Genomic DNA, 57671 nt, shown 5'->3' on the forward strand with positions numbered 1-57671 from the left:
TTTTTTCTTCGGTCTGAGGAGATGGCGTAGCTGTTCCGGGTGTCATCTCCGGCTTGGGTAACGACTTTTTATCGATGTCTTTTCCGGGCTTGTTGCTGCTCTGGGCAAAGGCCGGTTGTACCAGCAGGCTCAGGCCTAAACAGGCCACTGACAAAAGGATGTGTGTCTTTTTCATGGGATCAATTTTTTTCAATATCTGCAAAATCAACGCCAAAAAAAAACAGCACCTGAAAAGGGCCTTGCGAAAAATTTTGTGGAATCCTGAAAACGGCTGCATCCCAATGGCAGAACCAAGATGCAAATCGTATGAAAAGCCCAGTCGCAGTTCTTCGTCTTCCCCCCGATATCCTCCCCACCGATGCCCGCCATGTGCAGATCTTTTGCCAAAGCCTTTTCCTGCTGGTGGGCATCGGGTGGCTGGGGTGGCAGGTGCATGCATTTCATTTTGCACTCACCTTTGCTGCCTGCCTGTTCTTCCAGCATGCCATTGAAAAGCGGTTCGTTGCGAAGCCGGGATCGTGGAAGAGTGCGACCATTTCCGCACTTAGCCTGTGTCTGATGATGAAAGCCAATGCCTGGTGGGCGGTGGTACTGTGTGCCTTGTTCACCATCGGGAGCAAGTTCTTCATCCGGTACAAGGGACGGCATGTTTTCAATCCCACCAACTTCGGCATCATGGTCACCCTGTTGCTGACGGGCGAAGTGTGGGTATCGCCGGGCAGGTGGGGCAGCGCCCTGTTCTTCCTGATCCTGTTAGGCGCCCTCAGTGCAGCGGTACTATTCAGGGTCGGTCGGATGGAAACCGCTTTGTCTTTCCTGGGTACGTTCGCCGCCTTGCATTTCGCGAGAAGCATCCTGTACCAGGGATGGCCGGCCGATTACTTCATCCATCAACTCAGCAGCGGCACCCTGTTGCTGTTTACCTTCTTCATGATCACCGACCCGATGACCACGCCTGTGCACCCCAAAGCCCGCATCATCTGGGCAGCGTTGACAGGTACACTGGCCTTCTACCTCTCCACCATATATTACGTCCATACCGCTCCCTTGTGGGCATTGCTGGTGATGTCGCCGTTCACCCTTCTGTTCAATCACTTCTTCCGTCATGAGCGCTTTCAATGGCGGTAATCCTAGCATCATTCAGATCATTTCCAACATCTAAATCCAAACCCATGAAAACCAAACTGCTCATCCTGATCATGCTGCTGGCGCCAGGCGCTCACGGTGTGATGGCCTTCTGCGGATTTTATGTCGCCAAGGCAGACGCAACCTTGTTCAACCAGAAATCGCAGGTCATCATCGTGCGCGACCAGAACCGGACGGTCATCACCATGTCCAGCGACTTCAAAGGCGATGTCAAAGACTTCGCTATGGTGGTGCCGGTGCCCGAAGTGCTGTCGCGCGACAACATCCGCATCGCGAAATCAGAGATTTTCGACAAGCTGGATGCATACTCTGCGCCTCGCCTGGTGGAGTACTACGATGCAAATCCATGCATGCAATATCTCAAGGATAAGTATGAAATGAGGTCGGCAGCGAATGCACCCATGGCAGTGATGGAAGCGGAAGAAGCCAACGGATACGGAGCTTACAAAGTCACCGTGGAAGCTTCTTACACGGTGGGAGAATATGACATCCTCATTCTCTCGGCACAGGAATCGGGTGGACTGAAAGCCTGGCTCACCGACAACGGCTACAAGATCCCGGAGAATGCCGGCGAGATGCTGGACCCTTATATCAAGGACGGGTTGAAGTTTTTCGTGGTGAAAGTGAACCTGGAGGCACACAAAAAACAGGGATACGCCGAACTGCGCCCTATCCAGATCGCATTTTCATCCAACCGTTTCGGGCTGCCCATCCGCCTGGGCATGGCGAATGCCTCGGGCGACCAGGACCTGATCGTGTATGCCTTCACGAGGAAAGGCAGGGTGGAGGTGGCGAACTACCGCACCGTGGAACTGCCCACCGACCGGAATGTGCCTGAGTTCGTGCAGCAGAAATTCGGCAATTTTTTCAAAGACCTGTTCAAACGCAGCTACGAAAAAGAAGGCGGCAAAGCGGCTTTTCTCGAGTATGCGTGGGACCTCAGCTCGAAGAATTTCGTGAAGTGCGACCCTTGCTCCACCACGCCGCCCGAGTACACCGACCTGCGTGAAGCCGGCGTGTTCTGGGTGCAGAAGAACGCCAACAACGGATGGAACGGATCCGATTACCAGGGAGATGTATTCATCACCCGCCTGCATGTGCGCTACAACCGAAAGAACTTTCCGCAGGACCTCGCCTTCCAGACCACGCCCGACATGGAGCATTTCCAGGGACGCTATATCATCCAGCATGCGGTGAAGGAAGATCTCTCTTGCGACGACGCCCAGAAATACTACCAGGATGTAGCACAACGCAGGGAAAGGGAACTGCGGGAACTGGCATCACTTACCGGATGGAAGCCGTCGTCCTACGCGTCCTATGTAGACGAATACTCGCGGCGCATCGGTGACGATAACCGCTGGATAGGTGGAGATAACTTCATCGACAAGAACAGCCTGAATGTATCTGCCCAAAACGAAAGCGGCTGGATGGGTTGGTTCGCGAAAGCCATGATGGCTGTGCTCGCGTTTGTATTGCTGACCACCATAATTGCCGGAAGACGAAAAGAAGAGAGGGCACGCCGGTGAATTGAAAAGTAGAAATTGAAAATGAGAATCGGGACGCTTTATGCAGATGGCCATTCGGGAAATCTTATCTCCACGGAATGGCCATCTGTATGCAGGCGCGTCGGCGTGCCGGTATTCATTTCCGGGACAAATGATAATGAATTCCTACATACGCAAGAACAAACATCACATTCGCCCCTTTGGTATGGATATACCACCTAACTTGAACTGGGGCGGGGATTGGTGCGCCCCGGGGTGATAAGTCGCCCTCCTTCGCTAAAGCTACGGCGGGCAAGCAAGTCGCGGGTTACGAGTTTCAAGTTGTACAGCCCCGGTTTGCATGACCATTTCTAGGAAGCCAACCACAAACCACAAACTAGAAACTACAAACTCATCTAAGGTGTAGCATCCATCAACTCCATCACCAGTCTCGTGTGGTTGATGTTGTTGAACTCCAGTCGCACAAAGCCGTACTTGTCGTTGAAGTACGAACGCAGGGAGGTGGCGCCGATCGGGCTGTTGGCGTCGGACTGTGTAACGGCGCACCTGACTTTGCCGATGGATCCTCCCAGGTCGAGTTCCTGCACACCTATATTCTGGTACATGATGTTAAAGGCAACCTGATCGGGTACGTAGATTTTGGCACCGGCCAGCAACACGGGCGGGATGTCCATTTCGCTGCTCCAGAATTCGTCGCCCATGCGGATCATCGGGAACGGGTTGCACTCATTCAGGGCAAATCCGAACAGGCGCGGCATGTAAAGCATCACCTGGTTGGGGAGTTCCTGCACCCCGTTCTGTTCACCCACGAGGATGCGTCCGAGGCGGTTGTAATAGTCGATTTTCAGTACCGTTTGTGATTGGGCGATGGGGTTGTGGGCCATGGTGGAGCACACGCGCATCTTCACATACTCAACCGGAAAATTATGTGCGTATGAAATGTGTTCTGCATCCGTGAACGTCCAGTTGACACAGAGGATGGAGGGATCCTGCATGCAGCGTTCGTCGTAGTAGGCAGCCGTGAGGAGTCGCTTTCCGGAAGAATCGGCGAAGAGGTAGCGGTAGGTGAACACACGTCCGGCGCGGTAGATGTTGTTGTACTGAACATTCGGATTGGGCGCATCGTTGTCCATCATCGCCGGCACGTCCTGCATGTTATACCACTGGGGCAGGTTCACGGGCAGGTCTTCCGGTGGGATGGAATTGTTCTGAGCAGGTGGCGGATGATCACCACACGCCGGCATGAGTATGATGCCGGCAGCGAACAGGGCCATCCGGTAAATCCGCTTGTAGAAGTGTAGACGCATCTGCAGGCCAAGATACACAATCGCTGTTCACCTCTGTCCGTTGAAAAGTTTCGTGTTAAATTTTTCGCATGTGAATTAATTATTATCTAGATTTCGATCGCTTTACCGGTAAGTTCGGGGACGCCACCCGGGCGGCCGTTTTAATGTGAATGGTGTGTATGAATGCTTCCGAATATAACCAGTTGGACATGGATCAGAAGACCCGCATGTTATGGACCAGCGGGATGCTGCTGGATGAGCGCATTGAGTTCAGCAAGTTCAGGGTTTGCATTTACCACCTGAGGGGTTTCTATGTGGAGCTGACCATCGGTATGAAGGATGACAGCATACGGCGGGTGCATGCAATGGAAAAGCCGAGGGACTGGAACGGTTACCTGAACAGCGTAGACCTGGAGGCGTTGCTGGGCTGAAGTTGTTGATGGGATCTCTGTCTCATTTATTTCCTCCCTTTCTTTTACCCTTTACCCTTTTACCCCCCTTTACTTCTTTACCTTTTTACCCCTTCCCTACTTCAAGTCCATCCTGCTAGGCCTGAATTTCACGCGAACGGATGAATCTGCGGTTGGGTTTTATTTTATTTCTTATGTCCATAATCGGTTTTTCGTAATATGTATATATCAATGTAGACGCCACAATCACTACGCCCCAATATGTGAAATACATTGCCCATGCAGATGTTGGACCATGCGGTGGAAAATTAAGACGAATGATCTCCGAAACCAGGGACAGGTTTATCAAATACATGGAATATGATATTAAACTGATATGTGTAATTACCCTTGTAACAATTGGTGGTGCCGACTTTATGGCATCAAACTTTGGCAACAGCAAAAAACAACCGAAATCCTGAAGAATGATCTTAAACACTTTGGTTGAATATTCATTGGGCAACCATGAGGAATAAATGATGGCATAACACAAAATGATTCCCAGAACGAAACTGACATTGCGAATTTTCAACCAAAGGGTTGGATACCAGTATTTGAGAAATGCGGCTGAAAGTCCGAGTGCAATGCCATCAAATCTATATATGACAACCTTGTATATTTTTACACCGAGCCAGAATTCATCTACTTGAAAGTTTGATGCGATAAATGCCCTGAGGAAGAATGAAGTCAGCAGAAATACACAAGTTGAAAAAAGAAATATTTGCTTTCTGGCAAGCTTCCATTTTTTTCCAATAACAAAGAAGCAGCTCAGAAGGATTGGAAATAAAAGATAGAACCACTCTTCAACACTTAAGCTCCATGATTCCCAGAAGAAATTGTAAAAAGGTTGACTGAAGTTTTGAAGAAAAAGGAAATATTTCCAATTGAATTGCGAGAAGTCTCCACCCACTATACCACAGTAAACAAACAAAACATTTAAGAGGAGGATTAAATAATAATTTGGAAGCGTACGGAACCATCTTCTTATCCAAAAATTCCAAATGGTGCTTATTCCAAGCGACCGGGTATTCTGAAATGTCTTAATAAGTATTCCCCCAATTAAGAATCCGCTAAGCACAAAAAACATCTCAACCCCATCGATTAATGGTATCCATGGGAAATTCGTATTGGCTTCATTCAGCATCCAACCACCATGTCCCAGAACAACAAATAGGATGGCCAATGCTCGCATTAGATCAAGCCCAAATACCCTATTGCTATACTCCGGATTTAAATGAAACAGTTTTACCCGCAATGACATACCAATGGTTATTCTAAATCGGAACTTTATTGCTTTATTAACTTTTCAATGGACACGACCCTCCTGTCTTTTTCTAACCACACAAGGTACATGCCCTCTGGCAAAGCTGTGATATCCATTTCCGGTTGGCCCACGTTGATTTCCATTTCAGCACGTTTTCTTCCAAAAAGATCGTAAATGGATATGTGCAGTGGCGTGTTGATTACTGGGCCTTTGATGGTTATTTTTCCCGTGGTCGGATTGGGAAATACCTTGACAATTTCCTTGGGTATGGTGGAGAGATTTTTCACCCCATCAGGTGGCAGTACCGCGCAAGCTATCGTATCACTTCCACATGGAGCCTGGTATATGATATCTCCATTGACGGAAAAGCATTCCAGGTTGGTTCCGAAATCAAAAGCTCCATAGTAACAAGCCGTTAATCCCGTGGTCGAACCAATTCCCTCAATGATTGAAAAATAGCTGCACACATCCGTGGTGTCAAAGTTTATTCTCTTTCGGTATGCATTTTCTATTTGCACCGAGTCAACGGATTTAACGATTGCCATTCCCGCAGGAAGTTGCTTACCTAAATAGCCTTTTAAAGTATCTCCCGCCTTGAGGTTGAAGTCATATAATAAGGTATCGGAAGTCATCCATGCTGACCGCCAGAAAACCTTTCTTGCTATGGTATCATCCCTTAGCAAACCCGGGCCTAAACCTGTTGGAGGATTACAGCATGTTCCACTGGTCATCTGCACACCCTCCTCATATACCTTTTTATACCAGTGGCCATCCATCAGGGTATCATTCCCGAGGTAATTCTGTATGTATGCTTGGTCACCACATTGGTGGCCATCCGTGCACACCGAAGACATTCCCCATATCGCATTGCCCTTGGGAAAGGGGTGGTAGACATTCGTCTGACCTTGGGTTGTTACTGAGAATATCAATGCACACAATCCGATAAGCATGCACGTTCGTGTTGGGGTTCTTACCATGGTTCCGAGGATTTTTTAGACATGTGGGATATCGTTGCTGTCGTACACGCGGTATTATTTCATCACTTCAAAAGGAGAATGAACCGGTTGTTCCACGCCATTGTACCATACCTTTGTGTTATAAAAATGGTTGGTTCCCTGTTCCCATTCCGTTGTAATGGTGTCAGTGTCCAGGCTGTCCAGTTGCAGGTACGCAATGGCGGTACCGGTTCTGATTTCACCCGGGGCCGGTTGTCCTTCAGGTTCGGAAAATGTTAATACAGTTAATTGTACGGGAGCAGTTTCTGTTATCAATGCCATGTTTCTGGGAACGTCCATATTCGTATCATAAACCTCTACAATGCTGTCATTGATGAGATAGTACAACCTCATCTTTTCAAACGAATATGACCCCGCTAGAGAAGAATCCAATAAATCATCGCCATTCGCATTCACAAAGGAAATGGCCAAATCACAACTGATCACGTAAGAATCATCTTCCGGTTTGTCTTTATCTTTTTTGCATGCCGATAGAAAGATGGCCATCATTCCCAGAATTATCATGGATCGTTTCATATGTCAGGGGTGAATGTTGATGAGGATATGACTGTCACTATTCAAATTTAAGTTCCCCGGAGTAAAATCGCCATATAGGTACCATCCGTTGTAAAGACCTATGCCATTTTGGTACCATCCCCAGTTCATGCGCAAATAGAAATCTGATATAAACGATGTCTCATACTCGTAATAAGTACCAGGGTTATGAATAAGCACATGCCTGTTCCTGCGGTATCCGTCACATACCCACGCATGGCCCCCGGTACCGTTCAGCAAACTGCCCCGAATGACCACCGGCCATTGGGCATTCATTTGTTGAACAATTGCCGTTGAAGTGGTTGATACATACTGAATGGATGTGGAGTATCCGAAATCGCCTTCAAGCACATTTTCCACTTTTTTTGTCTGCGCACTTGAACCTTCACACCCGTAATCCATGTTCACATCCACACCGATATCGTGTATCAGTCGGGATGTTTCGTTGCTACCTGCGTTATCGGGCATGGCTGACCATGAATAGGAATTGGGGTAATGCCAATACTTCATCACCTGAGCCGTTGCAACTGCCACGCAACCGGCCCAGGCGTGTCCGTTACCGGTTGTACTGCATAGCATATAAGGTACTTGATCGTTATAGCCGGGACCCTGCCCCCAAATGGTTGAAGTGTACGGCCCCTTCTGCTCGTAGACTGTTCCTCCGCTTACAATCTCTTCTTCCCCAATCGGCGGAGCATACCCATCCCATTGCTCCTTGATGTGTACATCCGGTTCATATGCCGGCGTATCGCGGATCTTCCCGATCTTTTTCACCCGTTCCTGCACCCAATCCGTAATCCCGAACGAAGGCGGATTGACGGGGTCGTAGGCAAAGGTGCCTTTTTCCGAGAATGCCAATATGGGAACCTCCTTTTTACTCCCCGACACCACAATGAATCCCGCGGGGTCAAGGTTGATCACATACAGGGCTGCCTGGCCATGTGTGTCATTGATTGCAAATGCCTTTTTCAATTTTTTTCCCGATGCAAATGTTGTCGCTCCCATGGTGTGCGGTTGTTTTGCCGTCACGGAAGGATCATTCAGGAATGCCGCCTGATAGGAGAAGTCCCTCGCAACCTGGAGGGCTGTCTCAGTTGAAACTTCCATACTCTTCCGGATGTCCTTTTCTTTTTTAACAATCGCATCCTTTTTACAGGAAGCCATTACAAGACCTACACCGATGAGTACATATTGCCATTTTCCGGTGAGTTTGAGCTGCATTTTTGGTTGGAATAAATACATTCGGAGGTGGATTTAAATGATTTCATAATGAGAACATTTATAAAGTTCCAACAATATTATTCCATACCGCCACCACAAAAAAGGGACATTTATTGTATAATGTCAAATATAAAAATTAAATAATACACCCTATATATTCACCATAAACCCATGTTCGCATGGATGGGCAGCGCCTTCCACTGTTGCAATGTGGGTGGACATTTCATTCACTTTGTTTGATCCGCCATACATCAATGGGAACAAATACCAACAAAATCCACAAAAGGGGATGGAAAGAAATGGGTAAGGGTAGGATATGGGGAAAAGCAGGCTAGGATGCCGCCGGCGCTTCCTCCACCGCATGCACCTGTTCCTCCGTTTTCAACACTTTCTTCTCATGCGGGAAGAACCGTTTCTGAAAAACCAGGATCAGGAAAACGCCGATGGTGATGGAAGAATCTGCGACGTTGAAGATGGGTCGGAAGAACAGGAACTCTTCCCCACCCCATAGTGGAAACCAATCAGGAAATGTGCCTGACAAGATGGGAAAGTAGAGCATGTCCACCACTTTGCCGTGAAGGAATCCGGCATAGCCACCATCTGCAGGCATGAGGGTGGCTACCTTGTGGTAACTGTCAGTAAAGATCAGGCCGTAAAAGGCGCTGTCGATGATGTTGCCGACAGCACCAGCGAAAATAAGTGAGATGCTGATGATCAAACCGCCCGGAGCCTGGCGTTTGATGAGTCCGAAAAGGTACCAGACAATGGCTGCCACGGCACCGATACGGAAGAGGCTCAGCAGCAGTTTGCCTCCCGGGATGCCCCACTCCACACCGAATGCCATCCCGTTGTTTTCGGTGAAATGCAAGTAGAACCAATGGCCCAGCGCAGGCCATTCCTGTTCCAGGTACATGTGGGTTTTGACCCAAATCTTGAGCGTCTGATCAATCAGCAGCACAAGAAAGATCGTGGAGAGGGCCTTTTTCAATGCACTGTTTACTTGCCGTCGGATTGTTGCCGTTTGGCATCAATGCTGAGGGTTGCATGCGGTACCGCGCGGAGCCTTTCCTTTGAAATCAGTTTGCCGGTTTCGCGGCAAATGCCGTAGGTCTTGTTCTCAATGCGAACCAATGCATTCTCCAAATGCTGGATGAACTTCTTCTGGCGGGTTGCCAGGTTGGCCACCTCTTCCTTGGTCAGCACTTCTGAACCGTCTTCCATCGGTTTGAACGAGTGGTAGGTGTCATCGGTCCCATGGTCATCTTTACGTGAGATGGAACTGCTCAAAAGGTCGAGGTCTTTCTTGGCCTCATCGAGCTTTTCCAGGATCAGCGTCTTGAATTCCTTCAATTCTGCGTCGCTATATCTGTCTTTGGGTTGCTCCGTCTTTTTTGCCATATACGCGAATGGTTAATTGTTCTGATATTTCTCAATCTGTATGCGGGTGGCCAACCCATCATCCACATCCACCAGGATGCTTTGGCCTTCTTCCAGGGAAGGTACGAATTCGAGACTTTCGGCAAGCGTCTCCGAACAAATATATTCCCTGTTGTTTTCGATCGCCTGACGGATCCCGTTGTTTTCCTGGATGCGCAGTGCGATCTTATCCGTCACTTCAAAATTCATGTCCTTTCTCAGGTTCTGGATCTTGTTCACCACTTCCCTGGCAACACCTTCTTCGCGCAGTGCCTCAGTTACGGTCACGTCCAGGGCCACCGTCAGCCGGTCCAAATGGGCAACCAGCCAACCCGGAATATCCTCTGAAAAGATCTCTACTTCCGATAGCTCAACGGTGGCTTTTTCACCCTGGAGACTGATCTCATACGATCCATCCTTTTCCAGGGTTGCAATTTGTTCGGGCGTCCACTGATCAATGGCCGCGGCCACTTCCTTCATGCTTTTTCCGAAGCGCGGACCCAGTTTCTTGAAATCCGGTTTTACCTTCTTCACGATCACGCCCGATCCTTCTTCAAGGAACTCCAGCGTTTTCACATTCACCTCTGACAGCACCAGGTCTTTCACCGCCTCCACATTCTTACGGAAAGCTTCATCCAGCACGGGCACCATGATCCGGTTGAGGGGTTGTCTTACTTTGATCTTTTCTCTTTTGCGCAACGACAACACCATGTGCGATATTTTCTGCGCCAGTTCCATCCGGGTTTCCAGGTCGCGGTCCCTGTATGCGGATTTGCTTTCCGGCATCAGCGAAAGATGGACGGAATCGTGGCTTTCCTGTCCGGTGATGCGGTTCAGGTCGGTATATAAATGATCTGCATAGAACGGCGCGATCGGAGCCATCAGTTTGGCCACCGTGATCAGGCACTCGTACAGGGTCTGGTACGCCGATATCTTGTCCCGCGAATATTCTCCCTTCCAGAAACGGCGACGGCACAGGCGCACATACCAGTTGCTGAGGTGTTCATCCACGAATTCAGCCACCAGGCGTCCGGCACGGGTCGGTTCGTAGTCGGCATAGTGTGCATCCACCTGTTCGATCAGCGCGTGCAGGGCCGACAGGATCCACCGGTCGATCTCGGGGCGCTCTGCCACCGGCACCTGCGCCTCCTTACCTGCAAAGCCGTCGATGTTGGCATACAGCGCAAAGAATGAGTAGGTGTTATAAAGCGTACCGAAGAACTTGCGTTGCACTTCGGCCACACCTTCGATATCAAACTTCAGGTTGTCCCACGGTTGTGCGTTGGTGATCAGGTACCAGCGGGTGGCATCCGGACCATATTCCGCGATCGTTTTGAACGGGTCCACGGCATTGCCCAGTCGTTTCGACATCTTGTTGCCGTTCTTGTCAAGCACCAGTCCGTTCGACACCACATTGCGGAAAGCCACCGAATCAAACAGCATCACGGCAATCGCATGCAGGGTGAAGAACCAACCGCGTGTCTGGTCCACGCCTTCCGCGATGAAGTCGGCGGGGTAGTTCTTTTCAAACAGTTCCTTGTTTTCAAATGGATAATGGAACTGCGCATAGGGCATGGCGCCCGAGTCGAACCATACGTCGATCAGGTCGCTTTCCCGGATCAGTTTCTTGCCTGAATCGGATACCAGCACGATATCATCCGCATAGGGTTTGTGCAGGTCGAACGTGTTGTAATTCGCTTCCGAGAAATCACCCGGCTTGAAGTTGGCCAGGGGATTTTCTTTCATGAAGCCGGCCTCGATCGACTTTTCGATTTCGCTCTTCAGTTCTTCCACGCTACCGATGCATTTGCGTTCCGACTTGTCTTCGCTGGTCCAGATGGGGATGGGAATGCCCCAGAAGCGGGAACGCGACAGGTTCCAGTCGACCAGGTTTTCCAGCCAGTTGCCGAAGCGACCTGTGCCGGTGGCGGCAGGTTTCCAGTTGATGGTTTTGTTGTGTGCGATGAGCTTGTCTTTCGCTGCGGTGGTGCGGATGAACCATGAATCCAGCGGGTAGTAAAGCACCGGTTTGTCGGTACGCCAGCAATGGGGGTAGCTGTGGGCATACTTCTCCACCAGGAAGGCTTTGTTGTCTTCCTTCAGTTTGATGGCGATGCGCACATCGGTGGGCTTGTAATCGGGTTGATCGGCCACGCCGGGCGCTTCGTATTCCGCCTTCACGAACATGAGTGCGAAATCCGTCACCTCCTTCACAAAGCGGCCTTGCTTGTCCACCAGCGGCACCATGGTTCCGTTCTCATCCTTCACCAGGATGGAAGGCACGTTGTTGGCCTTGCTCACGCGGAAGTCATCGGCACCGAACAGCGACGCGGTATGCACGATGCCGGTACCGTCTTCGGTGGTTACGAAGTCACCGGGGATCACGCGGAACGCTTCACCTTCGGATTCATCCGGCTGCACATACGGCATGAGTTGCTCGTATTTGATGCCAAGGAGTTGGGTGCCGGCGAAGGGGTTTCCCACCTGAGCGGGGATCAGTTTATCACCTTCGTTGTAGTCTGCCAATGCAGCTGCCTGGGCATCCGCATTGAAATATTTTCCAACCAGTTCTTTTGCCAGTACAACAGACACGGGTTTGAAGGTATACCGGTTGAAGGTTTTCACCTTCACGTATTCGATCTTCTCGCCTACGGCCAGTGCACAGTTGGACGGCAAGGTCCAGGGTGTGGTGGTCCAGGCGAGGATGCGAACGTCTTCGTCTTCTTCCGAAAAGAGAAACGCCGACCGTTCGTTCTTCACTGCCTTGAACTCGGCGATGATGGATGTATCCTTCACCTCGCGGTAGCACCCCGGTTGGTTCAGTTCATGGGTACTCAGGCCTGTGCCGGCAGCCGGTGAATAGGGTTGTACGGTGTATCCTTTGTAGAGCAGATCCTTTTCGTACAACTTCTGCAGCAGGTTCCAGACCGACTCGATGTAGGAATTCTCGAATGTGATGTACGGATGATCCAGGTCGACCCAGTATCCGATCTTGCGGGTGAGGTCGTCCCAGATGTCTTTGTATTTCAACACGCCTTCGCGGCAGGCCTGGTTGTACTCGGCCACGGAAAGTTTCTTGCCGATGTCTTCTTTGGTGATGCCGAGGCTTTTCTCCACGTCCAGTTCCACGGGCAGTCCATGGGTGTCCCATCCGGCCTTGCGTTCCACCATGAATCCTTTCATGGTTTTGTAGCGGCAGAAAAGGTCTTTGATGGTGCGGGCCATCACGTGGTGAATACCCGGAAGGCCGTTGGCAGACGGCGGGCCTTCATAAAAGGAAAACGCAGGCGCATTTTTCCTTTCCGCGATGCTGCGGCGGAAGGTGTCTTCTTCTTCCCATCTTGCAAGGATCCTGCTGCCGATGGCGGACAGGTCCAGCTTTTCGTATTCGGTGTACTTCTGGTTCACAACGGTGTTGAAAAAAGGGTAGCAAATATACCTTTCCGGCGGCAGAAAACCAATAGCCGTGCGGCCGCGTGCCACAAGGGTTTGCGGTACCCGTTGAGAATGTGAGAAATCCACCGGTCGGGTAAGTAGAAATCCAGGCTGTTGGCACGTTCAGGAATAATGGCCTGCTATGTGGCGTACCTGGGAGGCATAACCGCTTCCGAACAGGTTCACGTGCACCAGGAGGGGGTACAGGTTGCAGAGATCGGTGCGCGATTCCCAGTCCGGTTCAAGAGGGTGCGCTTCGTTGTAGGATGCATAGAAAGCCGCATCAAAACCGCCGAAGAGCCGGGTCATGGCGAGGTCCATCTCGCGATGACCGTGGTATACGGCAGGGTCGATCAGGCAGGGTTGGCCTTCGGGGCCAATGAGGTAATTGCCGCTCCACAGGTCGCCGTGCAGGAGTGCAGGTGGCTCATCGGGGAAGAGCTGCGGCAGGCGATCCATCACCCCATTCAGCAGGCTGCAGGTGGGTTGATCCAGCTGCTTGCTGTCACGTGCCATCCGGATCTGTGGTTGCAGTCGGGCTTCCCGGAAAAAGTCGGCCCATGTGTTGTGAGGGGTGTTCGATTGGGGCAGGGAGCCAATGTAATTGTCGTGATCCAGTCCGAAAGTCGGGTGGGTATGTTGATGAAGCCGGGCCAGTTGTTGTCCGAATGTTTCCCAGAAATTCGGGGCAGGTCTATCTTGTTCCAGGTATTCGAGGATGAGGAAATCTTCGCCGCAATGGATCACTTCGGGTATGCGGATGGCGCCGGTGCGTGCCAATATCTCCAGGCCCCGTGATTCGGCTTTGAACATGCCGGGACAGGCCTTTGCGTCATTCCACTTGACGAAGAAAACACCCAGGTTGGTTTCGATGCGACATGCCTGGTTGATGGAGCCACCGGAAAGGGGGCGGGTGCTCAGCAATCGGATATCCCGGCCGGTGGCATCGGCCCATGGTGAGATGTGGTATTCCGGCGTTTGCATGGGCACCGAAGATAAAAAAAGGGGCCCGAAGGCCCCCGTGTTTGCTCTGACGAATTACAAACACTTTATTGTTTCCGGATGACGGCAAACTGGCCGTCGGAAATGGTGCTCATGGAACCATCCTTATGGTTTTTGAATGTTCCGTAAAAAGTTCCGTACATCATGTCACCTACCTGTGGAATTTGATCAATCGTTACGGTAATATCCTCACCCGTGAACAAAACCGTATCATTCTCATTGCTTATGTCAGCTAAATTGAAATAGGCAACGCATTCGTTGTTTACGGAGTTATAGGTACCTGCAGCATTGTTATAAATCCTAAGGAAGATGGAATTCCTGGATATCGGATCGTAGACCGAGATATCTGTCAAACCTGTGGTAATCCGCGCTGTGGCCGTCGGGTCATTCCCATAGTCAGGAATCAGTACGATCTTCTGATGGTTATACACACCACCATCGATCATGAAACTATTATCCGTTTGGGTGATGCACGCCGACAAATCACCGACATTGGTCACCGTACCTGCGGCACCTGTGGTGATTGCCATGGTTTGACTTACCTCACCTGTGACGGTATATCCTGTTATTTTACAATTACCATTCGGTTTCGTTTGCGCCAGGTACTCTCCATTCTGTGTATGCACGGTCATCACCGGATGGCTACTGGAGACTTGGGGATCGTAATCGTAGACAAAGTATACCGTTCCATCTACAGGCAACCCTGCGCAACTGGTAAGCTTGCCGCGGATGATGGCAGGACAATCAGATATGATCAGGTCCGGCAGGGTATACACTTCGTTCTCGTTCAGCGGTCCCACGACAACGGTTTGACTACTGGAACCCCATGCATATGCATAAATATCCAAGGTCATACCTACCGGGAATCTTACCTCGTACTCACCTTTTCCATTGGTGGTGCCGCCCGTAATACCAAAATCGGTTCGTTTTATCTCCGCACCTTCAACCGGATTCCCCTGGCAGTCCAGTACCCTGCCGCGAATGATGGCGGGTGCATAAGGTTGGTCACAGTTCCACCAGGTGAAGTGTTTCACGTTGCCCACGTAGGCACTGCCCTGGAGGGTCGCCTGGCCTTCTTCCTTCCATATGCCCAGGCTTTCATCGAAGTACCAGAGGGGAATGGTGGATGGTGCGCTGGCTTGCAAGGCCGCAGGAACCTCCACCGTGAGGGTTACCACTTTGCCTTCCTTCACCTGCAGCGGCTGGCCGGAAGTACCTGTCAGTTCCACGTTCAGCATGCCGAAGGATTCAAGTTGCGCTTCGCTGCCGTCTGCTCTTTCTGCTGCCAGGTCACCGGGGATCAAGTCGCCGAAGTGTTCATCGCCGGGAGCCAGGTACTGCACCGCAATGTTCACCGTACCTGTGTAATTGTTGCCGTTCGCATACACCAAAGATGAAGAGGGGAATGACAGACCGGATCCGTTGGTCAGGTTCACGTCACCTCCACTCTGGGCGTCTACGGTATATGCGGGCGTGTTCTCTACCAGTGTCAGGTACACGGTTTGGGACGCTCCTTCTTTTGGTATGAATGCACGGAATGCCTTGAAATAACCCGGCTTTTTCACCATCACCATGGCGCGGTTCGACGGTACGCTCACGTCATGTATTTGAAACAGACCATTGGCATCCGTAGTGGTTTTTACTCCGCCCAGCGATACCTCTGCATTGGCTACCGCATGTTGGTTGACATCATACACCGCCCCGATGGCGCCTGCACTTACGTAGGAAGTGTTACCACCGGTGTGCGGCAGGTTGGTGTGGTTCTCGATCTCGTCCTTCCTACACGAAGTGACGAACAGCATGAGCAGCACCTGGGCTGCCAGCAAGGTCATTGCGCCGAAACGCCTGCCCTTTTTCATGCGGTTAAGTTCATTTGTTGTTTTCATGTGTTTCTTTTTTGGTTATCACCGGTACAAAAATTCATCACGCAGCCGATGATTACCAGTTGACATCAAAACAAATATTACACATCCAAAATATCACATAACACATCAATATGCCGATGGAATGGTGATATATTGACGCAACTAAATGCATCAATATCTTACACTTCCTTATTGTAAATAAATGGATTTACTGGAAAGAGGGCATGTTCCCGAAGGAATGCCGGACCCAAAGGTTGTAGTTGATGAGGTCCTGTGTTTCGGCCTGGTCATCGGAGATGGAAAGTACGACGCGCACATTCTGGCGGATGCGTTGGGTGACTTTTCCGTTTCCTCCTCCGGTCTTCAGCAAGCTCACCATGGCCTTTTCCCGGGCCAGTTCCTCATGAGACAGCAGGTGTTTGAATTCTCGTTGCACCTGGTTCATGCGGTAGTGTACCAGCTCCCAGTCCTGCGCTTCGTAACGGATGATCCCTTCCAGCACGGAAATCTTCAGGCGAAATGCCTTGTCGAGTTTTTCGAAACCGTTTTGCCGCACCATGGTGGCAATGGATGAAATGGCTTTTTTATGCTGGCCTTTTCCATGGTAAGACAGGGCCAGGTTCAGATAGGTGTATACCACATGGAAGGGTTGTTTGGAAATCACCTTGTTCTTTTTGATGTCTTCCAGGATGGCAATGGCCTTGTCGAGATCGAGGTGGGAATAGTTGTTGACAAGAATATTGAAATAGTTGAAGAGGTATTTTTCCTGTAACGATTTGCCCTGACGATCGAGGATGGACTTCAGTTCTTTGGCCCATGTGAGTGAAGCCGTATAATTTTTTTCTTTGATATGCGCATTGGCCAGGTAGATCAGCATTTCAATCTCTACATCCTTGTTCTCTCCCGACAACCATTTTTGTTTACGGAAAGTGGCCAGGGTGGTGGTCAGGTAATCGGCCAGTGCCTTGAATTGGTTTTGTTGCATCAGCAACCTGCTGATGCTTCTGTACATGCGGAAATTGAATGCCGGGGTTTGCTGCAGTTCTTTCTGCTCGCCATATTCGTCGGTGACTTTCCTCAACAGGTGCACCATGGCATCTTTCTCCACCGAGAAGTTCTGAGCTTTTTTGATGCGGTGACGGACTACAGCGAGGATGTCGTCGAATTCGCGCGCCCGCAGCAAGTCGGACCAGTTCTTTTTCCGGAGTTCGATGTAATGTTCAGGGTTCACCGCCAGCGCTTCATCTGAGATGCTGATGAATTCATTGTAGATCATGTCCAGCGTTTCATGCAGCGATTGTTCCCGTGCCTTTCTTTCTGCCTTCCGCAGAAAGAAAACCGCCACATCCGAAAGCATTTTGCTTTTGAAATGCCTGGCCAGTAGCAAATAGTGGAAGGCAGCATTGAAATCGGAAGCATGCTGGTTTTGCAACACCAGGCTTTTCCCGATCTCCTGTACCAGGCGGTTGCGCAGCCTGTAGTGCGCATTCTGTTTGCCGTTATTTTGCTTCCCACCAACCGTATTGGGTTCTCCCCCTGATCTTCTCAATGCATTTAGAAGGGTCACATCCCTGCGGTCTTTTCCTGGTCTTGTACGCGTAAGATATATCTTCAGGAATCTGAGTTCTTCCTTGGCCAGCGACGCTACAATTTGTTCAAGAATATCCAATTTGAATGCGTAATGTTTTTACAAATATACATGGCGGCTGCAAATAAGTTTATATAACTTGATCCCGTTTGAGAATTTGAAAACATTTACCATGAGGCGCACATTCAATATACTTTGCTGGATTGTTTTGTTGACAGTTTCCGCTGTGCGGGCGCAGCCCGTACTTGGCATGTCACCGGTTTTCAATGTTTCCCCCAACGATTCGGTGTACATACCTGATACGCTTGTTTACGATGTGTACGTGCGCAATGTGGGCAATACGACATTCAGTGGCAAAATAAACCTGAATGTTGGGGTACAACCGGACAAGGCACCATCCCTCACGATCATATTGGTAGATACTTCCCTGGCGAACGTCACGGGGTTTGCGCCGGGTGACAGTTTACCCGCCACACTCAGGTTTCCTTGCGACACGCCGTCATTTGACATGGATATCAACACCGTGGTGATATGGCCGGTATCCGGAACGCCCGGCACCATCACGCAGGATAGCCTGAAAGACACCATCTTCGTTTATGGCTTTTCAGGGATTGGCCCGCATGACCGGTTCTTCGATCATCCCGGCATCCTGTTCCCGAACCCGGTGGGAAGCGGGAATACCGTATACTTTCAAACAAAGGAAAAGCCCCGGCACGTCAGGATTCTGGATGCTTACGGTCGCATTGTACGTGACGATGCATTGCGGAATGGTTTGATCGACGTCGGAGATCTGCCGCCTGCCCTCTACCTGGTGGAGATCGATTTCGGCAAAGGGAAGATCGGGATGGTCCGCCTCATGCGGCTATAACACGGGCTGTCAGAATTCCCACTTGTATTTGTCCAGATCCTGTACACTGTGGACCAGAAGAGAAATCGCCTGGTCCACATCTTTTTTGTGCACCATTTCGATGGTCTGGTGGATGTGCCGTGTGGGAATGGACACGGCACCGGAAATTGCACCACCCGGTGTCATACGCTGAATGCCGGCGGTATCGGTTCCTCCTGCCGGCAGTATCTCAGCCTGCCACTTCACCTTGTACTTATCGGCGGTTTTTTTCATGTAGTCCACCATGCGGTAATCACAGATGGTACTGGCATCCATCACCTTGATGGCGGCGCCACCTCCGAGTGAGGTCACACGTTCATAATCGCGTGCGCCCGGAACATCGAAAGCGATGGTGGTATCCAGGCCGAATCCGAAGTCGGGTTGGATCTGCAGCGACGCCACAGACGCCCCGCGGATACCCACTTCTTCCTGAACCGTAAATACACCATAGAGGTCGTAAGGGAGGTTCTTCACTTTCTTCATGGCCTCGATGAGGATGTACACCGAGATGCGGTTGTCGAGCGATTTGCAGCTCACGCATTCGCCCAGTTCAATCAGGTCGCGGTCGCGGGTGATGGTGTCACCCACTTTCACGTACTTGTCCACTTCTTTTTTGGGCATGCCCGTATCGATGAAATATTCCGTGATGGGCACCACTTTGTTGCGGTCTTCGGGCGACATGATGTGGATGGGTTTGCAACCTATGACACCGGGTATTTCTTTCTTTCCGTGTATCCAAACCCGCTGCGAAGTGAGCGTTTTCGGGTCGAAACCGCCCAGGGGATGGAACCGGATGAAGCCGTTGTCATCCACCAATGTGGTGATGAATGCGATCTCATCCATGTGGGCGGCCACCATGACCTTTTTACTTTTCTTCCCTTTGATGAGAACGGTCATGTTGCCCATGTTGTCGACAGTGATGGCATCGGCAAACGGTTTCAGTTCGCGTTTTACGATTTCCCGGATGGGTTGTTCATGCCCGGGTGCGCCCGGTGTTTCGGTAATTTCCTTCAGCAGTTGAATATTCATCTCAAATGTGTTTTGGCTTAATCAACACGGCTCAGTTTCATCATGTTCGTGCGGCCTTTCTCGCCCAGCGGAATGCTGGCAATGTTAATGATGAGGTCCCCCTCATTCACGTAGCCGTGCTTTTTCAGGAAGTACTTGATATCGGCAATGGTATGGTCGGTGCTAATTTCTTTGTCATAAAAGAACCCTCGTACACCCCACACCAGGTTGAGCATGCTGAGGATGCCCGGATTATCCGTGAACACGAAAATGTTGGCATCAGGCCTGTGGCTGGATAATTTGAATGCCGTGTAACCCGAATGGGTCATACCTACGACAGCCTTTGCGCCTGTACGTTGCACCACCTTGCACGCGCTGTAGCAGATGCTGTCGGAAATGAACGTTTCGCTCTGATCATTCGAAGGCGGGTATTCGTGGTTATAGATATCCGAATTCTTTTCCACATGTGTGATGATCGATTGCATGGTTTCGATCACTTTAACGGGAAATTTCCCCACCGAAGTTTCTCCACTGAGCATGAGTGCATCGGCGCCATCCATGACTGAGTTCGCTACGTCACTTACTTCAGCCCTTGTGGGATGAATGTTCTGGATCATGCTTTCCATCATCTGCGTGGCGATGATGACCGGTCTGGAATGGCGAAGGCATTTGCGCACAATTTCTTTCTGGATCAGCGGTACTTCCCTGATGGGAATCTCCACACCCAGATCACCTCTGGCCACCATGATGGCATCGGTTGCCTTGATGATGTTGTCGATGTCTTCTATGGCTTCGGGCTTTTCTATTTTTGCCACCACCCGTGTTTTGCGGTTGTGGGAGGAGATGATGTGTTTCAGCTCAAGCACATCGCTGGCGGAGCGGACAAATGAAAGTCCGATCCATTGCACGTTCATCTTTAGTGCAAACTCAAGATCTTTCAGGTCTTTTTCCGTCAAACATGGCAGTGAGATCTTTGTGTTGGGCAGGTTCACACCCTTCTTGGGGTAGAGCTCGCCTCCGTGTAACACCCTTGCTTTTACCGTTTGTCCGTTTTTTTCGGTGATCTTCAGCAGGATCTTTCCATCGTCGATCATCACCGTTTCATCCACCTTCACATCCTTTACGAAAGAGGGGTATCGAACGCCGATACGTTCAGCGGTACCCACGATGTCATCCGTGGTCATTTCCAGTTCCCGGCCTTCCTGGAGCAACACCATTCCGTTCTCCACTTCGCCTATCCGCAGCTTGGGGCCCTGCAGGTCAGCAAGAATGGCGATGTAATAACCCATGTCTTCATTGATGGCGCGGATGTTTTTGATGATCTTTTCGTGTTCTTCATACGAACTGTGGGAGAAGTTGAGCCGGAATACATCCACACCGGCTTTTACCATTCCTTCCAATACTTCGCGACTGGAAGACGCTGGTCCAACAGTGGCAACGATTTTGGATTTACTTTGAATTTTTCTCATGATGTCAAATCAATAAATTTTGTGCAGATTTCAATTCATTCGGATCCAGTTGAAAAGCCATCTGCACGTTGGCGATCTGTTTCAGTTTACCGATGATCTCCCTGAATCTTTTTTCCGGCATGTGCCCTTTGACCATCAGGAAGTAATCTGCCTGTTTGGCTTCGGGCACAAGCATTCCCTTTGCATTTCGATTGCAAACGATGTGGTAGGTCACATGGTCTTCAGGATCATCAAATGTATAGAAAGAAAATGAATTCCCTTCCGATCTGGCACTGGGAAAGATTTCCAGGTCTTCCGTTCTTTCCAGTGTGAGGTTCAGTTCCCTGTTCACAGCCCAGCATAGACGGTAATCTTTAAGCGGGCTGCTGATACCGGCCAGAAGAAAATCAAAGTCATCATCCAGGGTCAGTATCTTTTTCTTGGCCATGTGGTTGTTGTTATTCCTTTGCCTCCAGTTTCTCGAGTGCCTGGTGGGCAGCGTCAAATTCGGCGGCTTTTTTGGATGTTGCGGTGGCGCTACCCATGACCTTTCCGGCCACGATGACCACCACATCAAACAGTTCCTTCCCGTCTTCAGTAACCTGTTTTTTGCTCCTGAATTGCACGGCACATTTTTCCCGTTGGCTCCATTCCAGTATGCGGCTTTTGGCATTTTTCTTCCAGTTGCCCATTTCTTCGGGGTGGATATATGTGGGTACCAATGCGTGAATAATTCCTTTGCAAGTTCGCTTATAACCCCTATCGATATAGAGCGCACCGATCAAGGCTTCAAATGCATTACCCGCCATGGAAGTGGATGGAAGATCGGAATCTGTTTCGTGGATTAACAATTCATGAATTCCCATTTCCAGTGCGATGCGGTTGAGGTTGTCTCGCTTCACCACCTGCGCCCGAATCTCGGTCAGTTCTCCTTCGGTCTTATCAGGAAAGATGGTGCACAGGTAGTCTGCAACCACCGCACCCAAGACCGCATCCCCTAAAAACTCAAGCCGTTCATTGCTTTGGGCACCGTTTCCCTGTTGCTGGCTGAACGATTTATGGGTCAGCGCCTGGTGATACAACGCCAGGTTACGGGGTTTTACGCGGAAAATAGATATAATGAATGTAGTGATAACTTTGGTCCTGGGGTCTCTATTGGAGAAAAGGACCAAGGTTCATTCGAATTTTTTAAAGATCACGGAGGCATTATGTCCTCCGAATCCGAATGTATTACTGAGCGCGGCATTGACCTCCCTTTCCTGGGGTTTGTGGAAAGTGAAATTCAGCCTGTTATCAAAGGCCGGGTCGTCGGTGAAGTGGTTGATGGTGGGAGGCACCATGTTGTTCTTGACCGCCAGGATGGATGCGATGGCTTCAATGGCACCGGCAGCGCCCAACAGGTGTCCGGTCATCGATTTGGTTGAACTGATGTTCAGCTTATACGCCTGGTCTCCGAAAACTTTTTCAATGGCGGCTACTTCCGCAATGTCTCCAAGAGGTGTGGATGTACCGTGTACGTTGATGTAATCAATCTGATCTGCTTGCATACCGGCATCTTCCAGGGCCTGCTTCATCACGTTGCTGGCACCCAAACCTTCGGGGTGCGGTGCAGTGATGTGATGCGCATCTGCCGTCATGCCGGCACCAACCAGTTCCGCGTAGATCTTCGCACCCCTTTTCAGGGCATGCTCCCTTTCTTCCAGGATTACACATCCGGCACCTTCACCGAGAACAAATCCGTCGCGGTCTAAATCAAAGGGGCGGGAAGCTGTTTGCGGACTGTCATTCCTTTCCGAAAGGGCATGCATCGCATTGAATCCGCCTACACCTGCCTCATTGATGGCCGCTTCGGAACCACCCGCTACAATGGCGATGGATCTGCCGGTACGGATGTATGTGAATGCATCGATCAACGCATTGGTTGAGGATGCACATGCAGACATGGTGGTGAAATTGGGACCACGGAATCCGTACCGCATGGAGATATGACCCGAAGCGATATCCGCAATCATTTTGGGGATGAAGAAGGGGTTGAACCGAGGTACACGGCCCCCTTCAACAAATCCGATACATTCATGAAGGAAGGTATCAATTCCGCCGATGCCGGATCCCCAGATCACGCCGATGCGGTCCTTGTCGAGACCGTCGGCGTTCAGACCGGCATCTTCCACTCCCTGTGCGGTGGCCGCCATGGCGTATTGCGAATAGGGGTCCAGGCGCTTCAGTTCCTTCCTGTCCACATAAGTGAGGGGATCAAATCCCTTCAATTCGCATGCGAACTGCGTACGGAACTTTGATGCGTCGAACCTGGAAATAGGCGCAGCTCCGCTCACCCCATTCAGTAAACCGTTCCAGTAATCCGAAACGGTGTTACCAAGAGGCGTGACGGCACCCAGGCCGGTTACCACTACCCGCTTTAACTCCATGAAAGGTCCTTTGGGAAAGGATTATTTTGCGTTCTGCTCGATATAGGAGATTGCCTCTCCAACGGTACCGATCTTCTCAGCCTGATCGTCGGGAATGGCAATGTTGAATTCCTTTTCGAATTCCATGATCAGTTCCACCGTATCCAAAGAATCTGCTCCCAGATCGTTGGTGAAGCTTGCTTCCGGTGTCACTTCGTTTTCGTCTACTCCCAGTTTGTCAACAATGATAGCTTTAACCCTAGATGCTACGTCAGACATAGCTACTCCTTTCTTTTTTGATTAGTGAAAAACAGGTGCAAATAAATGAATTTCTGGATTGATTATCAAAAATATTTTCTGACCCTGAAACCCCAATAAAAAAGGGCTTTCACAATATCTTCCTTATCTTTTGGCCATCTTTATCCGCCATATGGCAGAACCGTTTTAACAACCACATGCAAGAAAAAGCAAACCAATTGGAAGATCGCATCCTGGAGGTGTTTCGTTCCGCACCGCATCGCCATTTCAACTACAAGCAAATGGCCAAACAGTTGGGACTGATGAAAGCGCCCGATAGGAAAAGGCTGATGGGGTTGATGGAGAAGCTGACTGCAAAAGGTCTGTTGCAGGAAGAAAAGCGCGGTTCATTTTCACTCAAGCAAAAGCAGCAACGACTGGAAGGGGTGATTCAGATCATCACTTCGGGTGCCGCCTTTGTGATGATTTCAGATTCTTCCCAGGACATTTTCATCAAACAGCATCACATCGGGTCGGCGATGAACGGTGATACGGTGGAAGTGAAACTGCTGCCCAAAAAATCCGGTAAACGGCCCGAAGGCGAGGTGGTGAATGTGGTGAAAAGAGCGCGTGAAACGTTTGTGGGAACCATCACGGTCGAAAAAAAATCCGCCTTTCTCATACCGGATCAGGCACGGGGCATTCCTGATATCTTCATCCATCCGGACAAGTTGAACGGTGCAAAAGACGGCCAGAAAGCCCTGGTGAAGATCACCGAATGGCCCGACGCCATTCATGGTCCGGAAGGAGAAGTGACCGAAGTACTCGGCTACCCCGGTGACAAAACCGTTGAACAGCATTCGATCCTAGCAGAGTATGGTTTCCCGCTCGGCTTCGAACCGGAGGTGGAGAACGAAGCCAATGCCATACCAGATGTAATCACACCCGATGAGATTTCCAAGCGGAGGGATTTCCGCGGGGTCACCACGTTCACCATCGACCCCGTGGATGCAAAAGACTTCGACGATGCGCTTTCGATTCGACAGCTCGAGGATGGTAAATGGGAAGTGGGCATCCACATCGCCGACGTCTCTCATTATGTGCGCCCCGACAGCCATCTCGACCATGAAGCTTACCGCAGGGGTACCTCGGTGTACCTGGCCGATGCCGTGGTGCCAATGCTACCCGAACGCCTGTCGAACGGGATATGCTCGCTCAGACCCAACGAAGAAAAACTCTGTTTCTCTGCCGTATTCACGCTTGACGAAACCGCACGCATCCATGATGCGTGGGTGGGCAGAACCGTGATTTTGTCTGACCACCGTTTTACATACGAAGCGGCACAGGAGATCCTGGAAGGAGGGGAAGGCGCCTTTGCATCCGAACTGAAACAACTGGATACGCTGGCCAAAGTGCTACGCAAGATCCGGTTCTCAAATGGGGCCATCGCATTCCAAAGCATCGAAACACGGTTCCGGTTTGACGACCAGGGCAAGCCCGTGGAGGTTTACATCAAAGAATCCAAAGACAGCAACCAACTGATCGAAGAATTCATGCTGCTGGCCAACAAGCACGTGGCCGAACATGTAGGCAAAAAACTCCGGAAGCCCTTTGTGTATCGTACGCATGATTCACCGAAAGCCGAGAAACTGCAGATCTTTTCCAGTTTCATCTCCCGGTTCGGATATAAGATCGAAACCAACTCCAACCGCGCATTGTCCAATTCCCTCAACAAGCTGATGCAAGACATCAAGGGAAAAGGGGAGGAGAACATCATTGAACAACTCTCGATCCGGACCATGGAAAAGGCGATTTACACCACCGAGAACATTGGTCACTACGGACTGGCATTCGCATACTACTCCCATTTTACCAGCCCGATCCGGCGATACCCTGACATCATGGTGCACAGATTGCTGGCAGACTACGATGCCGGAAGAAAGTCTCCTGATGTGGAAGGTCTTGAAAGCAAGTGCAAACACGCATCGGAAATGGAGCGCAAGGCAACCAGCGCCGAAAGGGCTTCGATCAAATACATGCAGGTACACTTCCTGGCAGACAAAGTGGGGCAGTTCTACGAAGGAATCGTATCAGGCGTGACCGAATGGGGCCTGTTTGTGGAGATCATTGCCAACAAGTGCGAAGGACTGGTGCGCCTGCGTACGATGGATGATGACTACTACGTGTTCGACGAGGATAACTTTTGCGTGAAAGGCAGTCGCACCGGCAAACAGTACAGACTGGGTGATCGCGTAATGATTGTGGTGAAAAAAGCGGACCTGATCCGAAAACAACTCGATTTCGAACTGATCCCTTCCGAATATTAAATGAAACTCAGGCGGCTCATAAGGTCTTCCTTATAGGAACCACCGATGGGAATCACCTTCTTATCCTGACCGATGATCAGGTTGGAGTCTTCAATGACATCAATCTTGTCGATGTTCACGATAAAGGACCGATGCGCCCTGACAAAATTCTTGAGCGGCAACTTTTTCTGGATGTCCTTCATGGTAGAGTGAATGGTATATCGTTCCGTGACGGTGTTCACCACCACGTAATCCTTCAATGCTTCCACATACAGGATGTCTTCCACTTTCACTCGCTTCTGCCTGGAGTTGGATTTGATGAAAACGCTGTCGGAAGTAGCATTGCTGATGATAGCTGAATAGATATCACGTTCCTTGCGAACAGTAGAATCAAGCGAGTATTTGTGCAGCGCAATCTCCACCGTGGTTTTCAAGTCGATTTCTTTGAATGGCTTGATGATGTATCCGAAAGGTTCGGCATGCTTGGCCCTGTTGATGGTGCTTTCGTCAGCATAAGCGGTCAGAAAGATCACAGGAATATCCAGCTCCTTCCACATTTGTTTGGCGGCTTCGATGCCATCCATGTCTCCTTTCAACATGATGTCAACAAGCGCCAGATCCGGTTTTTTATCCCGTGCAGATTCCACCGCTTCTTCGCCGGAGGAAACCACGTCGGTTATTTTGTAACCGAGTTTGGACAGGCTGTTCTGAATGTCTTTTGCAACGATCTTTTCGTCTTCAACAATTAAAATGGAGGTATGTGCCATGGCCGGGTCTATACTAAAATCAACTTCCGCTTGGGAATCGTTAGGAATCGGTTTGTTTCATCTGATGCTGAAATACTATTTTGAATCGGCTGCCCTTTGGGGATGAACTCCAGGTAAGTTTGCCTCCCAACTGCTCTACGAGGGCAACGACCAATTGCAAACCAAGGCTTCTTGTCTTCTCTATCTCCAAACCTTTGGGGAGTCCCTTACCGTTGTCTTCTACGGTTAAGACTGCCTCATCACCCTGAATTTGCATTTTAATGTCAATCTTGCCACCAGCCTTGCCCTGGAAAGCGTACTTCAATGAATTTGAAAGCAACTCATGGACGATCAATCCACAGGGAATGGCGGTGTCCAAATTTAGAAACACATCACCTATCTGTTGGCCTATTTCGATGGAACTACCAACAACTCCATATGAACGAAACAAATTATCAGACAAACTTTGTATGTACTCGGCAAAGTTGATGTGCGACAAGTTCTTTGCCTGGTACAGACTTTCGTGGATATAAGCCATCGACTTGATCCTGTTCTGGCTTTCCCTGAGAATATTCAACGTTTTGGGGTCTTCCACATAGGACGACTGCAGGTTGAGTATGGATGAGATCACCTGCAGGTTGTTTTTCACCCTGTGGTGTACTTCTCTCAAAAGCACTTCTTTTTCCCTGAGCGATTCCTTGATCTGTTTTTCTGCATGCACCTGCTCAGTGATGTCTTCGAGATACACGGTAGCAAAATATCCCTTTTCATTTCTCCGAAGTGAACTTTTGTAAGACCAGAAAATCTCCTGGTTTTTTTGGTTCACCACCCGCACGACCCCCCTCGCAAACTTTTCCTTCCTCAGTATTTTCAGGTAATCATTGAATTCCTTTCGGTAAACAGAGGCAATAAAAGTTGCCGCTTTTTTTCCGATCAGTTCTTCCGATCCATATCCGATCCATGTTGCTGCCACAGCATTCACCGATCGGATCACGCCTTTCATGTCGTGAGTAAGAATGATAATCTGGCTGTTTTCTACCAGGTCCCTGTATTTTTTTTCGCTGGCCCTGAGTTCCTTTTCCTTCCGCTTCTCTTCGGTCACATCCCTGGCGACCGTTACCGAACCGAGTCTGTTTCCTTTGGCATCAAGCAACATCGACGTACTGATGAAAAGCGGAAATTCTTCTCCGTTTTTTCTTTTTCCCACGATCTCGAATTGTGCGAATTTATTTTTCCGCAGTTCGGTACCGACGTGGTTCACGGTGGGTTTCTTAGCCGACAGCAGACTGATATGTTTGCCAAGAATTTCCTTTTCAGAATAGCCGAAGACCTCTTCTGCACGCCTGTTGAATTTGGTGATATTGCGGTTTTCATCCAGCGCAACGATGGCATCTGCAGAACTGTTCACCATGTTTTCGATGTAGTTGCGGGAGTCGGCCAGTTCCTGTTCAACGCGGATTCTTTCTTCAATCTCACGTTGCAATTCCAGGTTGATCTCTTCCATTTTCTCGGCACGAATGCGTGCCTCTTCCGCCTCTTTCTGTTCAGTGATGTTCCTGGAAATACTGATTACATTCTTCATTTTCCCCTTGCTGATGAGATTGGGGATAAGGATGCTCTGGTACCAAAGCAACTTGCCACTGCCATCGGGCTTCTTGACCGCCGTTTCAAATGACACACTCTTTCCTGTTCTGAAGATTTCCGCCGTATGTTTTTTGGTGGGTTCAACATACGCGGGATCAGTAAAGCTGTAAGTCTTTTTCCCGATCACCTCTTCACGCCGGAAATGAGGAGAGGGGTTGTGGATGTCCTTGATCACACAATCCTTATCGATGATCAGAAACGTTTCATTCAGGTTTTTCAGAATGAGCGTCCAACGGTCTTCTTCCTTCTTCCTGGATTCCGCCTCATGGATGTGTTTGGTGATGTTGCTCATCCGGATCAACCACTGCCTGTTCTTGGGTTTACCGATGGCGTTCACCACCGTCATTATCCATGTTTTGCCTTTACCAGGCAACTTGAATCCATAGGTAGTTTTGAAAAATTTCTTTTTATTGACTTCCTGGGTAGCCGATTTAGCGAATTCTTCATTGGCCGATTTACCGATCCTTGGGATGCCTTTGCTGCGGGTTAATTTGGTGAGATCTTTATAACCGAACAACCGGATCGCTGCGCCATTGGCATGCCAGACCGCTAATGTTTTAGGGTCCATCAGCAAGAGTGCATCCTCGCAATCTTCAAATGCCAGGTTCAGCCACAGGTCTTTCTGCCCGGAAGGTGGTAACTTGGATTTCTTACTGGTCTTCATAGGCCGGCGTATCAGGTTTTACCTTTACCCCGTCAAACTTGACCTCCGCGCCATTGCGGTACTGTGTGAGCAGCAGTACGGATCCGTCTTCATTGTACTTGATCCATTTTCCTACTTTCTTGCCGTCGCGGTATTTGCCTTCTTCCTGCAAACGTTTGTTGGGGTAGTATGATTTATGCTTGCCCACGGGAATGCCCAACATGTAGGATCCTACAAACTTGAGTTCACCGTTCTTGTGAAAATGTTTCCACTCCCCGTCGCGTTGGCCATCTTTGTAGCTTCCTTCCTCCCGGTACTTTTCGAGTTCATAGAACCAGGGGCCTTCCTTGTAGCCGTCAATATAATCACCCTTTGTGATCACCGTACCGCTGTCGCTGTATTCCACGAAGGGGCCGTCTTCCTTGCCCCGCCGGAAGTTTTCCTCCCTCAGCAACTGGCCCGTTTTATAGTACCATTGCCATTTTTTGTTGGGCTGGCCATCCACATATTCGCCTTCCTGTTCAACTTGTCCGTTCTCATAATAATAGACCCATTTCCCAACTCTTTTCCCATCCTTGTAGGTGCCCTTGGCTTTCAGGGTTCCATCGGGATAGTTTTCCTCCCATGGTCCTTGTTTGATTCCACCCAGGTCCATGATGCCTTTTCCAAGCACCACTCCGTCGTTATACAGGGTGGAAGCCGTCACCACTCCGTTTTCATCGAATTCCTGAAAGACCCCGTCCGGCTGGCCTGATTCATTGTAAGTACCCCTCGCTTTAACGTGTGCGTTTTCATCGTATTCGAGGCGTACATCTTTTGTGGCCAGTTCTTCTGCATCCTTCACTTCCACACCCGCTTCATACTTTTTGATCTCAATCAGTTTTCCTTTGTTGGTAAAGGTCTTGTAATAACCATGAAGCAAGTCATCCTTGTAATCTGCTTCCCATTTCAGTTCACCGTTCTCATAAAAACCCTTCCACTTGCCCTGTTTCCTGCCCTGCTTGTCCTTTCGGTTGATTTTCTCCTGGCGCACCATGAATCCTTTCCGGTATGTCCAAAGGGTGATGATGGTGCTGTCTTTGTCAAACTCAAAGCCTGATCCATTTTCCTTGCCATTTTCAAAAGGGATGATTTTCTGGACTTCGCCGGTCTGAAAATAACTGATCGTTTCCCCTTCCTTGAGGTCATCCTTGTACATTTCCGACGTGGTTAACCGCCCTTTCGGATCATACATTTTCCGGATTCCACTTTTCTTTCCCAACTCATAGGTAACTTCCATCTGGATGCGGCCACTGTCGCTGTAAAACTTCCATACACCATCCAGTTGATGGTTTTTTCTGCTTCCTTCGGATACCAGTTGGCCATCCTCGTTGTAGTTTTTCCATACCCCTTCGGGCTGACCGTTCACCATCAAGCCTTCACTGGATACAATGCCATTGGGATGATAAAGCTTGGTATATCCGTTGGCGCCGCCCTGGGCCTGCACATATGCACAGCACCAAAGGACAAACAACAAGATGATATAAGCCTTCCGGATCATGGGGTTAAAGTCCTAATTTTTCTGAAATTTCCAACATCCTCAGGATGGAACCTTCCGCTTTTTTGCGAAGGTTCTCTTCGAGAACGATCTCAGGTTTTTCGTATTTCAAACATACATACACTTTCTCGAGTGTATTCAACTTCATGTGCGGACAATCATTACACGCACATGCATTGTCGGGTGGCGCAGGGATAAAGGTTTTACCCGGTGCCTCCTTGTGCATCTGGTGAAGGATCCCTGATTCGGTAGCTACGATGAATTCTTTTGCCTCATCCCGGATGGCATATTTCAGGAGACCTGTGGTGGAGCCTACGTAGTCGGCCAGTTCAAGAACAGCATCTTCACATTCGGGGTGGGCGATGAATTTGGCGTTGGGATGCTGGGCTTTCAATCCGATGATCTTTTCGAGGGAGAATATCTCGTGTACCATACAGCTTCCGTCCCATATCTTCATCTTGCGTCCCGACTTCTTTTGTAGCCATGCACCCAGGTTTTTATCAGGCGCAAAAATAATAGGCTGGTCTTCCGGGATGCTTTCGATGATCTGTAATGCGTTGGTGGATGTGCACACAATGTCCGTCAACGCCTTGATCTCGGCCGAACAATTCACATAAGACACCACCACGTGCCCAGGATGCTGGTCAACAAATTTCTTAAAAGCATCCGGCGGACACGAATCGGCAAGCGAACAACCTGCTTTCAAATCAGGGAGCAAAACTTTTTTACCCGGACTCAGGATCTTAGCGGTTTCAGCCATGAAATGAACACCGGCAAACAAAATGATATCCGCATCGGTTGCAGCAGCCTGCTGCGAAAGTCCGAGGCTGTCGCCCACATAATCGGCAATATCCTGGATGTCCGCATCCTGGTAATAGTGCGCCAGAATGATTGCATTCTTTTCTTTTTTCAGCCTGGCAATCTCTGCGAACAAATCCATTGTCGGATCCACTTCCACATCCAGGTACCCTTTTTCCTCAATCTGCGTATTCATAACTCGGCTTCGTTTCCAAACTTCCTTTTAACAGTATCAACAAACACTATTTAAATAATCTTTAATCTTTTGTAAATCTATGTTAATGTTATTAGCGTGTTGAAACCGTAAATAACTATTTACCTCGTGGTTTGCTTTTTGACTTTTTGAATATTACCTAACAAACCTTGGACTGATTGTTAAAATTAAAGAGCATGACAACAACTAATTAGCTCTTTATCCACAAGGTGTTCATAACAAAGTTATGGATAATTATCTGATCATTTTGGTACCTGCCCACACTTCGAAAATTGTTCATGTTTTACCTAAATGTTCCCTCTTTAAAATTTGTGAGGGAATGTGATTTTCATATTAGGTGCTCTTTACTGAACCACCAAATATTTTTTTTGTCAGAATTCAACAAGTTGTTGGCCATTGTTCAATAAGATGTGAACAACCCAAAACCACCCTGAATCTTGTTGTTGCATATTAAGGTCTGTCACCGGTCAGCCGTTGTCTTATCCCCCGGTTTCCATTATTTTTGCCTGAACCCTGTAAAGTCTTGCCTGTGAAAGTTGCGATAGGAAGTGATCATGCCGGCTTCAAACTGAAGCAGTATCTGGTGGATGTATTGAAAAGCAAAGGCATGGAGATCCTGGATGTGGGTCCCTTTTCAGAAGAACGTGTAGATTATCCTGATTTCGCTCACCCGGTGGCGGAAGCAGTGGAATCCGGAAAAGTAGACATGGGTCTGATCATGTGTGGCAGTGGGAATGGTATCAATATGGCAGCCAATAAGCATGCGGGGATCCGGTCGGCTTTGTGCTGGAATCCGGAAATAGCAAAACTGGCCCGTGAACACAATGATGCCAATGTGCTCGCCCTTCCGGCACGGTTCCTGACTGAAGAACAAGCCAGGGAAATACTCGAAGCATTTCTCGCTGCCAGATTTGAAGGTGGCCGACATGAAGAAAGAATACGTAAAATACCCCTTCATTCCTAAAAGAAAGTGTATGCGTAAACAACTTCTATTCTTGCCGGGAGTACTCCTGCTGGCATACGGATTACCTGCTCAAGCCGGACCCGGGCTGGATACCACGTCTGTGAAGTATGCCAATACCATTACGGTTGACGACATCAGTAAACACATGCATGTATTGGCATCAGATGAATTCGAAGGCCGTGAAACAGGAATGGAAGGGCAAAAGAAAGCAGCCAGGTATATTGCGCAGCAGTTCAACCGCATCGGTATTCCACCTTATAAAGATTCCACTTACTTTCAATCGTTTCCTTTGCTGCTACAGAAGCCTTCAGGAAGTACGGTAACCGTGGGAGGCAAAACCTTTGAGTTCCTGAAAGACTTTTACTACTTCCCGGGTGTGGAAGATCAGCAATGGACGGTACAGGATGTGCTTTTTTTGGGATATGGTATTGCAGAAGAAGATGGGTACAATGATTATAAAGGTCACGATGTAGCAGGTAAAGTACTCATGGTCATCAATGGTGAGCCGCTCGATAAGGATAGCAATTCGGTTGTAACCGGATCACCCAAGAAATCAATCTGGACTACCAACTATAGAACAAAAGGCAGAACCGCCTTGGAAAAAGAGGCAAAAGCCCAGTTTGTGGTGATGGAAGATGTGCAGAAGAACATCGCCCGCTTCCGCCACTATATTGAACAACCTTCCATGAAGCTGGATGTGGTATCCGAAGATGAAGATCCGAACCGGAAGCGTGTTCCTCAGATCTACATTTCTTGGGACCTGGCCAATGCCATTCTCAAACAGGGTGGAAGTAAGAAGGATATACAAGGTTATATTTCCGAGATCAGTAAAAAGAAAAAACCGGTTTCCTTTGATGCCCGGGTAGGTGTGGGATTGGATGTGAAAAAGGTGTCGGAAAAACTCATGTCCGAGAACGTGCTCGGCTATATAGAAGGAAGCGATAAGAAAGATGAACTGGTGATCGTGACCGCCCACTATGATCATATAGGAAAAGATGGAGATGAAATTTTCAACGGTGCCGATGATGATGCCTCCGGAACTACCGCCCTGTTGGAAATCGCCGAGGCATTTGAACGTGCGAAAAAGGAAGGGCACGGACCCAGAAGAAGTATATTGGTCATGACCGTTGCGGGCGAAGAAAAAGGCCTGCTGGGATCACAATGGTATTCTGAAAATCCCGTGTATCCGTTGAACCAGACTGTCGCAGACCTTAACATAGATATGATCGGAAGACAGGATGAAAAGTACAAGGACAATCCGGATTATATCTACCTCATCGGGTCCGACAAACTCAGCAGTGAGTTAAAAAAGATCAATGAGGAAAACAACCAGAAATACACCCAGCTCGAACTCGACTATACCTACGATGACCCCAATGATCCGAACCGGTACTACTACCGTTCAGATCATTATAACTTTGCCAAAAACAACATCCCCATCATCTTTTACTTCAACGGTACCCATGCGGATTATCACAAATCCACCGATACCGTAGAAAAAATCAATTTTAACAAGATGGAAAAGATCACGCGACTGGTGTTCCACACTTGCTGGGAGCTAGCCAACCGCAATGAACGCATCAAGCTGGATCCAAAGAAAGATTCCGAATAACCCCTACCTCCCCGACATGGACCAAAAGACCCTGGATAATTTTTTAAAGAAAAGCGAAAACAAAGCTTTTGACAAGGAACACCGACGCAAACTGGTGTTCAACATCACCCAGTACGACAATACGGTTGTCAAAGGAAAACAACAATTTTCCAACCTCGAGCTGGCCCGGCAACGCGCTGCATCCCGCAAGTTCAAGGCCATAGAAAACCTGGACAAGTACCTCATTGAGTTTGAAGCCAATTTCACCAGAAACGGCGGCAAGGTGATCTGGGCCCGCAATACGGAAGAAGCCCAACAGGAAATCCTGAAGATCCTGCAAAGCGTGAATGCCAAATCGTTGGTGAAATCCAAATCGATGATCACCGAAGAGATTCACCTGAACCATTTTCTGGAGCAACATGGCATCGAATCGGTGGAAACCGATCTGGGCGAATACATCGTTCAGATGGCAGGTGAAACGCCCTATCACATCGTTACGCCGGCCATGCACAAGTCGAAAGAAGATGTTGCCAAGTTGTTTCATGAGAAAGTAGGAACACCGCTCGACAGCACCCCGCAGGATATCACAGCGTATGTGAGAAAAGAACTGCGTGAAAAATACCAGCGTGCGGATGCCGGTATTTCGGGTGCCAACTTTCTGCTGGCAGACAGCGGCTCCATCGCCCTCACGGAAAATGAAGGCAATGCCTACCTGAGCGTGGGTTTCCCGAAAGTACACATCACTGTGGTGGGACTCGAAAAGATCCTGCCCTCCATGAACGACCTGGCATTGTTCTGGCCCCTACTGGCAACGCATGGCACCGGACAGAACATGACTGTATACAACCACATTGTGAGTGGCCCACGCAAGCATTCGGAAGTCGATGGTCCGGATGAAATGTACGTGGTGCTGTTGGACAACGGTCGCACTGAACTGTTGTCACATCATGAACAACGACAGGCCCTGCATTGCATCCGATGCGGCGCATGCCTGAATGCCTGCCCTATCTATCAAAGCATCGGAGGACATTCATACGGAACTACCTATAGTGGTCCCATCGGTTCGGTCATCACACCGCATTTTGACGGCATGGAAAAATACAGGCACCTGAGTTTTGCCTCGTCGCTTTGTGGCCGCTGTACCGAAGTATGCCCCGTGCGGATTGATGTGCACAAGCTCCTGATGCTGAACCGCCGTGACGTTTCAGTCGCTGATCAAGTGCCCAAAATGGAGAGCCGCATTGTGTATTTTTGGAAGAAAGCCATGCTGAACCGCAAGCTGATGGAGATGGGCGGATCAAGCATCAAGAACATGGCCATGAAGTACATGCTGAAAGGGTCCTGGGGCAAACATAGGGAGGTGCCGCGCATTGCACCCAAATCATTCAGCCGCCTCTGGCGCGAGAAAAAAGGAATGTTCTAAGGGGTGCCCTGCGCCAGCAGTTCCTGCAACATCGCATCCGTTTTTTCTTTGTAATCCATATAATGGATCCCTGTGCCGGGCCCTGAAAAACCGGTATGAATCTCGTGTACTCGTCCATCACGTGCAACCACAATGGCGGTCGGAAAAGCCATCACACGATTGATCATCGGAAGCGCTGCTGAAGCCGCATTCTTGTCGGCCGTACCCGCGATCAGAAACCGGTAAGGTATGGAAAGCCGCTCGCGGATGCGGTTTACATTTCTGACCGCTTTTTCGAATTCATCCGTGCGTTCGAAACACAATGCCACCACTTCCAGGCCCCGGTCGTGGTAGCGTTCGTACATTTCTTTCAGAAATTTTGATTCATCAATGCAGTTGGGGCACCAGGATCCCATCAACTGCACAATTACCACTTTGTTTTGAAATGCAGGATCCGACATGGATACCAGATGTCCCTCCAGGTCGGGGAATGTAAAAGCAAGCCTGTCGTAGCCTTCCTTCAGGTACGTCAGGCTGTCGGCATTACCTAATTGAAAGGTATCATCGCGAACCGCTTTCCAGGTTTCCTTGGAATGAATGCCTGACCAATAGGTTCCGGAAAGTGAACCATCCTTTTCAAGCCGGCACGCGAACAGGAATGCGTGCGCCCCATCAAACCGGGAGAGTGTGAAACCGCTATCGGTGGCTTCACCTGTCAGGTAACGGTAATCGCCGGTCTCGGTCAGGAATGTACCGGAAAGGGTTCCGCCCGATTGCTGAAATTCTCCGATTGCATTGTAAGCATCGGGAGCCGTTTCATTGAAGACCACTTTCCATCGTCCCGTATAATCTGCATGAGGGAGTGGTTTGATTTCTTCTTTCTGAACCAGGGTGGCCCTGAACGGCAGAATGTAGTCTTTGCCACGCGACAGGTTGTACCACCTTCCATTCAGGCCGGCTTCACCCTCTTTTCGTTTTCCCCTGATTTCCGAATCATACAAGGGCAATCGGATGAAAAATGAGTCCGGCATGAGTTTAACTTCATCCACACGGATGACTTCCTCCCCGAAGCGCAGCTCGATCAATGTGTCGGGTTGCAGGTGCAGTTGGAAAGGAAAAGGAAGCCAAACGCCTTTTTCGACTTCCACGCCCGCTTCCCATGAACTGTCACCGGACAGGTGAAATTCATGTCCGGTTTCATTACATCTTGTGAACAGAACAACACTTAGGATTCCTATGACGGATGTGGAAAACCTCATTGGAATGTGGCATCAATCATGTAGTGAGAAGGGTCGAGTCCGGGCACCTGTCGCTCCCCCTCCATGTGGTAACCGGATCCGGGGGTATAGGACAGTTCGCGTTTGAGGGAGTATAAGTTGCTGGAGGTGATGAGTTCGATACGGATGCTGGTTACCTGGTTGTTCTCAAAAGTGATCGAGACCTCGCGCACTTTGGTATCATTGTCTTTCGCATGGTAGGAAATGATCAGGTTTCCGGAGGTCCCTGAACTATCGGTTCTGTAGGCATCGCGAAGCGCCGGCACGTTCAGGTCGCATTCGGTGAATACATGGAATTCGAGTTTCCAGTTGATATTAAGTTCCTGTTCCGATTCCGTTCGATCATCCAATGTAATGCGTTTGTTCACCTTTTGCTGTGTGGAGGTGAGATGTGCTATTTCTGCATTGAAATAGGCAGGAATATCAAAGAAAGGTTTGGCACCGGAATCAGGTTCCTTCACCTGGATACATGACGTCAAACACATCACTGAAATAAGGATGAGCATAAGCGTCATTCGATGAATCGGGAATCGAAGCATGGCTGAAAATCAGCTGTAAATTTATAATTTGCCGGCTAATTCCGCAGTTCGGGACAGCACACATGATTCAACTTGCCATTTTCGCTTCAGGATCCGGGACCAATGCCGAACGCATCATGCAGCATTTTCAGTCGCATGACGCGATACGGGTGGCGCTGGTATTATCAAACAATTCCGATGCATATGTTTTGCAACGCGCGGCCAAATTCAATGTGCCTTCGGTGGTTTTCAACCGCACGGCGTTGAACCATGGTGACGTACTTCAAACACTGAAGGAACACAAGATTGATTTCCTGGTGCTGGCCGGTTTCATGTGGCTGGTGCCGGCTGACCTGGTCAGGGCGTATGAGGGGCGGATTGTGAACATTCACCCTGCCTTGCTGCCCAAATACGGTGGCAAAGGCATGTATGGTGATCATGTGCATGAGGCCGTGGTGGCTGCGGGTGAAAAGCAGACCGGAATCACCATCCATCGGGTGAACGAGCGGTATGATGAAGGGGCTATCCTCTTCCAGGCATCGGTAGAAGTATTGCCGGAGGATACACCCGCGGAAGTGGCGCGCAAGGTGCATGAACTGGAATACCGGTATTACCCGGAATGGATTGAAAAAGCGGTGGTATCCGGTCTTCCGTCCTGAAAAAACAACAAGATTTGGCAGAGATAATCATATATACAGATGGTGCGGCACGAGGGAATCCAGGCCCGGGAGGTTATGGCATCGTGATGATGAGCGGCAAGCACCGGAAAGAACTTTCGCAGGGGTATCGCCATACCACCAACAACCGCATGGAGTTGCTGAGTGTGATTGTTGCACTTGAAAGCCTGAAACAGCAGGACCACCAGGTGACGGTATTCTCCGATTCCAAATATGTGGTGGACGCCATTCAGAAGGGTTGGTTATTCGATTGGTTCAAGAAGGGATTCAAAGGAAAGAAGAACGTGGATTTGTGGATGCGCTTCCTGAAGATCTACAAAAAACATCGCGTGACTTTCCGGTGGGTGAAAGGCCATGCCGACAATCCGTTCAATGAGCGGTGTGATGAACTTGCCGTGGAAGCTGCCGAAAGCGGGCGACTGCTACGCGACGAAGGATACGAAGCTTCAGAGGAAGGATTATTTCCCGGAGCTAGCCGCTCTGAAGGCATCTAGTTCACGTGTGATGTAGGCGGCCAGCAACTTATGTGGTTCGCTTTTCTCACATCCTTCAAGGATATCCACAATTCTTTTCTTCTGTGCACTGGTCACATCCAGGTCTTTCTTGATGAACACATCCGAAGCGTTATTGTCACCGCCGGAAGTGGCTGAGGCGAGTTCCTGTTTCAGATAGTTTTCCTGGTGGTAATAGCGGACCAGAAGCCGGATCAAACCGTCGAGTGCGGCATAGCGCACCTGCCATTGGTTTTCATCGCGCGCACCTTGTTGCATGATGTCAAGTCCCGACCCAACTACTTCGTCCGGCTGCTTCTCCAGGTAGTTGCCATATGAGTCGTAGAACCCGTACCTGGAGTACCCAGAGATAAAGGGATAAATCTGCTGGAAGTAATCGTTCTTGTTTTTCACACCGTATTTGCCGTACATCTCGGCGATGGTCAGCTGAACATTTTCGTTCTTCACCGTTTCATAGGGAGAGGTGTACTTCTCACATTGGGTTGAATCCATGTTGCACAATGCGGTAAGCGCAGTGGAAAGTACCTCGTAGGAAGAGTCGTTCAGGGCCGTTTGCATCAAACCCTTCACACCGTTGTCCGTCGGATATAGTTTGGCTAGGTTACGCATTGCGGATGCACGCAGGTCGGTTGAGTTGCCGTGTTGTGCCATATCTTCCAGTTGTTGGCGGAAGGCAAGGCTGTCATCCAGCTCCATTTTTGATAAAGCATTGAGTGCTTTTCGGGCAATGGATGCCTGTTTATCTTTCATGGCTTCCGTAAGCAGCGCACGATTTTCAGGGGTGTCGTTTTCGGCGAGTGCTTCCACGGCTTCCAGGCGATCCATGAACAGCGGTCCGTTAATATACAGGTACCGCCATTCCGCATCATCCTTCACATCTTTCTTGTCACAAAGCAACATCTTTTCCGCATCCACATTCACCACATAGGGTTTCTCCGGCAGATCGAACACAAATTTTTCGCTGGATTTTTCAGCGGTGATGGCGTGGCGCACCACTTGTCCGTCGGCCTGGTAGATGTCTACTTGCATCGGTAGCTTAAAGTACCGGGTGCTGTCGGGATTCTGGGTTTGTTCAACGTAAACGATCTCCTGGTGAAGTGTGTCGTTATAGTAGCTGTGGAATGTAAGCCTGGGATGACCTTTATCCAGGAACCACTGGTTGAAGAACCAGTTCAGGTCTTCGCCCGTTACGGCTTCGAATGCCATCCTCAGGTTGTGGATCTCGGCATTCTGAAATTTGTTGTCTTCAAGGTATTTCCTGAGGGAAGCGTAGAATGCCTCATCACCCACGTATTTGCGAAGCATGTGCAACACCCGGCCTCCTTTCTGGTAGGAGTGTCCGTCGAACATGTCTTCCCTGTCGTCATAATAGAACCGGATCAGGTCCACCTGTTTGTAAGTGGCTTCTCCGAGGTAGTTCAAGAGGTCTTCGTTGAGGTGCTCATCGGCTTTCTCCCTCCCGTATTTGTGTTCCATCCACATATACTCACCGTAGGTGGCGAACGACTCATTCAGGGGCAGGTTCGACCATGACTCGCAGGTTACCAGGTCGCCGAACCAGTGGTGAAACAGTTCGTGTGCGATCACATCCTCGTTGTCATCGTCGATCATCTCGCGGCGGGTGCGCTGCAGGAATTCTCCGTGTACAACGGCGGTTGTGTTTTCCATTGCACCGGAAACGAAGTCGCGCACGATGATCTGTGAGAACTTTTCCCAGGCATAGGGTATACCCAGTACGTTCGAATAAAACTCCAGCATTTCAGGCGTGTTGCCGAAAATATCGCGGGCGTAGGGTTCGTATGCATGTTCGAGGTAGTAATCCACCGCAATGTTTTTCCACTTGTCGTGTACCACCGCAAAGTCACCCACGGCTACCATGGCGAGGTAAGGTGAGTGGGGCAGGGTTTGTTTCCAGGTATCGGTGCGGGTACCGTCGCCATTGTTCTTCTGTGAGATCAGCAATCCATTCGACAGGGTCACATATTGTGTGTCTACTGTGAGGCGGATCTGTTGGGTCATCTTGTCGTTGGGCGAGTCGTACGTGGGGAACCACCTGGAGTTGGCCTGGGTTTCACCCTGCGACCAGATCTGTTTGGGTTTGTTGAGTTCTTCCCCGGTGGGATTGATGAAGTACAGTCCTTTGTCGGATGTGATGGCGTCACTGCCACCTGATTCTCCTTCATTGGGTTTGGCTGTGTAATCAATAGCCACGACATAGGTCTCATCCCGTGTATAGGTTTTGCTCAGGGCGATAGAGATCTGCTTTCCATCGTACCGGTATTTGAGCGGTGTGTGATTGCCGTTGCTGACCATGTCAACGGCATGCAGGTCGAAATTCTGGGCATCCAGTACCAGGGTATCTTCCGGATAGAAATGGGGCTTGGCAGTGATTTCCGCTTTTCCGAGTACCCATTGGTTTTGCCAGTCGAACTTCAGGTCCAGGTTGGTGTTGGTGATGTCGGTATAGCGGGTGCGGCTGGGCTGGTACATCAGGGGTGTTACAATGGCAGGTTCAAGTTGAACAGTGGGTGCGGCAATGTCAGGGGTGGCTGCAATTTTGTGCCCCGGTTTACAGGCCGGTAAAAAAGCGATTAAACAAGCGGGGGCTAGGAGAAGAAGGGCGCGGGATGTCATCATCATGGTGGTCAAATATGACCAAAAAAGGTCTAATTTCAAATGGCGGTCATGGGAATCTGTTATCTTTGCTTCCATGTCGGAGTACCACATAAACGTAAACTGTAAAAAAAGTTTCAAAGTGAGTCTGGATCAGGATTCAGGCTGGAACGGCCAGTTGGATGGCAAGCCGTTTTCGCTGGATGTGGTGAAAGAAGCTGACGGAAACTGGCATGTGATCCGTGGGCATCGTTCTTACCGGGTGGACCTGCTTGAAGCGGTTCCTGCCGACAAATCCTTTGTTTTTCTGATCAATGGCCAAAAGCATACGGTTAAAGTAGACGATCGTTTTGACCAGTTGTTGCATTCGATGGGACTCGATGCGCACCTGGCCGCCAAGGTCGATGCGGTAAAAGCACCGATGCCGGGCAAGGTATTGAAGGTGCAGGTTCAGGAAGGCCAGGAAGTTGCCGAAGGAGATGCATTGCTTGTTCTGGAAGCGATGAAGATGGAGAACGTGATCAAATCGCCCGCCACCTCCACCGTGAAAAAAATACACGTGGAAGCAGGCGCAACGGTTGAAAAAAACCAGCTGCTCATCAGCTTCTGATCATCCGACGATTCTTTGAAATCCCCACCCCGTAGCACTTGCCACCCTGTAGCAGTTGCTACAGGGCCATCATCTAAACCCAAAACATCCCATTACCATGAAACACATACCTTATTATTCGCTATTCCTGTTTGCAGGAACCCTCCTTTTGTCTGCATGCGGTGGATCCGAAACGGAAGCCCCTGCAGAAGAAACCCCTGCAGCTGAAGCGCCGGCACCTGCGCCCACATGCAAGTACAGTTACGACAACAGCACCACCAAGGCTTACTGGACAGCCTATAAACACACCGATAAGGTGGAAGTCAAGGGCACGTTCGACAGCCTGGAAGTGGTGCAGGCGGCCATCACCGACCAGCCGCAGGATCTGCTGAACGGCGCTACGTTTTCGATTTTCACCGGCAGTGTGAACTCATCCGATGCCACCCGCGACCAGAAGATCGTGAACTTCTTTTTCGGAAAGATGACCGGCGGCGAGGTGCTCACGGGCAGCCTGAGTGATGTGAACGGTTCGGCCGATAGCGGCACCGTGTCCGTTTCCCTGATGATGAACGGCGTTGAGAACAAGCTGGAAGGCCATTATGCGATCGAAGGAGAAGAACTGTCGTTGCGTGCCGATTTCGATTTCAACAATTGGAACGCACAGGCGTCCCTGGACGCTTTGCAAAAGGCGTGTGCCGAAAAGCACACGGGCAAAGACGGGGTAACCAAGTTCTGGCCGGAAGGCAAGATACTCATCCGCACCACCATCAAAAAGGAATGCGATACGGCTAGCTAAGACCGGCATCTCCGATTCAACAAAAAACCCACCTCCGGAAAGAGGTGGGTTTTTTGTTAGGCAGATGATAAGGAATCAACTTTCCACCAGGTCGATGTCGAATTGTACCAGCTGAACAAAATCACTCAGTCGGTTGTCCAACTCCTTGTCTGAAATGTTTACCAGGCGTTCGGTGCCGAATTTCTCCACGCAGAAGGAGGCCATGGCCGAACCGTGAATGACGGCCCGTTTCATGTTTTCAAAGTCAATGGCGTTGCGGCTGGCAAGGAAACCGGTGAAGCCGCCGGCGAATGTATCACCTGCGCCGGTGGGGTCGTACACTTCCTCCAGGGGCAGGGCGGGCGCGAAGAACACCTGTTTCCCGTGGAACAGGAGGGCGCCGTGTTCGCCTTTCTTGATGATGAGGTATTTCGGGCCCATTTCCATGATCTGCTGGGCTGCTTTCACAAGTGAGTAATCTCCGGCCAGCTGACGGGCTTCTTCGTCGTTGATGGAGAGCACGTCCACCATTGCCATGGTTTTGCGGAGCTCGTCCATGGCCACATCCATCCAGAAATTCATGGTGTCCATCACGATGAGCTTCGGGCGCACGGGCAACTGTTCGAGCACCTGGCGTTGCACGTTGGGGGCCAGGTTGCCCAGCATCACGAAGTCGGGCCGTTTGTAGTCATCCGGAAGAATGGGGTTGAACGTTTCCAATACATTGAGCTCGGTTACGAGGGTATCGCGGGAATTCATGTCGTTGTGGTAGCGACCTGACCAGAAGAAGGATTTCTCGCCTTTGCGAATTTCAAGTCCGTCCAGGTTGATGCCGCGTTTGGTGAGCATGTCCATGCCCGATTGGGGGAAGTCGTCGCCCACCACGGAAACGAGGTTGATATTTTGTGTGAAGTAGGAAGCTGAAAGCCCTATGTAGGTGGCGGCACCGCCTATGATGCGGTCGGTTTTCCCGAAGGGGGTTTCAATGGCGTCGAATGCTACGGTTCCGATAACTAATAGACTCATGGAGTTGTTTTGGGTTTTGGGTTTGCAATCGGTGCGAAGATAGGAATGATCAGCATACTATGTAGAGCAACAGCATACAGCAAGGGCATACACCCCTCCTTCGCCGAGGCTACGGCGGGCAAGCATACCGTAAGAAGCTTCTTGCATAATTGATCGGTATGGCGTAATATTGCACTCCCTAAAAAGGGAAAACATTCCTCCTTAGCTCAGTTGGTTAGAGCATCTGACTGTTAATCAGAGGGTCGCTGGTTCAAGTCCAGCAGGGGGAGCAAGACAGCAAGAGTGTGAGATCAGAGCGCGTAGGTGCTTTACTCTCACAACTCACCCTGGAACTCAAAACTGAAAAAAACCCTGCTTCGAAAGAGGTGGGGTTTTTTGTTTTCCTGACCTGGTATAGAAGAAACCGTTGATGGAAGCGATTTTTTTAACCACATAGGCACATAAGTCACAATAGAAAAACTATGTGTGCTATGTGCCTATGTGGTTAAAATATTTTTATTCCTCTATGCTCTCCGGCCCCCATAATATCCTGCTTTTCTCAACATACCATCTTTTCTTGTGGTATTCATTGTATTGTTCATGTCATTAATTATCTAATAAAAATAAGGTTGATTCACGGACAATTTTCGATCGTATACCTCGACCATATAAGCTATAAACAGTAGATATACACTTATAATTCAATTCCAATCCTACCGTATTTAACCTATGTATTTTTAGTGCGTAGGTGATTTGATCTAACATCTAATCCGGATTCAGAATGGGGGTAACTTATCCCAAATGCCGCTTCCACCCAAGTATTCACAGGGCCCTTGAAAAATAAGGAAAAAATGACTTTTTAACTGAATCTTTTTCGAGTGAAAAAGGTACAAGGCAACCACAAGTTCATAAGGTGCTTTCAGGGAAAATATCTCAAGAAAACAATTAATATAAAACGTTATGATGAATGTAAAAATAATAAAACTAAGCGCCCTACTCATCCTTATTGGTTCCGGCGGTACATACGCCCAGGATGCCACACTGGCAACGGGCGGAGATGCCACCGGGGCGGGTGGCAGTGTAAGCTACTCGGTTGGCCAGGTATCTTACACACACCCGGTAGGTTCATCTGGAACTGTAGCGGAAGGGGTACAGCAGCCCTATGAAATCTTCATTTATACGGGCACGGATGTCAAAAACATCCAGTTGGGCCTTTCGGCATATCCCAACCCTGCCACCAACTACCTGATGTTGGATGTATCTGACACAGATCCCTCCACTTTGAATTTTCAGTTGTTGAACCTGGAAGGAAGGCTACTGGAAAGCGATCAGCTGGAAAACCCGCATACAACCATTGAGTTGAACCATTTCCCCCCGGGGACTTATTTCCTGAAGGTTTCCGACAAGGACAAAGCGGTTAAAACATTCAAAATTGTCAAGAATCAATAAACCCCTTTTTGATATCACTTATATAAATGCATATGTCATGAACAAAATAGCTACTACTATCTGTGCCCTTGCAATCTCCTTAAGCGCGTTTGCGCAGGCACCTGAAAAAATGAGCTACCAGGCGGTAATCCGGGATGCCGGAAACGTGCTGGTGACCAACCAGAATGTGGGTATGCAAATAAGCATTTTGCAGGGGGCTCCGAATGGTACGCCCGTGTATGTGGAGACCCAAATGCCCATGAGCAACCTCAACGGTTTGGTAACCATTGAAATCGGTGCAGGATCCGTTGTTTCCGGTGCTTTCAATACCATCGACTGGAGCAATGGCCCCTACTTCATTAAAACAGAAACAGACCCGGTGGGAGGTACCTCGTACTCCATCATGGGAACAAGTGAACTGTTAAGTGTACCCTATGCCCTGCATGCAAAGACGGCCGAAAGCATTTCCGGTACAATTCCCGAATTGGATCCCGTGTTCATGAATTCCATCGTAGGAAGCATCACTACAATGGATACAGCCAATTGGAATCACCATACCATTGATACAGATACCCATCTCACCGAATCGGAAGTGGATGCCTTTGTGAGCAACAACGGTTACCTGACTTCTGAAGTGGATGGTTCTGTGACCAATGAAATCCAAAGCTTGAGCCTCAGCAATGACACCTTATACCTGAGTGGTGGTGGATCTGTGAAGTTGCCAGCCGGATTTGACGGCGACTTTACCAACCTGAGTAACATTCCCTCCGGCTTGTCGGATGGTGATGACGACACCCATCTGACGGAATCGGAAGTGGATGCCTTTGTGAGCAACAACGGCTACCTGACTTCTGAAGTGGATGGTTCTGTGACCAATGAAATCCAAAGCTTGAGCCTCAGCAATGACACACTGTACCTGAGTGATGGCGGATCTGTGAAGTTACCTGCCGGTTTTGATGGCGACTTCACCAACCTGAGCAACATTCCCTCCGGCTTGTCGGATGGTGATGACGACACCCATCTGACGGAATCGGAAGTGGATGCCTTTGTGAGCAACAACGGTTACCTGACTTCTGAAGTGGATGGTTCTGTAACCAATGAAATCCAAACCATTTCCCGTTCGGGCACAACGGTTACCCTGAGCAATGGTGGCGGAAGCTTTACCGACAGTGTGAATGTGTATACTGCGGGTACCGGAATAGACATTACGAACAATGTGGTAAGCGCAACGGCATCGTCAAAAAACATACTCTATCTTACTGCGGATTCAGTTTTGACATCATCCGATGACATGCTTGTTTTCATTGACGGCGCCTATAAAGTAACCATGCCTGCCTCACCTGCCAACGGACAGGAAATTGTCTTGTGTACCAAGAATGGCAGTGCAAGCATCGATGCAAATACCGGACGTGTGTTTCAAATTGCATTGACAACATTCGCTTCTTTGACCTTTACAACGGGAAGTACAAACATGTATCGCTGCATTTACAGCAGTGACCTGGATACCTGGTTCATCCTGTATACCTAAACTTGAGATCACAGGAAAGAAGATTCCCTGAAGATCTATAGAAAAAAAAAGCCCGGCTTCCAATCGAAGCCGGGCTTTTTTGCTCTTACAGTACGCAGTTGCTCGTGCTCTATTGGATCACCAGTTTCTTCGTCGTGAGAATTTCATTCTCCGTGTAGATCTGTACGAAGTACATGCCTTTGCTCAGCTGGCCAGTCGATGGAGCCTTCGCATTTCCGGCTGACAAGGTTCTCACCAGTTGTCCGGTGGCGCTGGTGTAGATGTTGATGGTGGCTTTCCGGTTGGCCGCGTCGGTGTTCTCATAATACAACACGTCGTGGGCTGGATTCGGGTAGAGTTTCAGGAAATCTTCGTGTGCCGTTCCGTCGATCCCTACATTGCAAACGTCTACGTCGATCTTGCTCCTCGGACCGGTACAACCCGGTTTCTCCACTTCAAAATCATAGAAGTAATAGTAGTAACCCTGGTCGGTGTAGTTGTTACCTGTGAGCGAGATCACCCCGCCTATGTCGTAGGGATACGTGGCACCGTCGGTGTTGCGGTAGAGGTCCACCAGCGTGCCTGTCACTTTCAGGTAGTAGCCGGTTCCCACGGTTACGGAAAGTCAAGGGTGACGCGCTGGCCGCCGTCGGCCAGGTTCACGTCTTTGGTCTGCAGCACGTTGCCGCCGTCTCCATCCAACAGTTCGATGGTACGGGTTCCTGCGCCTGTGGCATCCACATATACAGATTTGATGGTGGCATCCGACAGCACATCCGGTGAAGATGCCGCGGGTGTCATTGGTGCCGAAGTAACCACCTCCGCCAACGGATGCAGGCGTTTTCGGACCGCCGTTCACGGGAGGATCCGCTTTGGTTTCCTCCACCCAGAATGAGGTAGGACCGTTCACCGTCGGCGAGTAGGTGCTACCTGAATGAAGCAGGGTTCCGCCTGTGGCTGCATCATACCAGTTGAAGGTGTTTCCACCACCGGTTGCAGTCATCATCAGGTTGCCCGGTCATCGCAATCGTGCGTGGCGGTGGGGGCTTCGAGTACCGTAACAACAACGGTCTCGGTGGTGTTATCGGAACCGTTCTGGTTGGTAACGGTCAGCTTCACGGTGTACGTTCCGGACTTGGAATAGGTGTGTGTATGGTAGATGTGGTGTTGTCACCGAAATCCCACAACACGGCATCCACAGTGTTTTTACGCTTGCATCAAAGGTGTATGTGTTGCAGTTCGGGTTAATGTTCACCGAGAGAATTTCGGGCGGATTGTTGTTGTTGCCCGGAGGGAAAGATCCCGACATTTCGTAGTATCCCAGCGAACCATAATCGGAGTAGCCGGTGGTGCTTGGGTTTCCGGCACCCACGCCGTCAATCTCAATGTAGTATGTTCCGGCCTGTACGGTGGTGGAAATGCTGGCATCAAGTCCGGTGGGGTCTGACTTCACCACTTCGGTGCCATTCTCATTCAGGAGTCGGGCCTGGATGTCGAGGTCGGGTGCGCTGTAGTGTACGCCACTCATGCCACTCTGGAAATCGATCTTTACAGATCCTCCGGAAGTGGTGAACTCGAAGTAATCCTTATCGGTTGTTTTTTCGATGATGCCGTTGTATTTGGCCGGGTCGATGGTGCCGGAAGCTTCATCGATGAGGGTTGCTGTTGCTGTGGTGTTACCGTGGTCGTCGGTTCTGTAGCCGACATCGTTTTTGCTGTTGGTGATGATGGAGAGGTCATCTTCAAAATTATTCGCACCGCTGTATTCTCCTTTGCTGAACTGAACGATGGGCAGGTAGTAACCGTTGCCCATGATCACGGAGTAGTCGCCGTGACCTTCCCAGTATTCGCCGTCACCGCCGCCGCCGTCGTGCATCAGGTTGAAGGAGTGACCGCATTCGTGGGAACCCACTTCGGCTGCTGATTTGTCTCCCGTCAGGAATGCAAGCGCCGGTGAGTTGTTGTCGCCGTCGTTGAAGGCGTTGTAGAAGTAGGTACCGCCACCGCCAGAGCCGGCGGGTTGGGTGGAGGTCCACACGCACATGATTCTTCTGTAGCGGTTGGCTGCATCGTAGGTTGCGCGGTCTGTGGTTACATTGATGTCAAAGGGGCGATAGTCTTCAGACATGACGGTCCAGATGTCCTTGATCTTTGCATCAGAGAAACCTAGGGGTTGTGCATACCAGGCAGATCCGTTGGCCCAACGACCTCCGGAGGCGATGTTCTCTCCATCGAAGTCAAGGTAGATGACGCCCCTTGCGCCCGGTTTGCTGCTGTAGGAGGGTGGCGCCGGTGATACGGGAGAGCCGTCGTATTTGGCATCTGCGGCTTTTCTTTCGGCTTCCGGAGTATGGTCTTCGGCAGCGCCCACGCACATGAAGTCACTCACCTTGGCCGGCTTGATGAAAACGTCGCCGATCTCATCGCTGTAGATCTTGTAGGCTTCCTTTGCATCAAAGAAGATGATGTGACCTTGCAGGCCGTTGCGAGTGCCACTGTAGAAAAACGTGCCTGACTTGGCACCTTCCAGGATCTCTCCTACCACACGATACTCGTTCTCTTTGTTGCCGTCGAAGTTGATCTTCAGGGTGAATTCCTTTTCTCCCACCTTCAGGGTAGGGGTGGCAGATCCTTTTTTACCTGCCTTGCTGTAGGTGCCGGTAAACTCCTTCATGGTTCCCATCCTGTAGCTTGTTGCTTGCTGCGCATGTGCCGAGCCAAGCAGGAAGAAACTGCAGCACAATGCCATCACCGATCGTTTAAGTGCGTCCATAGTCGTAGAATTGGTTAGTTATTCATGTTAAAAACCATCGGAACATTTGTTCCATGAAATACAAGAATGCTTAAGATTACTGGCGTCGCAATGGGAGCAAGTAACGACTGAATCTTGCACACAGACTATCGCCCTTGCATCTTCAGCAAGGTCTTCAAGCCTTCATTAAAAATTAAACTTAGAATAGTTTAAACGCCAGATACGAAATGTACTAAAGAGAGGTCGCCGAAGCAAAACAAAATTTAATTCTTATTAGCCACTTGTTTGTTCTTGTATTCAGTATAAAATACTTTTTGTCAATACTTTAGTATATACGAATTTGACAATATTTAGCGACCCATTTAAAGTTGATGGTCATTTGGCTACCAATAATAAAGGTGCTTTTTTGCAATGGAGCGGAAGATTTTTTCTGCGTGGTTTTATGGAAATTATATTTGAGCCGACCCTTTTTCACAGATAGGGCTAATATCACCTATTGCATTTGCGTTCCGCTTTAATTACTTTTATTATGTTGTGTGCATCAAGGGTCACGGGCAGAGTGGCTTTAAGCAACATCCCAAATTGTTGTTTAACCCAATAAACCCGTAATCGTTATGAGAAACAATCTGAAATTATTCCTGACCGCATGTCTATTGGTCACAGCGACCTTATTGTCGTCGTGTCGCAAAGATTCGGTGGTGATTACTGATTTGAATCCCGGCCCTGATTTGGGCAACGACGTACTTACACAGCCGCAGGGTGATTATATCGCCTTTGGGTACAGGGATGCCTGGGGTGGCGCATTATATGGTAGAAAAAATAAAGGGTTGTATGTCCTTGAAGATACCCGCCTTCTTAAACGAGTGGTTTTAAAAGTGGATGGCAGGTGGGAAGACTGGTATGTTGAGTTGTCACAGGATGCCTTTGAGAAGAGCAAGCACCTCCGGGATCTGTTCCCGTCCGATTTGTTGCAGGAACCAAATGGATTTCTTCCCGGAGGTATTTATGCGGATGTAGGTGAATACAGCATCAAGTTTCAATACAATGGTCAGCTCCAATACTGGGTTTTTCAGAATGAGGATGTTGACAGATATCCCCAATATGCCATTGATTACGTGAATGAAATAGACAAAGTACTGCCGTTGCTTCCGTAAGAAATGCAACCGAACAGAATACAAAGGCCAACCTCCGGGTTGGCCTTTTCTTTTATACCTGCGCACATTTTCATTTCTTTAGAAGTATATCAAAAAAACTCGGTGCTATGTCAACCCGCTTTGTCTTTTTCCTGTTTCTCTCATGTACCGCTTTTGTTGCCCATGCAGATACCTGTGTCAACGACACCATCAAAAAACACAAACCCAAAACCGAAAAGGTGCTGATCCAGGCGCCCGGTACTGACCTGGGTGAGGACTGCAAAAAGATAGAAGTGATACGCACCGTCATCGAACAAGCCATCAGCATTGGTGCACCTACCTATAACCAGGGCAACCACATCGGGTGTTATATGATTTATGAAGGGGCCGCCTACAAAATCCTGTATCGCCATGCCAACAAGTGCAGGAAGGTTACCAGTCTTCTGGAAGCGGCCCTGGAGGAGGCACAGGGAGATCATACCGCCACCGAAAAAGCCTGGATCATGCGCATCGCTTTTGACCAGATCCTGGGCGTACCCACAACTACGAAGTAGTGCTGACGGCCGCCCTCCTTGCGCTTGCATGGCCGAATTGATACCTTCATGCGATTGAAGAACATCCTGTACATATGCCTGGTGATGCTTTGTATGGCTGTGGCTCCTTCTTATGCTCAACAAGACACCGTCGGGCAGATGTGGGTACGTCAAGTCTATGGTCCTGATGACCGGTTGTACAGGGGTACCTTATACCGCCCTGAACATCGAAGTGCGAAAGGCAATCCGTTTCTTACAGATGAAGAAATCCTTGCTACCGTGGAAGCGGGAGGGCACGCTTTTGAACAGATACCCACCCAATACGATGTGGTGAACAACCTCTTGGTGTTGACGGCAACCGTAAATGGTACCGGCCGGGTGAAGATCGCTGCGTTGCCTGTGTGGGTTGATGCCTTTGCGTTAGGCGACAGGCGCTTCGTGAATGCAACCAAACGCTACGGCAAAAACGCACCGGAAGGATATTTGGAGGTGATCGATGAACACCTCATGATCCGGTATCAGAAGGCCTTCATCCGTTCGTATAATACCAACACACCTGGTGGAACCTTCTCATCCCTCAGAAGGACATTGTATCTGGTGCGGAATGATTCCCTCATACGGCTTACCTCCCGGCAGGAATTCATGGCGCAGTTCCCCGGAAAGAAAAAATCCATTCATCAGTATTTCCGTACGCGTCATTTCCGGTACCGCAAAGCGAATGCAGATGCCTTCAGGCAATTGATGCGGAACATCATGCCGGATACCTCCGGTTCACCGCTGTCACTTGCCGGCGATACGTTGCTGCTCTCTGCAGGTGATCATAAAATGGTGGTATGGGAGAAGGTTTCCGGAGGCGTTCGTCCTTCCGGTTCGGTTACGGTGTTTAAGCAATTGCCAGAAGATTTCTTCCGCCAAACAGATATCCGTGCCGAAGAAGAAAAAACAAACACACCCGAACAGAAATCGGGCTTTTTAAAAACCGACCGGGAAGTGAACGTGGAAACGGTGGTGGTCGGAACCCGGACTGCTTCTCCTTCGGATGGGGAGGTGACCTTGAGCGGTTATGTGAAGCGTCAACGGGACGGATCACCGGTGGTAGGTGCTACCCTGTACATAGAAGAATTACAAAAAGGTTCGGCTACAGACGACAAGGGGTTTTACAGGTTTACGTTGAAAACAGGGCAATTCACCCTGGTGATCAGGAGCCTTGAATATGCCGAGAAGAAAGTACACCTGAAGGTGTATTCAGATGACCGTGTTAACTTTTCATTGCTTGATAAAGTGTATAGTTTGAATGAAGTGGTGATCATGGCCGAAGAAGCCAACAAACTTGATCGTCCTTCTTTCGGTTTTGAAAGACTCACCCCGAAAAGCATCCAAACCGTTCCAAAGATGATGGGTGAGGTTGATATCGTGAAAACCGCACTGTTGCTGCCCGGGGTGCAGTCCGTCGGAGAAGGTGCATCCGGTTTTAATGTGCGTGGCAGCCCGTCTGATCAGAACATCTTTTACCTGGACCATATACCGGTGTACAATGCCACCCACCTGTTCGGCATGTTTTCGGCTTTCACCCCGAATGCCATCCGGGATTTCACCTTGTACAAAGGCAGCGTGCCTGCCAGGTTTGGTGGTCGGCTTTCTTCCGTATTCGACTTGCGGACAAGGAGTGGAAACAGAAAGCGTTTCTCGATGCGGGGAGGTATCAGTCCGTTAACCGGCAACCTGCTTGTTGAGGGACCTCTGGTTAAAGACAAGAGCAGTTACCTCGCGGCCATTCGATCCTCCTACTCCGGTTGGGTATTCAAAATGGTCAGGGATCCGACCATCCACAACAGCAAAGCGGATTTTCAGGATGCTGTCATCAACCTGTCCACCGAACTCGGTGAAAGCAATTCCCTGAACGCGGTTGCTTATGCAAGTCATGACGACATCCACCTGGTGGACCTGAGTCACTATGGATACCGCAATGCAGGCAGCAGCTTGTCTTTTCGCCGTGTCATTCGCAATAGGCATACCTGGGAATGTAGTGCGGTATACAGCCAGTATCAATACGAGGAAGCCAATTCCGCCAGGGAACATGCGGAATACCTGCTTGATTACACGCTGAACCATACCGAGCTGACAACCTCTCTGACCCTGGTGCCCAATCAAAAACATGAGTTAAAGGCAGGTGCCACCGGTATCTTCTATTTGTTGAACCAGGGCAGGCAACAACCACTTGATGCGCAGTCGCTGGTGGTTCCCATAACCCTGGGCCGCGAGCAGGGAGTGGAAGCGGGCGTGTTCCTGAGCGATGAATGGAAGATCAATGCGCTTATCACGCTGAGCGGAGGCATCCGGTACAACATGTATTCTTACCTGGGGCCTCAGGATGTACGTACCTACCCGTCCGGTGCTCCCATGGAGTTGGGTACCATCCTTGATACCGTTCACTACGGATGGGGCGAGCGCATCGCAACCTATCATGCACCTGACGTGCGCTTTTCCGGCAAGTATTCTCTTTCCGACAGGGTATCGGTTAAGGCAGGGTTTACCCAGTTGCACCAGTATATATTCATGTTGAGCAATACAGTGGCCGTTTCACCGACCGACAAGTGGAAGCTTGTGGATGCACATATCAAGCCCATGGCGGGCAAACAGTACTCCACCGGTGTCTTTTTTGATCCACCCGATGCAAAGTTCGATGTGTCCGGTGAGTTCTACATAAAGCGGGCTGATAATGTTGTGGCTTTCAAGGATGGGGCGAATGTAACCGTTACCCGCACACCCGAGGTAGATCTCCTTCAGGGCGCACTTCAGGCATATGGGGTGGAATGTATGTTCCGCAAAACGGCGGGTCGGATGACCGGTTGGTTCAGCTATACATACTCCCGCTCAAAGATGCGCATCAACGGGGGTACTGAAGAGACCAGCATCAATTTAGGGGAACCTTTTCCGGCTGATTTTGACAAACCGCATGCCGTTAACCTGGCCACGGGATACCGCTTCTCACGTCGTTTCAACATCTCGTGGAATGTTGTGTATGCCACCGGTCGACCGACAACGTATCCTACCGGTATCTTCTATCAGCATGAGATACCGGTGACGCAATATTCGGAGCGGAATGCATATCGCATTCCCGATTACTTCCGTGTGGATCTGGCGGTAGATGTGGAAGGCAACCTGAAGGCAAAGAAATTCATGCACGGATCCTGGAGTTTCTCGGTGTACAACCTGCTGGGGAGGCACAATGCCTATTCTGTCTTCTTCAAGCAAAACCAGGGATTGATCCAGGGCTACAAGTTGGCCGTTATCGGAAGTCCGGTTTTCTCATTCACCTATAACTTTAAATTGGGGAACTATGAAGATTGATGTCTGGAAGATGGGGTTCCTTGTGATGATGATCGGTATGATGTCCTGCGTGGATCCCTACGACCCGAACATTGATGAGGGAGTTTCCGTGTTGGTGGTGGATGGTGCCATCACCGACCTGCCCGGGCCGTATACGGTTAAACTGTCCAAGTCCACCGACCTGCTGCGTCCCCTCAAAATGCCTTATCCGGGATGTACGGTGGCCATTGAAGATAACATGGGGCACAGCGAAGAGCTGAAAGAAGTTTCAGAAGGAATGTACCAAACCGATTCCACCGGCATACAGGGTGTGGTTGGAAGAAAGTACAGGCTCATTATCCAAACACCGGATGGTGAGGTATTCACATCCGCACCGGAAACCCTGCTGAAAGGCGTGGGCATCGCCGATGTATACCCGGAACATGTGCAATATACAGATCCGGAATACCCGGAAGGACGTGAAGGTTATCGCTTCTATCTCGATACGGAAACACCTCCGACCGATACCAATTACTACATGTGGTCTTTGACATCCACGTATAAGTTCCGCACCGATTTCAACATCTATTTCTACTTTGACGGGCAGCTCAAGGTGTTTCCGGATGCGGATTCGCTGGCGGTATGTTATCGCACCGAACCCATCAAAGAGCTTTATACGCTGAATACGGCCGAACAGACCCAACCTACCGTTCATCACATGGCGTTGAATTTCGAAGACACCTATTCCAAGGCATTGACCATGCGTTACAGTTTGCTTGCCCGTCAGTACACCCTGCACAAGGATGCATATACATACTGGAACAAGATCAAACTGTTGTATGAGAACCAGGGTTCACTCTATGAGCATCAACCATTCCCGGTCAGGGGCAATGTGGTGAATGAAACACATCCCGACATTCCCGCATACGGGTATTTCATGGTGGCCGGAGTTTCCGAGAAGCGCATCTTCGTAGATCGGTTGTACACCGCTTTTCACTATGATGTATGTGTGATCGGTGAGCCGGAAATGAGGGCCTATAGCTATATCCGATATACGCGGCCCATTGAATGGCCGGTTTATGTAACCATGTCTTCTACAGGGGCCCGCGCAATTGTGAATGCATCCTGTGTGGATTGCAGGGTGGATGGTGATCTGGAAAAACCCTCCTTCTGGATCGAATAGAAAAGGTATGCAAGAAAGATGGTATCACATATGGATTGGGTTGCTCTTGCTGGCATCTGTGCAACCGGTTTTTGTCAGGGCGAATGAGAAAGATGTACGTGAGGAAGTGCTGCTGACCACCGACCGGTCGATGTATTTCGCCGGTTCTCAAGTCCTGTTCAAGGCGGATATCCGGCGCCAGGGTTCGGATCATCCGGAAGCATCGAGTACGGTGTTGTACCTGGAGGTGTTTGACCCGGCCAACCGGGTGGTTGTACAACAGAAAAGTCCTGTGAACGGTGGTACAAGTATCGGAAGTATCCTGCTCCCGGAAGACCTGGTCACCGGTACCTATTTCATACGGGCCTATACCCAGGTGATGCGTAACCGCGGACCGGAACATTTCTGGACCAACCAGCTCCTGGTGATTCATCCCGGAAAAAAACCGGAAGTACCGTTGATGAAAGCTGTGACCGACGGGCCAGTGCCGCCCGGGTGCCCCATGGCTCCTCCCATGCCCTGTGGCTTGCAAACCGATCGGGTGGTTTATCATCCGGGAGAAGTGGTGCATGTTCGGATGACATCTTCCGCAGGCGCTCATTTGTCGGTTCGGGTGGTACCATCCGGTGCATTCCGGGAATCGCATAACGGGTTACAATACCGCATGAAGCCACCAGCCGCCCGGTTGGACCAACAGACGGCATGGTATCCCGAGATACGGGGTATCAGCATTTCCGGGCGGGTGGTATATGCGGGTACACAGACGCCATGTTCCGGTGTGCGGGTGTATGTGGGTGTGAAGGATGGAGAAGAGCAATTCCATGTCACGCATACCGACTCTTCGGGGTATTTCGTAGTGGGTCTGCAGCACCTTGCACAACATCAGAAAGTTTTTATCACCACAGAGAAGCAATCCGATCAGAGATTCCAAATCCTCGTTAACAATAATTTCTCGCCGGATTTTGCTACGCTTCCCATGCAGCCGATGAAAATCGACTCCGATGATCTCGGGATGATCAATATGCTATACATTGCGCGGCAGGCGCAGGTTTCAGATACATTGTTGCACGTGAAACGCTTGGATACGGTGGCTTGGCTTCCCAACCCTTTTCAAGGTGCCGGTCAACGGATTCTCCTGAAGGATTATGTGGAGATACCTTCCATGGCGGAGGTTTTCAATGAAATCGTTCCTTATGTATCCGTGCATGAAAACAAAGGCAAACGGATGATTGAGACCTTTGATGCCCGCTCGAATACACCATTCCGGCATCCGTTGGTGCTGCTTGATTGTATCCCCTTTGAAGACCATGAAGCGTTGCTTGCCTTGTTGCCTTCACAAGTAGAATCGGTGGAAGTGATTTCCGACTATTTCCTGATCGGGGGTGTTTCTGTGGAAGGATTGATCAATATTTCTACCTATCAACATAACCTGGGCGGACTTGCATTGCCTCTGGAAGGTGTGTCGGTAGAGATGGATGGATTTGCCCAGCTTACGGAGCAGCATGTCGTTCAAACGAGCTTACAGGATGTGCGTGCGTTGATTTATTGGAACCCGGAAGTGGAATTGAACAACGGACAGGCAAGTCTGCAGTTCCCGGTCAATGACGTGGAAGGCTCATACGATGTGATTGTAACAGGTCTCACCGAAAGCGGCGAACGGATATTCGATACACAAACGTTTCAGCTGAAACCGTAAAAGTGCAAGTGCAATTAGGGGGTGAGTGGCTGGAAGACGGTTACCAATCAAAACCGTTTCCCAGCCACCATGTGTCGTGAAATTTGCACTGTTTATTTACCGCTGATGTTGTCCAGGTCGTTCATCACCTGCACATGTTTCTTCAGCAATTCGTTCAAATTGGCCTTGATGCCGGGTATGGGTTCTTTGTCGGAAGCCCACACCTCCATTTCCCGGAGCAGGCCGTAGGCTGCTTTTGCGCCCAGCATGTCGTAAGATGATTTCAGGCTATGTGCCACCTGACGGATGGTTTCATAATCGCTTTTCTGAACCGCTTCCTTCAGTCGTTGCAACTCGCCCGGCGTGTCTTCCCGGAAAATGGTGATCAGTTCGTTCAGTACCTCGTCATTTCCAAGGGTGTTTTCTTCCAAAGCACTCATTTTGATTTCCAGGGTGGTTTTGGATTTGCCATTGGAAGCTGCTTTGTCTTGCAGTATCACACCCAGCATCATCAACAATTCATCGCGCCGGAAAGGTTTCGACAGGTATTCATTCATGCCCGCAGCGATGCACTTCTCTCTTTCACCCGATAAAGCGTGTGCTGTCATGGCGATGATGGGTGTTTGTCGTTTCAGTTTGCCGCGGATGAC

At 49.7% G+C, this 57671-nt stretch carries 50 protein-coding genes and 1 tRNA gene (2 of these 51 only partly in view); 20 read left to right on the plus strand and 31 right to left on the minus strand.

The features are described from left to right. Positions 1 to 175, minus strand: partial view of a hypothetical protein gene (locus tag H6585_14740; protein ID MCB9449587.1) — the 5' portion only. 506 nt of this gene lie to the left of the window's left edge; only the first 175 of its 681 coding nucleotides appear in the window; the start codon lies at positions 173 to 175; its stop codon lies off the left edge, out of view. A 131-nt stretch (positions 176 to 306) separates the two neighbouring features. On the opposite strand from H6585_14740, the gene H6585_14745 reads away from it, so the two are divergent. Both H6585_14745 and H6585_14750 read left to right on the plus strand, forming a co-directional pair. After that, positions 307 to 1128 carry an RnfABCDGE type electron transport complex subunit D gene (locus H6585_14745; protein MCB9449588.1) on the plus strand — a complete coding sequence of 274 codons (822 nt, stop codon included), beginning with the start codon at positions 307 to 309 and terminating at the stop codon, positions 1126 to 1128. Positions 1129 to 1172: 44 nt separating this feature from the next. Beyond that, positions 1173 to 2672 carry a DUF2330 domain-containing protein gene (locus H6585_14750; GenBank protein ID MCB9449589.1) on the plus strand — a complete coding sequence of 500 codons (1500 nt, stop codon included), beginning with the start codon at positions 1173 to 1175 and terminating at the stop codon, positions 2670 to 2672. Between the two features lie 374 nt (positions 2673 to 3046). Here the strand turns inward: H6585_14750 and H6585_14755 are convergent, their stop codons facing one another. Beyond that, a complete protein-coding gene (locus H6585_14755; GenBank protein MCB9449590.1) occupies positions 3047 to 3958 on the minus strand; it encodes a hypothetical protein in 912 nt (303 codons plus the stop codon). A 188-nt stretch (positions 3959 to 4146) separates the two neighbouring features. On the opposite strand from H6585_14755, the gene H6585_14760 reads away from it, so the two are divergent. After that, a complete protein-coding gene (locus tag H6585_14760; protein MCB9449591.1) occupies positions 4147 to 4368 on the plus strand; it encodes a hypothetical protein in 222 nt (73 codons plus the stop codon). Between the two features lie 115 nt (positions 4369 to 4483). Here the strand turns inward: H6585_14760 and H6585_14765 are convergent, their stop codons facing one another. The 10 genes from H6585_14765 to H6585_14810 form a co-directional block, all read right to left on the minus strand. Further along, complete coding sequence (locus tag H6585_14765) at positions 4484 to 5647, minus strand: acyltransferase (GenBank protein ID MCB9449592.1); 1164 nt, start codon at positions 5645 to 5647, stop codon at positions 4484 to 4486. Positions 5648 to 5673: 26 nt separating this feature from the next. Then, the gene (locus H6585_14770) at positions 5674 to 6627 is read right to left on the minus strand and encodes a T9SS type A sorting domain-containing protein (GenBank protein MCB9449593.1); all 954 of its coding nucleotides are present in this window, start codon (positions 6625 to 6627) and stop codon (positions 5674 to 5676) included. 54 nt (positions 6628 to 6681) lie between these two features. Further along, a complete protein-coding gene (locus H6585_14775; protein MCB9449594.1) occupies positions 6682 to 7182 on the minus strand; it encodes a hypothetical protein in 501 nt (166 codons plus the stop codon). A 3-nt stretch (positions 7183 to 7185) separates the two neighbouring features. Beyond that, positions 7186 to 8442, minus strand: a complete 1257-nt coding sequence (locus tag H6585_14780; protein ID MCB9449595.1) for a C10 family peptidase — start codon at positions 8440 to 8442, stop codon at positions 7186 to 7188. Between the two features lie 310 nt (positions 8443 to 8752). Further along, the gene (locus tag H6585_14785; GenBank protein ID MCB9449596.1) at positions 8753 to 9409 is read right to left on the minus strand and encodes a lipoprotein signal peptidase; all 657 of its coding nucleotides are present in this window, start codon (positions 9407 to 9409) and stop codon (positions 8753 to 8755) included. An 8-nt stretch (positions 9410 to 9417) separates the two neighbouring features. Beyond that, positions 9418 to 9819: a TraR/DksA family transcriptional regulator gene (locus H6585_14790; protein ID MCB9449597.1), complete on the minus strand. Its 402-nt coding sequence runs from the start codon at positions 9817 to 9819 to the stop codon at positions 9418 to 9420. A gap of 12 nt (positions 9820 to 9831) precedes the next feature. Continuing rightward, positions 9832 to 13245: an isoleucine--tRNA ligase gene (locus H6585_14795; GenBank protein ID MCB9449598.1), complete on the minus strand. Its 3414-nt coding sequence runs from the start codon at positions 13243 to 13245 to the stop codon at positions 9832 to 9834. A 150-nt stretch (positions 13246 to 13395) separates the two neighbouring features. Then, positions 13396 to 14256 (minus strand): fructosamine kinase family protein, encoded by an 861-nt coding sequence (locus tag H6585_14800; protein MCB9449599.1) that lies wholly within the window; start codon positions 14254 to 14256, stop codon positions 13396 to 13398. A 65-nt stretch (positions 14257 to 14321) separates the two neighbouring features. Further along, positions 14322 to 16160, minus strand: coding sequence for a carboxypeptidase regulatory-like domain-containing protein (locus tag H6585_14805; GenBank protein ID MCB9449600.1), 1839 nt, complete (start codon positions 16158 to 16160; stop codon positions 14322 to 14324). A gap of 187 nt (positions 16161 to 16347) precedes the next feature. After that, the gene (locus tag H6585_14810; GenBank protein ID MCB9449601.1) at positions 16348 to 17808 is read right to left on the minus strand and encodes a hypothetical protein; all 1461 of its coding nucleotides are present in this window, start codon (positions 17806 to 17808) and stop codon (positions 16348 to 16350) included. 91 nt (positions 17809 to 17899) lie between these two features. On the opposite strand from H6585_14810, the gene H6585_14815 reads away from it, so the two are divergent. After that, a complete protein-coding gene (locus tag H6585_14815) occupies positions 17900 to 18595 on the plus strand; it encodes a T9SS type A sorting domain-containing protein (GenBank protein MCB9449602.1) in 696 nt (231 codons plus the stop codon). A 9-nt stretch (positions 18596 to 18604) separates the two neighbouring features. Here H6585_14815 and H6585_14820 read toward each other — a convergent pair whose 3' ends face one another. From H6585_14820 to H6585_14845, 6 genes are all read right to left on the minus strand, one after another. Next, complete coding sequence (locus H6585_14820; GenBank protein ID MCB9449603.1) at positions 18605 to 19642, minus strand: M42 family metallopeptidase; 1038 nt, start codon at positions 19640 to 19642, stop codon at positions 18605 to 18607. A gap of 17 nt (positions 19643 to 19659) precedes the next feature. After that, positions 19660 to 21090: a pyruvate kinase gene (gene pyk / locus H6585_14825; protein MCB9449604.1), complete on the minus strand. Its 1431-nt coding sequence runs from the start codon at positions 21088 to 21090 to the stop codon at positions 19660 to 19662. A 4-nt stretch (positions 21091 to 21094) separates the two neighbouring features. After that, positions 21095 to 21517: an IPExxxVDY family protein gene (locus tag H6585_14830; protein ID MCB9449605.1), complete on the minus strand. Its 423-nt coding sequence runs from the start codon at positions 21515 to 21517 to the stop codon at positions 21095 to 21097. Positions 21518 to 21527: 10 nt separating this feature from the next. Then, on the minus strand, positions 21528 to 22151 hold the full coding sequence (gene rnc, locus H6585_14835; GenBank protein ID MCB9449606.1) for a ribonuclease III: 624 nt from the start codon (positions 22149 to 22151) through the stop codon (positions 21528 to 21530). Positions 22152 to 22244: 93 nt separating this feature from the next. Further along, a complete protein-coding gene (gene fabF, locus H6585_14840; protein MCB9449607.1) occupies positions 22245 to 23495 on the minus strand; it encodes a beta-ketoacyl-ACP synthase II in 1251 nt (416 codons plus the stop codon). Positions 23496 to 23516: 21 nt separating this feature from the next. Further along, complete coding sequence (locus tag H6585_14845) at positions 23517 to 23753, minus strand: acyl carrier protein (GenBank protein ID MCB9449608.1); 237 nt, start codon at positions 23751 to 23753, stop codon at positions 23517 to 23519. 176 nt (positions 23754 to 23929) lie between these two features. Here H6585_14845 and rnr point away from each other — a divergent pair, with 176 nt between their 5' ends. Next, entirely contained in the window at positions 23930 to 26038 is a 2109-nt protein-coding gene (rnr, locus tag H6585_14850; protein MCB9449609.1) for a ribonuclease R, read from the plus strand. Here rnr and H6585_14855 read toward each other — a convergent pair. From H6585_14855 to nadA, 4 genes are read right to left on the minus strand one after another with little or no spacing between them, the layout of a single operon-like run. After that, the gene (locus tag H6585_14855; GenBank protein MCB9449610.1) at positions 26035 to 26784 is read right to left on the minus strand and encodes a response regulator; all 750 of its coding nucleotides are present in this window, start codon (positions 26782 to 26784) and stop codon (positions 26035 to 26037) included. The two genes, rnr and H6585_14855, sit on opposite strands and share 4 nt — an antisense overlap. Positions 26785 to 26824: 40 nt before the next feature. Continuing rightward, positions 26825 to 29071 carry a PAS domain S-box protein gene (locus H6585_14860; protein ID MCB9449611.1) on the minus strand — a complete coding sequence of 749 codons (2247 nt, stop codon included), beginning with the start codon at positions 29069 to 29071 and terminating at the stop codon, positions 26825 to 26827. Next, a complete protein-coding gene (locus tag H6585_14865) occupies positions 29058 to 30590 on the minus strand; it encodes a toxin-antitoxin system YwqK family antitoxin (protein ID MCB9449612.1) in 1533 nt (510 codons plus the stop codon). The genes H6585_14860 and H6585_14865 overlap by 14 nt, the downstream gene beginning before the upstream one ends. 4 nt (positions 30591 to 30594) lie before the next feature. Further along, the gene (gene nadA, locus H6585_14870) at positions 30595 to 31581 is read right to left on the minus strand and encodes a quinolinate synthase NadA (GenBank protein MCB9449613.1); all 987 of its coding nucleotides are present in this window, start codon (positions 31579 to 31581) and stop codon (positions 30595 to 30597) included. A gap of 547 nt (positions 31582 to 32128) precedes the next feature. Between nadA and rpiB the strand changes: the two genes are divergently transcribed. The 3 genes from rpiB to H6585_14885 all read left to right on the plus strand — a co-directional run bounded on the left by rpiB (position 32129) and on the right by H6585_14885 (position 35577). Next, positions 32129 to 32563 carry a ribose 5-phosphate isomerase B gene (rpiB, locus tag H6585_14875; GenBank protein ID MCB9449614.1) on the plus strand — a complete coding sequence of 145 codons (435 nt, stop codon included), beginning with the start codon at positions 32129 to 32131 and terminating at the stop codon, positions 32561 to 32563. Between the two features lie 145 nt (positions 32564 to 32708). Next, positions 32709 to 34175 carry a M28 family peptidase gene (locus H6585_14880; protein MCB9449615.1) on the plus strand — a complete coding sequence of 489 codons (1467 nt, stop codon included), beginning with the start codon at positions 32709 to 32711 and terminating at the stop codon, positions 34173 to 34175. Between the two features lie 16 nt (positions 34176 to 34191). Further along, entirely contained in the window at positions 34192 to 35577 is a 1386-nt protein-coding gene (locus H6585_14885) for an iron-sulfur cluster-binding protein (GenBank protein MCB9449616.1), read from the plus strand. Here the strand turns inward: H6585_14885 and H6585_14890 are convergent. Both H6585_14890 and H6585_14895 read right to left on the minus strand, forming a co-directional pair. Further along, complete coding sequence (locus tag H6585_14890) at positions 35574 to 36815, minus strand: TlpA family protein disulfide reductase (protein ID MCB9449617.1); 1242 nt, start codon at positions 36813 to 36815, stop codon at positions 35574 to 35576. The genes H6585_14885 and H6585_14890 overlap by 4 nt on opposite strands. Next, on the minus strand, positions 36812 to 37339 hold the full coding sequence (locus tag H6585_14895; GenBank protein ID MCB9449618.1) for a hypothetical protein: 528 nt from the start codon (positions 37337 to 37339) through the stop codon (positions 36812 to 36814). Before H6585_14895 ends, H6585_14890 begins: the two co-directional genes overlap by 4 nt. 95 nt (positions 37340 to 37434) lie before the next feature. Between H6585_14895 and purN the strand changes: the two genes are divergently transcribed. Together purN and rnhA are read left to right on the plus strand one after the other, a co-directional pair. Continuing rightward, positions 37435 to 38010 carry a phosphoribosylglycinamide formyltransferase gene (gene purN / locus H6585_14900; protein MCB9449619.1) on the plus strand — a complete coding sequence of 192 codons (576 nt, stop codon included), beginning with the start codon at positions 37435 to 37437 and terminating at the stop codon, positions 38008 to 38010. 14 nt (positions 38011 to 38024) lie between these two features. Then, the gene (rnhA, locus tag H6585_14905) at positions 38025 to 38522 is read left to right on the plus strand and encodes a ribonuclease HI (protein MCB9449620.1); all 498 of its coding nucleotides are present in this window, start codon (positions 38025 to 38027) and stop codon (positions 38520 to 38522) included. Here the strand turns inward: rnhA and H6585_14910 are convergent. Continuing rightward, entirely contained in the window at positions 38487 to 41180 is a 2694-nt protein-coding gene (locus H6585_14910; GenBank protein ID MCB9449621.1) for a HEAT repeat domain-containing protein, read from the minus strand. The two genes, rnhA and H6585_14910, sit on opposite strands and share 36 nt — an antisense overlap. A 70-nt stretch (positions 41181 to 41250) precedes the next feature. On the opposite strand from H6585_14910, the gene H6585_14915 reads away from it, so the two are divergent. Both H6585_14915 and H6585_14920 read left to right on the plus strand, forming a co-directional pair. Next, positions 41251 to 41763 carry a biotin/lipoyl-binding protein gene (locus H6585_14915; protein MCB9449622.1) on the plus strand — a complete coding sequence of 171 codons (513 nt, stop codon included), beginning with the start codon at positions 41251 to 41253 and terminating at the stop codon, positions 41761 to 41763. A gap of 97 nt (positions 41764 to 41860) precedes the next feature. Beyond that, on the plus strand, positions 41861 to 42538 hold the full coding sequence (locus tag H6585_14920; protein MCB9449623.1) for a YceI family protein: 678 nt from the start codon (positions 41861 to 41863) through the stop codon (positions 42536 to 42538). 75 nt (positions 42539 to 42613) lie between these two features. On the opposite strand, the gene H6585_14925 is transcribed toward H6585_14920, so the two are convergent. Further along, complete coding sequence (locus H6585_14925; GenBank protein ID MCB9449624.1) at positions 42614 to 43543, minus strand: bifunctional hydroxymethylpyrimidine kinase/phosphomethylpyrimidine kinase; 930 nt, start codon at positions 43541 to 43543, stop codon at positions 42614 to 42616. 195 nt (positions 43544 to 43738) lie between these two features. Between H6585_14925 and H6585_14930 the strand changes: the two genes are divergently transcribed. The 3 genes from H6585_14930 to H6585_14940 all read left to right on the plus strand — a co-directional run bounded on the left by H6585_14930 (position 43739) and on the right by H6585_14940 (position 46478). After that, positions 43739 to 43812: transfer RNA gene (locus H6585_14930), tRNA-Asn, on the plus strand. Between the two features lie 670 nt (positions 43813 to 44482). After that, positions 44483 to 44971, plus strand: coding sequence for a T9SS type A sorting domain-containing protein (locus H6585_14935; protein ID MCB9449625.1), 489 nt, complete (start codon positions 44483 to 44485; stop codon positions 44969 to 44971). Positions 44972 to 45008: 37 nt separating this feature from the next. Further along, positions 45009 to 46478 carry a hypothetical protein gene (locus tag H6585_14940; GenBank protein MCB9449626.1) on the plus strand — a complete coding sequence of 490 codons (1470 nt, stop codon included), beginning with the start codon at positions 45009 to 45011 and terminating at the stop codon, positions 46476 to 46478. Positions 46479 to 46587: 109 nt separating this feature from the next. On the opposite strand, the gene H6585_14945 is transcribed toward H6585_14940, so the two are convergent. The 4 genes from H6585_14945 to H6585_14960 form a co-directional block, all read right to left on the minus strand. Next, positions 46588 to 47070 carry a T9SS type A sorting domain-containing protein gene (locus H6585_14945; GenBank protein ID MCB9449627.1) on the minus strand — a complete coding sequence of 161 codons (483 nt, stop codon included), beginning with the start codon at positions 47068 to 47070 and terminating at the stop codon, positions 46588 to 46590. Positions 47071 to 47072: 2 nt separating this feature from the next. Next, on the minus strand, positions 47073 to 47258 hold the full coding sequence (locus H6585_14950) for a hypothetical protein (GenBank protein MCB9449628.1): 186 nt from the start codon (positions 47256 to 47258) through the stop codon (positions 47073 to 47075). A 204-nt stretch (positions 47259 to 47462) separates the two neighbouring features. Beyond that, positions 47463 to 47576: a hypothetical protein gene (locus H6585_14955; protein MCB9449629.1), complete on the minus strand. Its 114-nt coding sequence runs from the start codon at positions 47574 to 47576 to the stop codon at positions 47463 to 47465. Beyond that, entirely contained in the window at positions 47539 to 49230 is a 1692-nt protein-coding gene (locus H6585_14960; GenBank protein ID MCB9449630.1) for a pre-peptidase C-terminal domain-containing protein, read from the minus strand. Before H6585_14960 ends, H6585_14955 begins: the two co-directional genes overlap by 38 nt. Before the next feature lie 593 nt (positions 49231 to 49823). Here H6585_14960 and H6585_14965 point away from each other — a divergent pair. From H6585_14965 to H6585_14985, 5 genes are all read left to right on the plus strand, one after another. Beyond that, the gene (locus H6585_14965) at positions 49824 to 50363 is read left to right on the plus strand and encodes a hypothetical protein (protein MCB9449631.1); all 540 of its coding nucleotides are present in this window, start codon (positions 49824 to 49826) and stop codon (positions 50361 to 50363) included. Between the two features lie 107 nt (positions 50364 to 50470). Then, complete coding sequence (locus H6585_14970; GenBank protein ID MCB9449632.1) at positions 50471 to 50896, plus strand: hypothetical protein; 426 nt, start codon at positions 50471 to 50473, stop codon at positions 50894 to 50896. Positions 50897 to 50950: 54 nt separating this feature from the next. Next, complete coding sequence (locus tag H6585_14975) at positions 50951 to 54226, plus strand: TonB-dependent receptor (GenBank protein ID MCB9449633.1); 3276 nt, start codon at positions 50951 to 50953, stop codon at positions 54224 to 54226. Further along, positions 54216 to 55367, plus strand: coding sequence for a DUF4249 domain-containing protein (locus H6585_14980; protein ID MCB9449634.1), 1152 nt, complete (start codon positions 54216 to 54218; stop codon positions 55365 to 55367). Before H6585_14975 ends, H6585_14980 begins: the two co-directional genes overlap by 11 nt. A gap of 7 nt (positions 55368 to 55374) precedes the next feature. Then, on the plus strand, positions 55375 to 57042 hold the full coding sequence (locus tag H6585_14985; GenBank protein ID MCB9449635.1) for a hypothetical protein: 1668 nt from the start codon (positions 55375 to 55377) through the stop codon (positions 57040 to 57042). 92 nt (positions 57043 to 57134) lie between these two features. Here H6585_14985 and H6585_14990 read toward each other — a convergent pair whose 3' ends face one another. Then, positions 57135 to 57671 carry the end of a PAS domain S-box protein gene (locus H6585_14990; GenBank protein ID MCB9449636.1) on the minus strand. The gene runs 1764 nt beyond the window's last position, so the window shows 537 of its 2301 coding nt (coding positions 1765-2301); its start codon lies beyond the right edge, outside the window — the gene reads right to left on this strand; its stop codon occupies positions 57135 to 57137.

This window comes from Flavobacteriales bacterium, assembly GCA_020635855.1.
In the GTDB taxonomy this organism is placed as follows: domain Bacteria; phylum Bacteroidota; class Bacteroidia; order JACJYZ01; family JACJYZ01; genus JACJYZ01.

Bases quoted from the DNA above. Each gene is read 5' to 3' on its own strand.
- H6585_14760 (MCB9449591.1), top strand. From the start codon at position 4,147: ATGGATCAGAAGACCCGCATGTTATGGACCAGCGGGATGCTGCTGGAT.
- H6585_14910 (MCB9449621.1), bottom strand. From the start codon at position 41,180: ATGATGATGACATCCCGCGCCCTTCTTCTCCTAGCCCCCGCTTGTTTA.
- H6585_14820 (MCB9449603.1), bottom strand. From the start codon at position 19,642: ATGAATATTCAACTGCTGAAGGAAATTACCGAAACACCGGGCGCACCC.
- H6585_14805 (MCB9449600.1), bottom strand. From the start codon at position 16,160: ATGAAAACAACAAATGAACTTAACCGCATGAAAAAGGGCAGGCGTTTC.
- H6585_14790 (MCB9449597.1), bottom strand. From the start codon at position 9,819: ATGGCAAAAAAGACGGAGCAACCCAAAGACAGATATAGCGACGCAGAA.
- H6585_14770 (MCB9449593.1), bottom strand. From the start codon at position 6,627: ATGGTAAGAACCCCAACACGAACGTGCATGCTTATCGGATTGTGTGCA.
- H6585_14780 (MCB9449595.1), bottom strand. From the start codon at position 8,442: ATGTATTTATTCCAACCAAAAATGCAGCTCAAACTCACCGGAAAATGG.
- H6585_14950 (MCB9449628.1), bottom strand. From the start codon at position 47,258: ATGACACCCGCGGCATCTTCACCGGATGTGCTGTCGGATGCCACCATC.
- H6585_14755 (MCB9449590.1), bottom strand. From the start codon at position 3,958: ATGCGTCTACACTTCTACAAGCGGATTTACCGGATGGCCCTGTTCGCT.
- H6585_14775 (MCB9449594.1), bottom strand. From the start codon at position 7,182: ATGAAACGATCCATGATAATTCTGGGAATGATGGCCATCTTTCTATCG.
- fabF (MCB9449607.1), bottom strand. From the start codon at position 23,495: ATGGAGTTAAAGCGGGTAGTGGTAACCGGCCTGGGTGCCGTCACGCCT.
- H6585_14985 (MCB9449635.1), top strand. From the start codon at position 55,375: ATGCAAGAAAGATGGTATCACATATGGATTGGGTTGCTCTTGCTGGCA.
- H6585_14960 (MCB9449630.1), bottom strand. From the start codon at position 49,230: ATGGACGCACTTAAACGATCGGTGATGGCATTGTGCTGCAGTTTCTTC.
- H6585_14830 (MCB9449605.1), bottom strand. From the start codon at position 21,517: ATGGCCAAGAAAAAGATACTGACCCTGGATGATGACTTTGATTTTCTT.
- H6585_14970 (MCB9449632.1), top strand. From the start codon at position 50,471: ATGTCAACCCGCTTTGTCTTTTTCCTGTTTCTCTCATGTACCGCTTTT.
- H6585_14845 (MCB9449608.1), bottom strand. From the start codon at position 23,753: ATGTCTGACGTAGCATCTAGGGTTAAAGCTATCATTGTTGACAAACTG.
- H6585_14940 (MCB9449626.1), top strand. From the start codon at position 45,009: ATGAACAAAATAGCTACTACTATCTGTGCCCTTGCAATCTCCTTAAGC.
- H6585_14855 (MCB9449610.1), bottom strand. From the start codon at position 26,784: ATGGCACATACCTCCATTTTAATTGTTGAAGACGAAAAGATCGTTGCA.
- H6585_14915 (MCB9449622.1), top strand. From the start codon at position 41,251: ATGTCGGAGTACCACATAAACGTAAACTGTAAAAAAAGTTTCAAAGTG.
- H6585_14745 (MCB9449588.1), top strand. From the start codon at position 307: ATGAAAAGCCCAGTCGCAGTTCTTCGTCTTCCCCCCGATATCCTCCCC.
- H6585_14890 (MCB9449617.1), bottom strand. From the start codon at position 36,815: ATGAGGTTTTCCACATCCGTCATAGGAATCCTAAGTGTTGTTCTGTTC.
- pyk (MCB9449604.1), bottom strand. From the start codon at position 21,090: ATGAGAAAAATTCAAAGTAAATCCAAAATCGTTGCCACTGTTGGACCA.
- H6585_14750 (MCB9449589.1), top strand. From the start codon at position 1,173: ATGAAAACCAAACTGCTCATCCTGATCATGCTGCTGGCGCCAGGCGCT.
- H6585_14865 (MCB9449612.1), bottom strand. From the start codon at position 30,590: ATGATCCGGAAGGCTTATATCATCTTGTTGTTTGTCCTTTGGTGCTGT.
- H6585_14880 (MCB9449615.1), top strand. From the start codon at position 32,709: ATGCATGTATTGGCATCAGATGAATTCGAAGGCCGTGAAACAGGAATG.
- H6585_14860 (MCB9449611.1), bottom strand. From the start codon at position 29,071: ATGAAGACCAGTAAGAAATCCAAGTTACCACCTTCCGGGCAGAAAGAC.
- H6585_14980 (MCB9449634.1), top strand. From the start codon at position 54,216: ATGAAGATTGATGTCTGGAAGATGGGGTTCCTTGTGATGATGATCGGT.
- H6585_14895 (MCB9449618.1), bottom strand. From the start codon at position 37,339: ATGCTCATCCTTATTTCAGTGATGTGTTTGACGTCATGTATCCAGGTG.
- H6585_14935 (MCB9449625.1), top strand. From the start codon at position 44,483: ATGATGAATGTAAAAATAATAAAACTAAGCGCCCTACTCATCCTTATT.
- H6585_14765 (MCB9449592.1), bottom strand. From the start codon at position 5,647: ATGTCATTGCGGGTAAAACTGTTTCATTTAAATCCGGAGTATAGCAAT.
- H6585_14965 (MCB9449631.1), top strand. From the start codon at position 49,824: ATGAGAAACAATCTGAAATTATTCCTGACCGCATGTCTATTGGTCACA.
- H6585_14800 (MCB9449599.1), bottom strand. From the start codon at position 14,256: ATGCAAACGCCGGAATACCACATCTCACCATGGGCCGATGCCACCGGC.
- nadA (MCB9449613.1), bottom strand. From the start codon at position 31,581: ATGAATACGCAGATTGAGGAAAAAGGGTACCTGGATGTGGAAGTGGAT.
- H6585_14815 (MCB9449602.1), top strand. From the start codon at position 17,900: ATGAGGCGCACATTCAATATACTTTGCTGGATTGTTTTGTTGACAGTT.
- purN (MCB9449619.1), top strand. From the start codon at position 37,435: ATGATTCAACTTGCCATTTTCGCTTCAGGATCCGGGACCAATGCCGAA.
- rnr (MCB9449609.1), top strand. From the start codon at position 23,930: ATGCAAGAAAAAGCAAACCAATTGGAAGATCGCATCCTGGAGGTGTTT.
- H6585_14885 (MCB9449616.1), top strand. From the start codon at position 34,192: ATGGACCAAAAGACCCTGGATAATTTTTTAAAGAAAAGCGAAAACAAA.
- H6585_14920 (MCB9449623.1), top strand. From the start codon at position 41,861: ATGAAACACATACCTTATTATTCGCTATTCCTGTTTGCAGGAACCCTC.
- H6585_14925 (MCB9449624.1), bottom strand. From the start codon at position 43,543: ATGAGTCTATTAGTTATCGGAACCGTAGCATTCGACGCCATTGAAACC.